The sequence below is a fragment of the Streptomyces phaeofaciens genome (genome assembly GCF_014648915.1).
GTDB lineage: Bacteria > Actinomycetota > Actinomycetes > Streptomycetales > Streptomycetaceae > Streptomyces > Streptomyces phaeofaciens.
In genome coordinates, this window is the sequence record NZ_BMSA01000014.1 from 114455 (window position 1) to 171380 (window position 56926).

The window sequence follows — 56926 nt, forward strand, 5'->3', positions numbered from 1 at the left end:
ACGCTGGGCGAGGGGATGTACGTGGCCGCGCCGCCGACCCGGTTCGGGTCCTGGGGGGCCGTGCAGTGGGCCTGCCGGCCGACCGCAGCGAACCGGTGGCTGCCGGACGCCGAGGAGTTGATCTCGCCGCTGGCCTACGCCTGCGGCAGGGACCGCTGACGTCGCCCCGTCCCCCCGTAGGGTTCAGGTATGACGTCCGTACGCGTGCGCAATCTCTGGAAACGGTTCGGGCAACAGGTTGCCGTCGCCGGGATCGATCTCGATCTTCCTGCCGGGAAGTTCATCGGGCTCGTCGGGCCGAACGGGGCCGGGAAGACCACCACGCTGTCGATGGTGACCGGGCTGCTGCGGCCCGACGAGGGCACCGTCGAGGTCGTCGGGCACGACGTGTGGCGCGATCCGGTGGAGGTCAAGGCGCGGATCGGGGTGCTGCCGGAGGGGCTCCGGCTGTTCGAGCGGCTGTCCGGGCGTGAACTGCTGGGCTACAGCGGGCGGTTGCGCGGGCTGCCCGGCGCCGAGGTCGACAAGCGGGCCACCCAGCTGCTCGACGTCCTCGATCTGGCCGGTGCCCAGCACAAGCTCGTCGTCGACTACTCGACCGGTATGCGCAAGAAGATCGGGCTCGCGGCCGCGCTCCTCCACAATCCTGAAGTGCTCTTCCTGGACGAGCCGTTCGAGGGCGTCGACCCCGTCTCCGCGCAGACCATCCGGGGCGTGCTGGAGCGGTACACCGCCTCCGGCGCCACCGTCGTCTTCTCCTCCCACGTCATGGAGCTGGTCGAGTCGCTGTGCGACTGGGTGGCCGTGATGGCCGCCGGGCGCATCCGGGCCCATGGCCCGCTGGAGGAGGTGCGCGGGTCCGCGCCCTCGCTCCAGGAGGCGTTCCTCCAGCTCGTCGGCGCGCAGGGGCGGGACGCCGGGTCCGATCTCGACTGGCTGGGCGGCGGGGCGGTCCGGTGAGCGCGCAGACCGCCGCGCCGGGCCTCGCCCCCACCGTCGTACGGCTGAAGCTGTCGCTGTTGCGCAACGGGCTCCGGCAGTCCGGTGGGCGGCGGGCCGCGTATGTGGCGTCGGCCGTGTGCGCGCTGCTGTTCGCCGCGTTGCAGCTGATCGGGCTGATCGCGCTGCGCGGGCATGCGCACGCCGAATCGCTCGTGGTGCTGCTGGTGGCGGTGCTGGGGCTGGGGTGGGCGGTGATGCCGCTGTTCTTCCCCAGCGGGGACGAGACCCTCGACCCGACCCGGCTGGTGATGCTGCCGCTGCGGCCCCGGCCGCTGGTGTGGGCGCTGCTGGCGGCCTCGCTGGTCGGCATCGGGCCGCTGTTCACGGTGGTCATGCTGATCGGCTCGGTGATCGCGGTGGCGCACGGCGGCGCCGCGTTCGCGGTCGGTGTGGTGGGGGGCGTGCTGGCGCTGCTGGTGTGCGTGGCCCTCGCGCGGGCCGTCGCCGCCGCCAACATCCGGCTGCTGTCCAGCCGCAAGGGGCGGGATCTCGCCGTCCTGAGCGGGCTGGTCATCGCGGTCGGCGCGCAGGTCGTCAACTTCGGGGCGCAGCGGCTCGGCTCCAGTGGCCTCGGCCAGCTGGACCCGGTGGCGGACGTGCTGCGCTGGCTGCCGCCGGCCTCCGCGATCGGCGCGGTGGACTCCGTGAGCGAGGGGTCGTACGGGGTCGCCGCCGTCCAACTGCTGATCAGTGCCGGTGCGTTGGTGCTGCTGGTGCGGATGTGGTCACGGAGTCTGACCAGGCTGATGATCTCGCCGGACGGCTCCACCCTCCAGGCCGCCGAGCCGGCCGCCCGGGACCGGCGCGGTGCGGCGGGGCTGACACGGCTGCTGCCGGGCGGACGGTCCGGCACGGTGATGGAGCGCAGCCTGCGCTATGTGTGGCGCGACCCGAAGACGAAGGCGGCCTGGGTGACGTCCCTGGCGATCGGGCTGATCGTGCCCGTCTTCAACGCGCTCCAGGGCACCGGTTCGATCTACTTCGCCTGCTTCGCCGCCGGGATGCTCGGCATCCAGATGTACAACCAGTTCGGGCAGGACACGTCCGCGTTCTGGATGGTCGCGCTGACCATCTCCTCGCCCCGGGACGCGTATGTCGAACTGCGCGCGCGGGCGCTGGCGCTGCTGGTGATCACGCTGCCGTACGCCACGCTGGTGACGGTCCTGACGACCGCGCTGCTCGGCGACTGGGCGAAGCTGCCCGAGGCGCTGGGACTGTCGCTGGCACTGCTCGGCGCGATGCTGACGACCGGTGCGTGGACATCGGCCCGCTTCCCCTACTCGATACCGCAGGAGGGCTACAAGAACGTCGCCCCGGGCCAGACCGGCCTCGCCTGGATCTCGATCTTCGGCGGGATGGTGTCGGCGGCCCTGCTGTGCGCGCCCGTCATCGCGCTGACGATCTGGCTGCACGTGAGCGAGGGCGGCGAGGCGTGGACCTGGCTGCTGCTGCCGGGCGGCGCGGCGTACGGGGCGGGGATCACCCTGCTCGGGCTGCGGCTGGCGGCTCCGCGTACGGCGGCACGGCTGCCGGAGATCCTGGCGGCGGTGAGCAAGGGGTGAGCGGGGGCTGAGCGGGGGCACCGAGGCCTCCGGTGCGCCGAGGCTTCCGGCGGGCCGAGGCCTGCCGTCCGCTGCGGCTCACGGTGTGCTGAACACCGTGTCCAGGAACGGTTCGATCGCCGTGCGCCAGCCCTCCGGCTGGTCGTAGTGGACGAGGTGGCCGGCGTCGGCGACCTCCGCGTACTCCCCTCGGGGCAGGACGCGGACCATCTCCTGGGCCTCGGCCCGGCCCAGTTCGCCGTCGAGGCCGCGGACGACCAGGGCGGGGCAGCGGACCTGGGTCAGCTCCTCCCAGTGGGCGTCGTAGACCCAGGTCTCGCGGGACTTGAGCATCTGCTCGGGCTCGAAGACGGGGCGCCAGCCGTCCGGGGACTCCTGCATCACCTCGGCGTAGAACTCGCCCCGGGAGGCGTTCGGGCGCTCCACCCAGGGGTCGTCCTCGCCGAACCACTTGCGGACCTCGGCGAGGGTGGCGAAGGGGACGGGCCAGGACTTGAACCAGTCGGCCCACTCGCGCTGCGAGGCCGAGCCGAGCGCGGAGGCCCGCATGTCGCAGATGACCACCGCGCGCACCAGGTCGGGGCGTTTCGCGGCGAGCTGCCAGGCGGTCAGCGCGCCCATGGCGTGGCCGATGAGGACGGCGGGGGCGAGGCCGAGCTGCTCCAGTGCCGCTTCGAGGTCCTCGACGTACGCCTCACGGGTGAACGCGGCCTCCGGGGGCTTCTCGCTCCGGCCGTGGCCGCGCTGGTCGAGGGCGACGGCGCGATGGCGCTCGGAGAGCCAGCGGGCGGTGGACGCCCAGTGCGAGGCCCGGCCCATCAGGCCGTGCAGTAACAGGACGCCCGGCCTGTTCTCGGTCCCGTGCGCGGCGCCCGGGGTGCGACCTCCGGTGGACTGGGCCGGAATCACGAGGTCCGGCCCGTCCTTGGGCGGGTCCCCGAACTCCCAGGCCGCCAGGCGTACGCCGCCCGTCCCAGTCACGTCGATGCGTCGCGCCATAGGTCCTGGCACCCCCCTAGCCGTCGTACCGCTGTGCTGCCGCTGTCTTGATCAGCGCACGCCCGGTGCGCTCCGTCACGCCATCACACGCAGAGTATCGAATGCCTATTCGAGAAACGCCGCATCCGCGAGCAACACCCCTCGTTCGAGTGACCACGCTCAAGGAATGATTGCCGCTGCCGAGGGGAGATCTTCAGCGGGAGGCGGACCGCTCGGGGAAAACGGTCCGAGGGGGACGACCCTGGGAGCTCGGGGCTCCGGGTCGTCACAGGGGAGGACAGGCCCCGGTGCCGCACGGCACCGGGGCCCTCCACTCGTCTGCGGCACATCATCCCCGCCCCCTCAGGCCATATGCCTCACGCAAGCCTGGCACGCGAACCGCCGCCGCGCTGCGATTCGACACAGGGAATCCTCGATTCGACACGATCGACGCCACGCCACAACGACCCCAGGGGTCCCCGGAGTTGACAGAAACTGAACAACGCTCAGCCTCTGGATCCCGGCGCGGCGCCCGGCGCTCAGCGCTTCGCGACGAACACATGCGACGCGACGTCCGCCTCCAGCTCCGCCGCCTCGCCGCCGCTGCCCACCAGCACCCCGCCGGCCGACTCCGTCACGCTCACCACCGAACCGGGCTGCACACCCGCCCGGCGCAGCGTGTACATCAGCTGCGCGTCGGTCTGGATCGGCTCGCCGATCCGGCGCACGACGACCGTCTTGCCCTCCAGGCCCGGGTCGAGATCCGCCAGCGAGACCATGCCCTCGTCCAGGAACGGGTCGGCGCCGTCCTTCTCTCCCAGCTCCTCCAGACCCGGGATCGGGTTGCCGTACGGCGACTCGGTGGGGTGGCGCAGCAGCTCCAGGACGCGGCGCTCCACCGCCTCGCTCATCACGTGCTCCCAGCGACAGGCCTCGGCGTGCACCTGCTCCCACTCCAGACCGATCACGTCGACCAGGAGACACTCGGCGAGCCGGTGCTTGCGCATCACGCGCGTGGCGAGGCGACGGCCCTCGTCGGTCAGCTCCAGGTGCCGGTCGCTGGCCACGGAGACCAGGCCGTCGCGCTCCATGCGCGCCACCGTCTGGCTGACCGTCGGCCCGCTCTGGTCGAGCCGCTCGGCAATCCGGGCGCGCATGGGGACCACACCTTCCTCCTCCAGCTCGAGGATGGTGCGGAGATACATCTCCGTGGTGTCGATCAGTCCGGACATTCGTGCCCCTCGATGAGATCTGCCGAAGGCTCGACGGCTCTCCGGCGCGCGTGCGCTGGCCCTGGCCTCAATTCTGCCGGATACCACTGACAAGCGTGCCGCGCCGGTGAAACGAGGTCGTTACGCCGAAGTGCGCGGACCGCCCGCTCTCCGCCCCGGCGGACGGCCGGGGCCGTCCACCCGCCCCGTCCGCCCCGTCCGCCCCATGGACGCTCACCCGTCCCGCCGTATTGACAGCGCACTGGTCCAGACCGCACGGTGATCCGCGACACGGACACCCGGCACGGATCCTCGACACGGCAAAGGGGCCCTTCGGATGAGCGACCGCGAGCTCGGCGCCCAGTTCTTCGACGCGGCGATCACGCTGCTTCGGCGGGTCCGCGACGAAGAGGCCGAGGCCGTCCGAGCGGCCGGCGAACTCCTCGCCGACACCGTGGCCGACGGCGGCCGGCTCTTCGCCTTCGGCGCCGGGCACTCCTCCCTCGCCGCCCAGGACGTCGTCTACCGCGCGGGCGGCCTGGCCCTGATGAACCTCCTCGTCGTGCCGGGCGTCGTCGGCGTCGACGTCATGCCCGCCACCCTCGGCTCCGCCCTGGAACGCGTCGACGGCCTCGCGAGCGCCGTCCTGGACACCTCCCCGCTCCGCGCGGGCGACGCCCTCGTGATCATCTCGCTGTCCGGCCGCAACGCCCTGCCCGTGGAGATGGCCCAGACCGCCCGCGCCCTGGGCGTGAAGGTCATCGGCGTGACCTCGGTGGCGTACGCCTCCCAGACCACCTCCCGGCATGCCTCGGGGACCTTCCTGAAGGACCACTGCGACGTCGTCCTGGACTCGAAGATCGCGGTCGGCGACGCGGAACTCACCCTCGACACCGTCCCGGCGCCCTTCGCGCCCGCCTCCACGGTCGTCACCTCGGCCCTGCTCCAGGCCGTGATGGCCACCGCGGCCGGCGCCCTCGCCGAGCGCGGCATCGAACCGCCGCTGCTGCGCTCCGGGAACGTCGACGGCGGCCACGAATGGAACGGGCGGATCATGAAGGAGTACGGCGACCGGATCTTCTACCGGCGCTGAGCCCGCCGCCGGACGCCGCACCCGCGCGTGCCGCCCTCAGCCGGCGTCGCCGTGCCCCTCCAGGTCGGCCAGGTCGGCCAGGTCCAGGGCCGCCGCCATGCGTACGGCGACATCCTCGGCGTAGGTCGCGTCGGACCGCTGGAAGGCGCTGCGGCCGGCCCCGCGCAGGAACGTCACGACCCCCAGCGTGCGGCCCCGGCTGCGCAGCACCGCGCACAGGGCGTGCACGGTGTCCTCGGGCCACACCCGGGCCCGCGCCCACTCCCGCGCCTCCTCGGCCGACACGGAACCGGCGCCGGCCCGCACGGAACCCGCCCGCGCCACGCACTGGAGCACCGGATGCGTCTCGCCGTAGCGGACCGGCAGCCCGGCGTGGCCGGTGAGCGCGCTGGGGCCCGGACCGCCCGACGGGGTGGCCGCGATCCGCACCAGGCGCGGCGGCCCGGCCGGCGCGTCCTCGTCCGGGACGCCGCCCGGCGCCCGGCCGAACGGGATCCGTTCGCCCGGGGTCCGTTCGATCAGGATCCGGTCGAGCACGGCGTGGTCGGCGAACCCGGCGAGCGCGAAGTCCAGGTGGACCGTGGCCGCCTCGGCCGGGTCCTCGCACTCGGCGGCCGCCCGGGCCGCCCGGTGCAGCTGATTGGCGCGGAAGCGCAGCAGGGCCGCCTCCTGCTCGCCCTGCTTGGCCTCGGTGACGTCCTGGAAGAGCCAGCCCACACCGAGCGGCACCGGCTCCTCGGCGAGCGGTGACGCCAGGCGCAGGAAGCCGCTGCGCCAGCAGCGCCGCCGCTCGCCCTCCGGGGTGCGCACCCCGACCCACATCTCGGCCGGCGCGGGCGGGGCGCCCTCGGCGAGGACGTGCGTCAGCGCGTTCTCCAGCTCCTCCACACCGCGCGTGAGCAGGTCGCCCAGGGGACGGCCCAGGACCGCTGTGCGGCCGGTGCCGAGCGCGCGGGCGGCGTGCGCGTTGACCACGGCGGGACGCAGATCGGCGTCGACCAGGACGACACCCCAGGAGGCGTCGTCGAAGAGGGCCTCGCTGAGCGCGATGGAACGCTCCAGGTCGATCTGGGCGTGGACCTCGCTGAACGCGCAGTACAGGCCCGCGGGCTTGCCGTCGGGCCCGGGCACGGCGGCGGACTGGGTGCGGACCAGGACCCGGCCGCCGTCCTTGGTGAGCAGCGCGAACTCGTGCACCTGACGGCCGGGCGCGTGCATCGCCGCCATCAGCCGGCTCTCGACCTCCTCGGCGTCGGCCTCCCGCACCGCCCAGCCCGCAAAGCCCTGCCGGCCCACCGCCTCCGCCGCGCTCCAGCCGAGGATGCGTTCCGCCTCACGGTTCCAGTGGGTGACGACGCCGTCCGCGTCGAAGGCGCACAGGGCCGCGTCCATGCCGTCGAGCAGCGCGGCGAGCAGGTCCGCTCCGTCGGGGCCACCGGGACCGCCGGGACCGTCCGGCCGCTCGGGCTCTTCCGGCCCCAGCTCGTCGGTGGTCCCGCTACGCCGGGAAGCACTCACCTGGACCCCCTGCCGGTTCGCTCGCTTGCCCTCATTCAACTCGAACGTGACGCAGCCCACATATGATTCCCGCAAGATTGCAGAGGAATCGTGGCACCCGCGAGAAGCCGCTGAACAGCCGCCGGTTCAGGCCCGGGAGCCGTCCTGGAGGGCTGACGTCAGCCGCAGGTCGACCCACTCGTCGTGCTCGCCGTCCAGGACGTACCGGTCGACCTCGGCGAAGCCGTGCGCCGCCGCGAACCGCAGTCCGTCCTCGTTCACCGCCAGCACGCACGTCTCCACCGTCCGAGCGCCCAGCACGCGCGCGTGGGTGAGCGCGTGGGCGTACAGCGACCCGCCGTACCCGCGCCGCCGGTGCTCGGGCAGGACGCGCGCGATGACGGTCGCCACAGCCTCGTCGCCCCCCGGCGGGCGCACGGTGGAGCAGCCGACGAGGACGTCACCCGCATAGGCGTTCTCCAGCCGGTAGCGCCCCGCGCGCTCACGCACCTCGGCGAGCGACAGCGCGGCCGGCGGGACGATCACGTTGTGCACATGGCGCCACTGTTCGAGAGCGGTGTCGCCGTCGACGAGCTCGATACGAAGGTCGGTCACGGCAGCAGCGAACCGTGCACGCCCGGCCCACGTCAACGCGTTTGCGCGCCCCCCGCGGCGGCCCCCGCGGGCCTGCGCGCGTCCACCTCGATCTCGATCCGCATCCGGGGATCGGCCAGCCCGCACACCATCATCGTGGCCGCCGGCCGCACCTCCCCGAAACAGCGGCGCAGCACCGGCCAGCACGGCTCGAAGTCGTCCCGCTCGGGCAGCAGATACCGCACCCGTACGACGTCCCCGAAGCCGCAGCCGGCCTCCGCGAGCGCCGCGCCGATGTTCCGCAGGCACTGCTCGGCCTGCTCCACGACGTCTTCGGAGATCGTCATCGTCGTGTAGTCGTAGCCGGTCGTCCCCGACACGTGCACCCGGTCGCCGTCGACGACGGCCCGGGCGTAGCCGATCCGCTCCTCGAACACGGAACCGCTGAGAATCGCGCGCCGCTCTGCCATGACCGGCACGCTAGGTGGACAGGGGCGATACGTCCAATACGCGACAGGCCACGGTCTGATACCTCTGGAGATATGGAACGCCCGGACCTGCCGCCGCTCCCCCAACTGAACGCCTTCCTCGTCCTCGCCGAGGAACTCCACTTCGGCCGGGCCGCCGGACGGCTCGGCATCGCCCAGCCGCCGCTCAGCCAGCAGATCCGCCGGCTGGAGGACCGGGTGGGGCACGCGTTGTTCCAGCGCTCCCCGGCGGGCGTCACCCTCACCCCGGCCGGGCGGGCGCTCCTGCCCGCCGCGCGCCGGGCGCTCACCGGCCTCACGGACGGCCTGACCGCGGCCCGGGCCGCCGGCGACGGACGCACCGGCCGCCTCCGCGTCGGCTTCGCCGCCTCCCTCGCCCTGACCCTGCTGCCGGACCTGCTGCGCACCCACCGCGACCGCCTCCCCGGCGTCCACCTCGACCTGCGCGAGATGACGACCGCCCCGCAGCTCACGGCCCTGCGCGGGGGCGGGATCGACGTGGGCCTGCTCCGCGAACCACCGCCGTCCGACCCCGGACTGTCCTTCCGCACGATCGCCACCGAGCCGTTCGTCGCGGTCCTCCCCGCCGCCCACCCCCTGGCCGAGCGGCCGGTGACACCCCTGGGCGACCTCGCCGACGCCCCGTTCGTCCTCCTCCCGCGCGAGGCCGGCCCCGGCCTCCACGACCGCATCACCGCCCTGTGCGCCACGGCCGGCTTCACCCCGCGGGTCACCCAGGAGGCCGTCGAGTGGCTGACGGTCTGCGCCCTCGTCGGCACCGGCCTGGGCGTCTCCCTGGCCCCCGCCGCCCTCCGCCGCCTCCGCCTGCCGGACGTCGCCTTCCGCCCGCTGCCCCCACCCGCGGGACGGACGACGGTGGCAGCGGCCTGGCGCACGGACGACGGGAATCCGCTGGTGAGCGGCTTGCTGGCGACGCTCACTCGATCCGATCGTGAGCGCTGAAGAACCCGCTAGCACGAAGATCGGGCTCCCGTTCGAGAATCGCGACGCCATGCGCCTGAGCAAGACACACACCTTGGACGCCCTGTCCGTCGGCCCTCTCGATCACGCAGGCGGCGACAAGATCGTGCGATTTCCCGGTCATGTCCTCGTCGTCAAAGCCACCGGGCGCGGCTCCTACGCCCGGACCACGCCGGACCGGTACGGATTCCCCCGCCTGCTGCGGCCGCGTGGCAAGCAGCACTTCGGATACTCCACGGGAGACCTCGTACGTGCCGTCATGCCGTCCGGGAAGTGGGCCGGGACATGGACCGGCCGCATCTCGGTCCGCGCCAGGGGCCAGCACAGCCTCACGGCGCCCATGGGGCGACTGAACGTCTCCCACCGGAATCTCACGCTCTTGCAGCGGAGTGACGGATACGGCTACAGCGTCCGGCCAGAAGCGTCGCCGTCAAGTCTCGGAAAAACAGTTGATTGGCGGCAGAACGGTTCCTAGGGTGCCTTGTACACGGTGAAAGGAGGTGATCCGGTAATGCAGGAAACCCGGACGCGTGAGGTGGCTGCGGGCTAGCGGCTCGCCACCACACTCTGTGCGGTGCCGGACCAGCGCGTGAACGACGCGTGCAGCCGGCCCAATCCCAGCAGTCACCCGACCCGCGAGTCGCCGGTACGTCCGGCCGGACCCTCCTCAGGGAGGACCCGACTCGCGGGTCGTCTGCGTTCTCGGGGGGCGGGCTCTCGGGGCTCTTCGTGGCCGAAGGATTTTCGGGGCGTGGCGGGCGTCACGGAGGGATTTTTCGGCAGGCAGTAGGGTGGGGGCATGCTTTCGCTCGTTCGGCGCCGCCACGTGGACTACGTCCGCGTCACGAGCATGGGCTGTCGACGCTCCATCTGAGCCGTCCAGCCGCTTCTGTCAGCCGCCTCTTCGCGGCTCGCTCCTGATTCACACCCCCCGTCCTTTCACCCGCATGGACACAGTCATGACGAACGCGTCGACGATTCCGTCGTACCAGCAACTCCCGATCATCGACCTCTCGGCCGCCGACCGCGGTCCGCAGGCACGTGCGCTGTTGCGCGCGCAGCTGCACAGTGCCGCCCACGACGTGGGGTTCTTCCAGCTCGTGGGGCACGGGGTGCCGGACGAGGACACCCGGCGGCTGCTCACCGCCATGCGGGCCTTCTTCGCCCTGCCGGAGGCCGAGCGGCTCGCGATCGACAACGTGAACTCGCCGCACTTCCGCGGGTACACGCGCACCGGTGACGAGCGGACCGGTGGCCGGCAGGACTGGCGGGACCAGCTGGACATCGGGGCGGAGCGGCCGGCGCGGGCGCCCGGGCCCGGCGAGCCCGCCTACTGGTGGCTGGAGGGGCCCAATCAGTGGCCCGCCGCACTGCCCGGGCTGCGGACGGCCGCGCTCGCGTGGATCGACCGGCTGAGCGCCGTCGCCGAGCGGCTCCTGCACGAGTTGCTCGCCTCCATAGGCGCCGCGCCCGACTTCTACGACCCCGTCTTCGGCGAGCGGGCGCATCCGCACCTGAAGCTGGTCAGGTACCCGGGCAGCGCGGGCGACGGCACCGGCCAGGGGGTCGGGGCGCACAAGGACTACGGGTTCCTGACGCTGCTGCTCCAGGACCAGGTGGGCGGGCTCCAGGTGCAGCGGGAGGACGGCCGCTTCCACGAGGTGCCGCCGCTGCCCGGTGCCTTCGTCGTCAATCTCGGGGAGCTGCTGGAGGTGGCGACGAACGGGTATCTCGTCGCCACCAATCACCGGGTGGTGTCCCCGCCGAGCGCCGTCGAGCGGTTCTCCGTGCCGTTCTTCTACAACCCCCGGCTGGACGCGCGTGTAGAGCCGCTGCCGTTCCCGCACGCGTCCGCCGCGCCGGGGGTGACGGACGATCCGGCCAACCCGCTGTTCGCCGAGTACGGCTTCAACGAGCTGAAGGGCAAGCTGCGCGCCCATCCGCTGGTGGCCGAGCGGCATCACGCGGAGCTGCTCAGCCCCGCGTGATCGCTCCGGGTACGCGGCCGGGTACGGGGCGGTACGGGTACGCGGCCGGGTACGCGTGCGCGGCTCAGTGCGCGGCTCAGTGCGCGGCTCAGTGCGCGGCTCAGTGCGCGATGTCGCCGAAGCCCTCGATCTCCTGGGGACCGCGTGAGCCGGGGCCGATGTAGCGGGCGGAGGGGCGGACCAGGCGGCCCGTGCGCTTCTGCTCCAGGATGTGCGCGGACCAGCCGGCGGTACGGGCGCAGGTGAACATCGAGGTGAACATGTGCGCCGGGACCTCCGCGAAGTCCAGCATGATGGCCGCCCAGAACTCGACGTTCGTCGCCAGGACACGGTCCGGGCGGCGGGCGTGCAGTTCTTCGAGGGCGGCCTTCTCCAGGGCCTCGGCGATCTCGAAGCGGGGTGCGCCGAGTTCGCGGGCGGTGCGGCGCAGGACGCGGGCGCGGGGGTCCTCGGCGCGGTAGACCCGGTGGCCGAAGCCCATCAGGCGCTCGCCTCGGTCGAGGGCCTGCTTGACGTAGGCGGTGGCGTCCCCGGTGCGTTCGATCTCCTCGATCATGCCGAGGACGCGGGAGGGGGCGCCTCCGTGCAGCGGGCCGGACATGGCTCCCACGGCGCCCGAGAGCGCCGCCGCGACGTCGGCGCCGGTGGAGGCGATGACGCGCGCGGTGAAGGTGGAGGCGTTCATGCCGTGCTCGGCGGCGGACGTCCAGTAGGCGTCGACGGCCGCGACGTGCTTGGGGTCGGGCTCGCCGCGCCAGCGGATCATGAAGCGTTCGACGACGGACTGGGCCTTGTCGATCTCGCGCTGGGGGACCATGGGGCGGCCCTGGCCGCGGGCGGACTGGGCGACGTAGGACAGCGCCATGACGGCGGCGCGGGCGAGGTCGTCGCGGGCCTGCTCGGCATCGATGTCGAGGAGGGGTTTGAGGCCCCAGACGGGGGCGAGCATGGCGAGCGCGGACTGGACGTCGACGCGGATGTCCCCGGAGTGGACGGGGATGGGGAAGGGCTCGGCGGGCGGCAGGCCGGGGTTGAAGGCGCCGTCGACGAGCAGCCCCCAGACGTTGCCGAAGGAGACGTGGCCGACCAGGTCCTCGATGTCGACGCCCCGGTACCGCAGGGCGCCGCCTTCCTTGTCCGGTTCGGCGATCTCCGTCTCGAACGCGATGACTCCTTCGAGTCCGGGTACGAAGTCGGACATCGGGCGGCTCCTCGTGATGTGTGCGACGGATGGCGCCGCGGATCCACGGTCCGGTGCACGCGAGGTGCGGGGACTCGCGGTCGTGGGCGGTCACCCCAGTGATGCCCCGTGCGGCCTGCGGTCACCCAACCGGGATGGCAACAGCACCATATCCGTGAGTGCCACCTTTGGGGAGTGGTTGCGGCACTCAGTGCCACCTTTGGTGGTGTGACGGCCGAGGCTCGTGGATACGGCAGGATGACCACCGTGAACGACGCAGACGACGTCTACTCCGGCCCCGTCCCCGATCCCTCCGCCATGCGCAAGCAGTACCGCGCGGAGGGTCTCGCCGAGGCCGAGCTGGCCGCCACGCCCGTGGAGCAGTTCGCGCGCTGGTTCCGGGAGGCGGCCGTCGAGGCCCATCTGTTCGAGCCGAACGCCATGGTCGTGTCGACCGCGGACGCGGAGGGCCGGCCGAGTTCGCGGACGGTGCTGCTGAAGCAGTTCGACGAGCAGGGCTTCGTCTTCTACACCAACTACGACTCGCGCAAGGCGCGGGATCTCGCCGAGAACCCGTACGTCTCGCTGCTCTTTCCGTGGCATCCGATGGCCCGGCAGGTGATCGTGCGGGGCGTGGCCCGGCGGACCGGGCGGGACGAGACGGCCGCCTACTTCCGGACCCGGCCGCACGGCTCCCAGCTGGGTGCCTGGGCCAGCGGCCAGTCCTCGGTGATCTCGACCCGCGCGGACCTCGACGCCTCGTACACCGAGCTGTCGGCCCGCTATCCCGAGGGCGAGCAGGTGCCGGTGCCGCCGCACTGGGGCGGTTTCCGGGTGGCGCCGCAGTCGGTGGAGTTCTGGCAGGGCCGGGAGAACCGGCTGCACGACCGCCTTCAGTACAGGGCGCAGGCGGACGGCAGCTGGCGGGTGGAGCGGCTCAGCCCCTGAGAGGGCAGGGCGGCCGACGCCCGGCGGGCGGGTGGCGGCGGGTCCGTGGCCGGGGTTTCTCAGACCTTGCCCGGGAGGAAGGCCGTGCGGTGCCCGGGCAGGAACTCCGCCACCCGGGCGCGGAACTCCTCGCCGAGCCAGGGCCAGTTCCAGAACTGGAAGCCGAGGTGGACGAAGGCCAGGTGGTCGTCGGTCCAGTCCCAGTCGGTCAGCGGGACCGGCTCGGCGCAGGCGGGGCAGGCGATGTCGGCCTCGCCGGTCGCCTGCCACGCGTCCATCGCGGTGGAGAACAGCGCCGCCGTGGCCTTGTCGTCGGAGTCGACGCCCGCCCCGCAGCGCGGGCAGGTCACCGCCACCGGGCCCCCGTCGTGGAAGTTGCTGTAGAAGACGTGCCGCTCGGTGTACACGGCGACGCCCTCCGGCGCGCCCCAGCGGGCGTCGTCCACCGCCTTCTGCCAGTGGGGGCCGGGCGGGTGGGCCGGATCGTCTCCCAGGGCCCAGCCCGGTTCCGCTGCGGCGAGCACGATGCCCTCGGTGACGAGCCAGTCCACCACGGCCCGCGCGAGGCGCGGCGCCTCCTCGGGCGTCGCCGTACGGTCGGCGATCGTCTGGAATGTGTCTCCCATGCCGGAACCGTATGTCCCGGCACCGACAGCGGTTCGTCCGCTCTCCCGGACCTCCGCACGTCCGCCCGCCCGCACGTCCGCCCGCCCAGTCCCCGTACGTCCGCCCGCCCGTACGTCCGCCCGCCCGTACGTCCGCCCGCCCGCCCGTACGTCCGCTCGTGCCGGCGCCCTCAGCCCAGCTTCTCGTCGAGCAGTCCCGCCCACTGCGCGACGACCCGCTCCCGGCGGACCGAGTCGTCGGTGAGGAGGTTGGCGAGGCCGAGGCCGCGGGCCATGTCCAGCAGGCCCTGGACACTCTCGCGGACCCCGGGCACGGACTCGTCGGCGTCGAGGAGCTCCACGGCTATCCGGTGGCTCTCGCGGCCGACGCGGGCCTCCAGCTCGGTCACGCGCGAGCGCAGCTGTTCCTCGTTGGACGCGGCGACCCACAGGTGCAGGGCGGCCCGGAAGAGGGGGCCGGTGTAGAGGCCGACCAGGGCGGACACGACCTCGTGACGGTCGGCGCCGCCTTCGGGGAAGAGGGCGCGCAGCGCGGTCGAGCGTTCCTCGGCGACGTATTCGACGGCGGCGGTGAACAGGTCCTCGCGGGTGGGGAAGTGGTGCTGGGCGGCGCCCCGGGAGACCCCCGCGCGTTCGGCGACGACGGTGACCGTGGAGCCCGCCCAGCCGTGTTCGGCGAGGCAGGCCACGGCGGCTGCCAGGAGCCGCTGCCGGGTGGCCCGGCTGCGGTCCTGTTTGGGGGCGCGGTCACGGTCGACTGCGCTCACAGCGCCCATGCGGGATCCCGTCGTTCGAGGAAGGCCGTCATCCCCTCGCGGGCCTGGGCGGAGGAGAACAGCCGGGCCGAGAGCGCGGTGAGCTCGGCCGCGTCCCGGTCGAAGGTCTCCAGCACCCTAGCCGTGAGCAGCCGTTTCGTCTCGGCCAGGCCCTGGGGGGCCGATTTGCGCAGGCCGTCGAGGACGGGGGCGAGGACGGCGTCGACGTCGTCGCCCGCCGCGGTGAGCAGGCCGGCGCGGGCGGCCTCGGGGGCGTCGAAGCGCTCGCCGGTGAGGTAGTAGCGGGCCAGCGCGCGGGGGTCGGTGCGCGGGAGGAGCGGCAGGGAGATCACCGCCGGTGCCACCCCGATCCGGACCTCGGTGAACGCGAAGGTCGACGGGGTGGAGGCGGCGGTGATGTCACAGGCGGCCAGCAGGCCGAGGCCGCCGGCCCGGACGTGTCCGGTGACCCGGGCGACGACCGGCTTGGGCAGTTCCACGATCTGCCGCAGCAGGCCGACGAACGCGTCCGGGTCCGGCGGGTCGCGCAGGTCGGCGCCCGCGCAGAAGGTGCCGCCCGTGTGGGTGAGGACGACGGCGCGGACGTCGGGGTCCTTGCCGCAGTCGGTGAGGGCGTCGGACAGTGCGCCGACGAGGGCCGCCGACAGGGCGTTGCGGGTGTCGGTGGCGTCGAGGCTGAGGGTCTCGACGCCCCGCGCGCGGGTGCGGCCGACCGCCGGCGTCGTCATGTGCGCTCCCTCAGCCGGCGGCGCAGGATCTTCCCGCTGGCCGCCCTCGGTACGGCGTCGATGAAGGTGACCTGGCGGACGCGTTTGTAGGGGGCGACCCGTTCGGCGACGTACATCGCGATCTCTCCTTCGGAGAGTTCGGCGGCGGTGGGCTGGCGGACCACGAAGGCGTGCGGCACTTCGTTGCCGTCCTCGTTGTAGACGCCGATGACGGCGGCGTCCGCGATGCCCGGGTGGGTGAGCAGGAGCGCCTCCAGTTCGGCGGGGGCCACTTGGAAGCCCTTGTACTTGATGAGTTCCTTGACCCGGTCGACGACGAACAGCCAGCCGTCCTCGTCGACGCGCCCGATGTCGCCGGTGTGCAGCCAGCCGTCGGTGTCGATCATGTCGGCGGTGGCGTCGGGCCGGCCCAGGTAGCCCTTCATGATCTGCGGGCCGCGGATGAGGATCTCGCCGGGCTCGCCCACGCCGAGGTCCTTGCCGGGGTCGTCGAGGGAGACGATCCGCATCTCGGTGCCGGCGATGAGCCTGCCGACGGTGCCGGCCGGGGCGTCGGCCATGGCGTCGAGGGGGACGACGTGGGTGCCGGGCGACAGTTCCGTCATGCCGTAGGCCTGGCCGAGGGGCGGCAGGCCCAGGCGGTCGGCGCAGGCCGCGGCGAGGGCGGCGTCCAGCGGAGCGGCGGCGCTGACGACGTACTTCAGGGACGACAGGTCGTACTGGGCGACGGCCGGGTGTTTGGCGAGGGCGAGGACGATCGGCGGGGCCACGTAGAGGGCGGTGATGCGGTGGTTCTGGATGGCCGCGAGGAACGTCTCCAGTTCGAAGCGGGGCAGGACCACGACCGTGGCGCCCTGGCGCAGCGGCCCGTTCATCAGGGCGGTGAGCCCGTAGATGTGGAAGAAGGGCAGGACGGCGAGGACGCGGTCGCCGGGGGCCGCCGAGATCGCCGGGGCGAGCTGGTCGAGGTTGGTGGCGATCTGCCGGTGGGTGAGCATGACGCCCTTGGGGACGCCGGTGGTGCCGGAGGAGTACGGCAGGGCCGCCACGTCCTGCGTCGGGTCGATGTCGACGGTCGGCTCGGGGGCGGTCGAGGCGAGCATGTCGATCAGGGAACGGTGTCCGGGCGCGCTGTCGCAGACCAGGATCTCCTCGACGCCGCCCGCGATCTCGGCGGCCCGGCGGGCCGTCTCCAGCAGCGGGGAGACGGTGACGATCCAGCGGGCCGCGGAGTCGCCGAGCTGTTTGGCGAACTCCTCGGCCGTGGCGAGCGGGTGCACGGTGGTGACGGAGGCGCCCGCGCGGGTGGCCGCGTAGAAGGCGATCGGGAAGGCGACGGTGTTCGGGCTGTGCAGGGCGAGGACGTCGCCCTTGCGGACGCCGGCCTCGGCGAGCGCGGCGGCGACGCGCCGGTGGAACCGGTCCACCTGGGCGTACGTGAGGGTGGTGCCGTCGGTGCCGTCGACGAGGGCGGGTGTGTCGCCGTACTCGGCGGCCCGGCCGAGCACGGCCTCGTGGATGGGGAGTTCTACGGGCGGGACGTCTGCGTACGCGCTGCGGAACACGGTTCCTCCAAGGCGGCCTAGTACGACTTGGGCAGACCCAGGGTCTGGTGGGAGACGTAGTTGAGAATCATCTCCCGGCTCACCGGAGCAATACGAGCCACGCGGGAGGCCGTAATCAACCGGGCGAGGCCGAATTCGCGCGTGAGGCCGTTGCCGCCGAGGGTGTGCACGGCCTGGTCGACCGCCTTCACGCAGGCCTCCCCGGCCGCGTACTTGGCCATGTTGGCGGCCTCGCCCGCGCCGACGTCGTCCCCCGCGTCGTACAGCTGGGCCGCCTTCTGCATCATCAGGCGGGCCAGTTCGAGGTCGATGTGGGCCTGGGCGAGGGGATGTGCGATGGCCTGGTGGGCACCGATCGGGGTCTTCCACACGGTGCGGTCGCGGGCGTACGCGACCGCCTTGTCGAGGGCGTACCGGCCCATGCCGATCGCGAACGCGGCCGTCATGATCCGCTCGGGGTTGAGGCCGGCGAACAGCTGGAGCAGGCCCGCGTCCTCGTCCCCTACAAGCGCCTCGGCCGGGAGCCGTACGTCGTCGAGGACCAGCTCGAACTGCTTCTCCGCGCCGTCCAGTTCCATGTCGATCTTGCGGCGGGAGAAGCCGGGCGCGTCACGCGGGACGATGAACAGGCAGGGCTTGAGGCTGCCCGTGCGGGCGTCCTCGGTGCGGCCGACGATCAGGGTGGCGTCGGCAATGTCCACGCCGGAGACGAAGACCTTGCGGCCGGTGAGCAGCCAGTCCGTGCCGTCGCGGCGGGCGGTGGTGGTGATGCGGTGGCTGTTGGAGCCGGCGTCGGGTTCGGTGATGCCGAAGGCCATGAGGCGACTGCCGTCCGCCAGCGCGGGGAGCCACTCCCCCTTCTGGGCGTCCGTGCCGAAGCGGGCGATCACGGTGCCGCAGATCGCCGGGGAGACGATCATCATGAGGAGGGGGTTTCCGGCGGCGCCCAGCTCTTCGAGGACGAGGGAGAGTTCGGTGATGCCGCCGCCTCCGCCGCCGTAGGCCTCCGGGAGGTTGACGCCGATGTAGCCGAGCTTGGCGGCGGCCTGCCAGAGGCCGTCGGCTTCGGTGTGGGCCTTGGCGAAGGCCGTCACCGCTGCGCGGAGGGCCTTGTGCTCGTCCGTTTCGATCAGAGTGGTCATGGTGGCTCCTTCGGGTTCGGGTTCGTCGTGGCTGGTCGCTCCCCCACTCTCGGCTTCGCTCGAGCGGGGGGACCCCCATCGCGGCGGAGCCGCAGATCAATGCGGCCCCGTGTCCCTCAAAGCTCCTGCACTACCGCCAGCAGAGTGCCGACCTGGATCTGTTGGCCCGTCGTCACCTGCAACGACGTCACCGTTCCCGTGGCCGGGGCCGAAATGACGTGTTGCATCTTCATCGCTTCGAGCCAGAGCAGCGGTTCACCGGCCCGGACACTCGATCCGGTGATGAGACCTTCCGCGAGCTTGACGACCGTGCCCGGCATCGGTGCCAGCAGGGAGCCGGGGGCACGTTGGGTCACCGGGTCCGGGAAGCGGGGCAGGGCGGTCAGGGTGGTGTCGTTGACGTGGACCCGGTCGCCGTATTGGGCGATCTCGAAACGGCGCCGTACGCCGTCGATCTCCAGGACGACCAGGGCGGGGTCCGCGTGCACGACCTGGACGCCCTCGGCCGTCACACCGGTCCGGGTGTGCCGGTAGTAGACCTCGTGCTCCTCGCCGCCCGCCGTGTACCGCCTGGTCTGCGGCTGGGACGGCAGGTTGCGCCAGCCGCCGAAGCGGGAGCGGGCGCCGGGGCCGGTGTGCGCGTCGGCGAGGGCGGCGGCGAGCGGGGCGTGCGGATCGACGGCCGCGGCGGTCAGCCCGGCCAGGTGGCGGTCGTAGAAGCCGGTGTCCATGCGGGCGGAGGTGAACTCCTCGTGGCGCAGGGAGCGGACGAGGAGGTCGCGGTTGGTGACCGGGCCGTGGACGGTGGCCCGCTCCAGGGCTCCGGCCAGCCGGCGGACCGCCTCCGCGCGCGTGGGGGCGTGGGCGACGACCTTGGCGAGCATCGGGTCGTAGTGGACGCCGATCTCGTCGCCGTCGCCGTAGCCGGTGTCCAGGCGGACGCCGTCCGGGACGGCCAGGCGGTGCAGGGTGCCGGTCTGCGGGGTCCAGTCGGTCGCGGGGTCCTCGGCGTACAGGCGGGCCTCGATCGCGTGGCCGCGCGCGGGCGGCGGTTCGGGGGCGAGCGCGCCGCCCTCCGCGACCCGGATCTGTTCCGCCACCAGGTCGACGCCGAAGACGGCCTCCGTGACGGGGTGTTCGACCTGGAGGCGGGTGTTCATCTCCAGGAAGTGCGCACGGCCGTCGGCGACGAGGAACTCGACGGTGCCCGCGCCGACGTAGGCGACGGCGCGGGCCGCGCGTACGGCCAGGGTGCGCAGTTCGTCGTCCAGCGCGGCGGAGAGTCCGGGCGCCGGGGCTTCCTCGATCACCTTCTGGTGGCGGCGTTGCAGGGAGCAGTCGCGGGTGCCGAGCGCCCACACCGTGCCGTGGGTGTCGGCGAGCACCTGCACCTCCACGTGGCGGCCGTTCTCCACGTAGGGCTCGACGAAGACCTCGCCGTCGCCGAAGGCGCTCGCGGCCTCGGCGCGGGCGCCCTCCAGGGCGGTGTCCAGGTCCTCCAGGCGGCGTACGACGCGCATACCGCGGCCGCCGCCGCCCGCCGCCGCCTTCACCAGCACGGGAAGGTCGGACTCCCGTACCTCCTCCAGGGGTGCGAGCCCCATCAGCTGCTTCGCGCGGGTCTTGGACGCCATCGCCTCGATGGCCTCGGGCGGCGGCCCGATCCAGACCAGGCCGGCGGCCAGGACCGCGCGGGCGAAGCCGGCGTTCTCGGAGAGGAAGCCGTAGCCGGGGTGGACGGCGTCCGCGCCCGCCGCGACCGCCGCCTTCACGATCAGGTCGGCGCGCAGATAGGTGTCCGCGGGCGCGGAGCCCGGCAGCCGGACCGCGATGTCGGCCACGCGCGTGTGGAGCGCGTTCTCGTCGGCGTCCGAGTGCACCGCGACCGTCCGGATCCCCGCCTCGCGGCAGGTGCGGAAGACGCGGCAGGCGATCTCGCCGCGGTTGGCGACGAGCAGAGTGCCAATCATGTGGTCCCTCACATCCGGAAGACGCCGAAGCCGCCCCGCGCGCCCTCGTAGGGCGCGGTGTGGAGGGCCGACAGGCAGAGGCCGAGCACGGTGCGGGTGTCGCGGGGGTCGATGACGCCGTCGTCGTACAGCCGCCCGGACAGGAACATCGGCAGCGACTCGGACTCGATCTGCTGCTCCACCATGGCCCGCAGGGCGGCGTCGCCCTCGTCGTCGTACGGCAGTCCCCGGGCCGTCGCGGACTGCCGGGCGACGATCGACAGGACGCCCGCGAGCTGCTGCGGGCCCATCACGGCCGATTTGGCGCTGGGCCAGGCGAACAGGAAGCGGGGGTCGTAGGCGCGGCCGCACATGCCGTAGTGGCCGGCGCCGTAGGAGGCGCCCAGGAGCACCGACAGATGCGGCACCCGGCTGTTGCTCACCGCGTTGATCATCATCGCGCCGTGTTTGATGATGCCGCCCTGCTCGTACTCCTTGCCGACCATGTAGCCGGTGGTGTTGTGCAGGAAGAGCAGCGGGATGTCGCGCTGGTTGGCGAGCTGGATGAACTGGGCGGCCTTCTGGGACTCCTCGCTGAAGAGCACGCCCTGGGCGTTGGCGAGGATGCCGACCGGGTAGCCGTGCAGGGTCGCCCAGCCGGTGGCCAGGCTGCTTCCGTACAGCGGCTTGAACTCGTCGAAGTCGGAGGCGTCGACGATCCGGGCGATCACCTCGCGCGGGTCGAAGGGGACCTTGAGGTCGCCGGGGACGATGCCGAGGAGTTCCTCGGCGGAGTACTTGGGGGGTTCGGCCGGACCCGGATCGTCGTACGCCTTGCGGTGGTTGAGCCGGGCGACCACGCGCCGTGCCTGGCGCAGCGCGTCGCGCTCGTCGACGGCGAAGTGGTCGGCCAGTCCGGACACGCGCGCGTGCATCTCCGCGCCGCCGAGGGACTCGTCGTCGCTCTCCTCCCCGGTGGCCATCTTCACCAGCGGCGGCCCGCCGAGGAACACCTTCGCCCGCTCCTTGACCATGATCACGTGGTCGGACATGCCGGGGATGTAGGCGCCGCCGGCCGTGGAGTTGCCGAAGACGACGGCGACGGTCGGGATCCCGGCGGCCGAGAGCCGGGTGAGGTCGCGGAAGATCGCGCCCCCGGGGATGAAGATCTCCTTCTGGGACGGCAGGTCGGCGCCGCCCGACTCCACCAGGCTGATGCAGGGCAGCCGGTTGGCGAGGGCGATGTCGTTGGCGCGCAGGGCCTTCTTCAGCGACCAGGGGTTGCTGGCGCCGCCGCGCACGGTCGGGTCGTTGGCCGTGATCAGGCATTCCACGCCCTCGACGACCCCGATCCCGGTGACCAGCGAGGCGCCCACCGTGTACTCGCTGCCCCAGGCCGCCAGCGGCGACAGCTCCAGGAACGGCGTGTCGGGGTCGAGGAGCAGCTCGATGCGCTCACGGGCGAGGAGCTTGCCGCGCGCCCGGTGCCGGGCGACGTACTTCTCCCCGCCGCCGGCCAGCGCCTTGGCGTGTTCGGTGTCGAGGTCGGCGAGCTTGGCGAGCATGGCCTCGCGGTGGGCTCGGTAGTCGGGGCCGGCCGTGTCCAGCGCCGACGACAGGACGGTCAAAGCAGTGCCTCCGGGATGTCCAGGTGACGGGAGCGCAGCCATTCGCCGAGGGCCTTGGCCTGCGGGTCGAAGCGATGCTGGGCGGCGACCCCGGCGCCGAGGATCCCCTCGACGACGAAGTTCAGGGCACGCAGCCGGGGCAGTACGTGCCGGGTGACCGGCAGTCCGGCGCTCTCGGGGATCAGCCGGCGGAAGGCGTCGACGGTGAGCGTGTGCGCGAGCCACTGCCACGCCTCGTCCGTGCGCACCCACACGCCGACGTTGGCGTCCCCGCCCTTGTCCCCGCTGCGGGCGCCGGCGACGAGTCCGAGGGGCGCGCGCCGCACGGGTCCCGGCGCCGGCGGCGCGGGCGGCGGCGGCTCGGGTACGGCTTCGAGCGCGCGGCTGTCGTCGCCCGGCGCCACGGGCAGCCGGCGGCCGTCGTCGAGGACGGCGAGGTGCCCGACCTCGCCCCGGGGGACGGCCCCGGCCTCGAAAACGCCGTACGGGGCGCCCTTGCCGGGCGGGGCGAGGACGTGGAAGCCGGGGTAGCCGGCCAGCGCCAGCTCGACGGCCGCGCCGCTCAGCGCCCGTCCCACGGCGTCCTGCCGGGGGTCGCGCACGACGAGCCGCAGCAGGGCGCTCGCGGTCTCCTCGGTGTCCGCGTCGGGCCGGTCGGTCCGTACGAGTTCCCAGCGGACCTCTTCGGGGCGGGACTTGGCGAAGGCGTAGGTGTCCATCTGCTCGCGCACCAGCGCCGCCTTGGCCTCGATGTCGAGACCGGTGAGCACGAAGACGACCTCGTTGCGGAAGCCGCCGAGGCGGGTGCGGCCGACCTTGAGGGTGGGCGGCGGGGCCTCCCCTCGTACCCCGTCGATCCGCACCCGGTCCGGACCGTCCTGGGTGAGCCGTACGGTGTCCAGGCGGGCGGTGACGTCGGGTCCCGCGTACCGGGCGCCGCCGGTCTCGTAGAGCAGCTGGGCGGTGACCGTGCCGATGTCCACGAACCCGCCGGTGCCGGGGTGCTTGGTGATCACACAGCTGCCGTCCTCGTGCAGTTCGGCCAGCGGGAAGCCGGGCCGCCGCACGTCCCCCTCCCGGAAGAAGGCGTAGTTGCCGCCGGTGGCCTGCGTCCCGCACTCCAGGACGTGCCCGGCGACGACGGCGCCCGCGAGGCGGTCGTACGCGTCCGGGGTCCAGCCGAAGTGGGCCGCGGCGGGGCCGGTGACCAGGGCCGCGTCCGTCACCCGGCCGGTGACCACGATGTCCGCGCCCTCGCGCAGACAGGCGGCGATGCCGAAACCGCCGAGGTAGGCGTGGGCGGTGAGGCTGCCGGGGTGGGCGGCGGTGAGGTCGTCGCCCTCGACGTGCGCGACGCGTACGGGGATGCCGAGCCGGTCGGCCAGCGCGCGTACGGCGTCGGCGAGTCCGGCCGGGTTGAGACCGCCGGCGTTGGTGACGATCCGCACCCGGCGGTCGTGGGCGAGGCCGAGGCACTCCTCCAGCTGGCGCAGGAAGGTGCGGGCGTACCCGGCGGACGGGTCCTTGAGCCGGTCCCGGCCCAGGATCAGCATGGTCAGCTCGGCGAGGTAGTCGCCGGTGAGGACGTCGAGTTCGCCGCCGGTGAGCATCTCGCGCAGGGCGTCGAGGCGGTCGCCGTAGAAGCCGGAGGCGTTGCCGATGCGCAGGGCCGGGCGCGTCACTCGGCCGCCTCCCTGGGTGAGCGGCCCTTGCCGGGCGGGCCGGCGAAGGCCTGCGCGACGTCCAGCCAGCGGTCGGCGTCGGGGCCCTCGGCGACCAGGGCGAGGTCGGCGCGGTGGGCGCGCTGGGTGACCAGGAGGCAGAAGTCGAGGGCGGATCCGGTGACGCGGTCGTCGGCGCCTTCGGGGCCGTACGTCCACAGCTCGCCCGACGGGCTGCGCAGCTCGACGCGGAACTCCTCGAACGGCACGGGCAGGCCGTGCACACCGAAGGCGAAGTCCCGGGTGCGGACGCCGAGGCGGACGATGTGGCGGAGCCGGTCGGTGGGGACGGGTGTCACGCCGAGCGCCTCCGCCACGTCCAGGCCGTGGGCCCAGGTCTCCATGAGGCGGGCGGTGGCCATGGAGGCGGTGGACATGGGCGGGCCGTACCAGGGGAAGCGCGCGCCCGGGGGTGCCGCGCGCAGCGCCCGCGCCAGGGCGTCGCGGCCGGAGCGCCAGTCCGCGAGCAGCCGCTCGGGCGGCTTCGCGGCGCCTTCCTCCGCACCGTTGTCCACGAAGTCCCCGGGTGCGGCCAGCGCCTTCTCGACCTCACGGCCGAAGGCGGCCTGGTCGGTCACGGCCAGCACGGAGGAGTGGTCTGTCCAGGCGAGGTGCGCGATCTGATGGGCCACGGTCCAGCCGGGCGCGGGGGTCGGGAGCGTCCACTGCTCCGGCCTCAACTCCGCGACGAGACGGTCGAGTTCGTCGCTTTCGGCTCGCAGGTCATCGATCACGGGCGTCGGGTCGGCCATGGGGTGGAGCATGGCAGTGGGGCCAGAAACAATCAAGCATGCTTGCATGAATTTCCGGGCGGAGGGTTGGGCGGTGGAGGCTTGGCCTGCGGAGGCTCGGTCCGGGGCTCGGGCCAGGCAGGGGCTTCCCCGGGGTGGCCCGCACCCACGCGGACCCTCAGACCTCCGGAAGCGTCGCCTTCGCTCGCCCGATCTGGGTCCGGACCGCGCCCATGCTCGCCGCGACGACCAGGGCGATCGCGGCGGCCTGGGTCAGGGACATGGCCTGGCCGAGGATGAGGAAGCCGGCCGTCGCGGCGATGGCGGGCTCCAGGCTCATCATGACGGCGAAGGTGGAGGCGGGGAGGCGGCGCAGGGCCAGGAGTTCCAGGGTGTACGGCAGGACGGACGACAGCAGGGCCACCGCCGCGCCCAGCCCCAGCGTCACCGGGTCGAGGAGCTTCGCGCCCGACTCGGCGACGCCCAGCGGCAGGAAGAGCAGCGCGCCCACCGCCATCGCCAGCGCGAGCCCGTCGGCCTGCGGGAACCGTCGGCCGGTGCGGGCGCTGAACACGATGTACGCCGCCCACATCGCCCCCGCGCCCAGCGCGAACGCGACCCCCAGCGGATCGAGGTCCCCGAAGCCTCCGCCGCCGAGCAGGAACACTCCGGCGAGGGCCAGCCCGGCCCAGACCAGGTTCACCGCGCGGCGCGAGGCGATCACCGACAGCGCGAGCGGGCCCAGCACCTCCAGGGTGACCGCCGGGCCCAGCGGGATGCGGTCGACGGCCTGGTAGAAGAGGCCGTTCATCGCGGCCATGGTGACGCCGAAGACGACCACCGTGCCCCAGTCCGTACGGGAGTGACCGCGCAGCCGGGGACGGCAGACGACCAGCAGCACCACCGCCGCGACCAGCAGCCGCAGCGCCACCACCCCCAGCGCGCCCGCGCGCGGCATCAGTGTCACGGCCAGCGCGCCGCCGAACTGCACCGAGATGCCCCCGGCGAGCACCAGGCCGACGGGGCCGAGCGAACCGGGGGACCCGAAGCGGCGCGGTGCGCCGGCCGGGGCGACAGCGGCGGACGAGAGCTGCGGCGTGGAGGTGTCGGCGGTGGTCACGGGCGGTCCTGGGGCTCGGTGCGGGTTCGTACATCGCCGTCGTACATCACGATGCACTGTCAAGTCCAGGGTAGTGGACTACGTCAGGAGTGTGAACCCTTCATGCCGCTGTCTCAGGCGGTGAGACATCAGCAGCCCGGCGCCCAGTGCCCCTCGTCCCGGAACAGCGGCCGCCCGTCGGCGAACACGGTCGGGACCGCCCGGTAGGGGTCGTACGGGTCGTAGGGGTCGTAGGGGTCCTCGGAGCCGTACTGGTGGCCGTTGGAGGCGTGGGGGTCGTAGGGGTTGTACGGGTCGTGCGGCGGCTGGTTCCAGGCCGGTGCGGGGGTCTGGGCCTGGTACCCGTACGGGTGCCACTCGCCGTGCGCCGCGCCGTCGCCGTGCGCCACCGGTGCCGGCACCGGCACCGGTGCCGGCTGTTCCGCGAACAGCGGCAGGCGCAGTTCGCCGGTGTCCGTCACCGCGCTGTTCTGGGACCGGTGGAGGCGGGCGTAGGCGCCGCCGCGGGCGAGCAGTTCGTCGTGGCGGCCCGTCTCCACGATCCGGCCGCCGTCGACGACGAGGATGCGGTCGGCGTCGGGAGCGAGGTTGAGATCGTGGGTGATCATGATGGTGGTGCGGCCGGTCATCAGGCGGCGCAGCGGCTTCACCACCCGGCGGGCGGCCATCGCGTCCAGGCCGGTCGTCGGCTCGTCCAGGACCAGGACGGGCGCGTCGCGCAGGATCGCGCGGGCGATGGCGAGGCGCTGGAGCTGGCCGCCGGAGAGCCGGGCCGTGCCGGGGTCGATCCGGGTGTCGTAGCCGTCGGGCAGGCCCGTGACGAAGTCGTGCGCGTCGGCCGCCCGGGCCGCCGCCTCGATCGCCTGGTCGCTGGCGCCGGGCCGGCCGCAGGCGATGTTGGCGCGGACGGTGTCGTGCAGGACGAGCGTCTCCTGCGGCAGCAGCGTCACATAGGCGCGCAGCCGGGCGAGGGGGAAGTCGCGCAGCGGGACGCCGTCCAGGAGGATCTCGCCGGCGTCCGGGTCGTAGAAGCGCAGCAGCAGCTTCGACACGGTGGACTTGCCCGCGCCGCTCGGCCCGGTGATGATCACCAGCTCGCCGGGGGTGACGCCGAAGGAGAGCCCGCTCAGCGCCGTGCGGTCCGCGCCGGGGTAGGCGAAGGTGACGTCCCGGACCTCGACCGTGCCGTCCGGGCGGCCCGTCCCGGGGTCGTGCCGGGGGTCGGTGACCGACGGCCGGACGTCGAGGATCTCGATCAGCCGTTCCGCGCCCGCCGTCGCCGCGGTGATCGTCAGCCCGAGCTGGGCCAGGCCGCGCACCGGCGGGTAGAGGTAGCCGAGGAACGCGGCGAAGGCGAGCAGCTGGCCGAGCGTCATCCGGCCGGTGGAGATCTCCCAGGCGCCGATGCCGATCACCGCGAGGACGCAGACGGTCTCGATGACCTGCACGAGCTGTTCGTAGGCCTCGTTGAGGCGGGTGGCGCGAACGGAGGCGCGGAACCAGGCGGTCGCCTCCTCGTGCAGCCGCCGGCGTTCGGCGTCGCGGCGGTCGTAGGCCTGGGTGAGGACGATGTTGCCGAGGGACTCCTCGACGACCGAGGTGATCGCGCCGTCGGCGGCCCGGCCCTCCCGCGACACGTCCTTGATGGAACCGGAGAAACGGCGGGCGGCCAGCCAGAAGAGGGGCGCGAGGACGAAGGTGGCGGCGGCCAGGTCCCAGCGCAGCCAGAACGCGGCGGCCGCGTAGAAGAGCGCGGAGAAGACGGCGGAGGCGGCGCCGACCAGGCCCGACACCACCATGGTCTCGATCGCGTCGACGTCACTGGTCAGCCGGGACAGCAGGTCGCCCTGGCGGTGGCGTTGGAAGAAGTGCGGCGGCAACTGCTGCACATGGTCGAAGACATGCTCACGCAGCCGCATCACGAAGCGTTCGGTGGCCCAGGCGGCCAGGGAGTTGCCGGCGTAGGCGACGAGCCCGCCGGCCACGGCCACGCCCAGCCACTTCAGGGCGGGCGACCAGAACGCGCTCAGCGAACCCTGCCGCAGGGCGTGATCGGTGAGTTCGGCGAAGAGCAGGATGGCCTCGGTCTCGGCGAGCGCGGCGAGGACCGTGCATCCCCAGACCGCCATCAGCCATTTCCGAAGCCCTCTGGTCAGCGGCCAGAAACGCCTGAATGCCATTCGGGCCGGAATGGTCGGGGTGTCGTATTCGGAATCTTCGTATTCGAGTTCCTCATTCATTTACGGCACCCCTTCTTTACAGCACCAAAGGGGCCGACGGTGCACCATCGGCCCCTTTATTCGGTCGTCGGCTCAGCTGTCCTGACCGGGCACCGGAAGCGGCTTCGGCTGGTGCTTCTTCTTCGGCTTCGGCGCGGGCGGCGGCGGGAGCTGCTTCGACTTGGGCTTGGGGGGCAGCGGGGCAAGCTTCTTGAAGCTCATTCCAACTCCTTGGGATTGCGCTGTACAAGTGGTGCGAGGAATTCCCGACGCCGAGAAACTTACACGCTTCTCATCTGACGCAGCGCAAGAAAAGGCAAAGCCGCACTGTGAATACCCTGGGAAAAGCTATCGGCGCGCCATGTACAGCTCGAACGCCTTGTGCAGCGGCCTGTTGAGTGGAAAGTCCCACTCGCCCAGGTATTCCACGGCCTCCCCGCCGGTGCCCACCTTGAAGCGGAGCAGACCGAGCAGGTGGTTGGCGTCCTCCAGGGTGTCGGTGATGCCGCGCAGGTCGTAGACGGCGGCGCCGAGTTCATGGGCGTCGCACATCATGCGCCACTGCATCGCGTTGTTGGGCTGGACCTCGCGCCGGCGGGCGGTGGAGGCGCCGTAGGAGTACCAGACGTGCTCGCCGACCGTCAGCATGGTGGCCGCCGCGAGGACGTCGCCGTCGTGGTGGGCGAGGTAGAGCCGCATACGGTCGGGGTGTTCGGCGTTCAGCGCGGTCCACATGCGCTCGAAGTAGGACAGCGGGCGGGGGATGAACCGGTCCCGTGCGGCGGTCTCGGTGTAGAGCGTGTAGAAGGCCGGCAGGTCCTCCGGGCCGCCGCGGACGACCTTCACGCCCGCCTTCTCCGCCTTCTTGATGTTGCGCCGCCACTGCTGGTTGAGGCCGCCGTGGATCTCCTCCAACGACCGTCCGGCGAACGGGACCTGGAAGACGTACCGGGGCTGTCCCGCGGCGAAGCCGTCCTCGCCGCCCGGCTCGCTCTGCCGCCAGCCGGCCCGGCGCAGCCGGTCGGCGACCTCGGCGGCGCCCGGTGCGTACGAGGTCGGCTCGGCGTCGCGCAGCCGGTGGGCGTCCGGGTCGGCGACGGCCGCCTTGACGGCGTCGGCGCTCCAGCGGCGGACGACGACGGGCGGGCCCATCTTCACCGAGAACGCGCCCCGCGCCCGGAGATGGGCGAGCATCGGCTTCAGCCAGCGCTCCACCAGGTCGGGCGCGGACCAGTCGACGAGCGGGCCCTCGGGCAGATAGGCCAGGTACCTTCTCAGCTTCGGCAGCGGCCGCAGCAGCACCAGACCCGCCCCGGCGAGCACGCCCCGCTCGTCGAACCAGCCCACGCTCTCCGCCCGCCAGTCCGGCTTCACCTCACCCCAGGCGGGGGTCTGCATATGGCTGGCGGAGGGACGGGCCGCGACGAACGCCAGGTGCTCGTCACGGGTGAGGGACTGGACACGCAGGCTCATGCGCCGGGCTCCTTCGGCTGGCGGGTGCGGCGGAACCAGCCCAGGAAATCAGCTCCGCCCGCCCCGGCAGCCGAACACCGCCGACGCCTGCGTGTCCTCACTCCCTCATGGCCTCCCCCTCCAGTGCCGCCGCGAGCACTTCTGCCAGGTGTCGTCCCCGCACCCCCGCCAGCTGTTCCAGCTGTGTCCGGCAGGAGAAGCCGTCCGCCAGCACCACCGCGCCCGGCGGCGCGTCCCGTACGGCCGGCAGCAGCCGTTCCTCCGCGCAGGCCGCCGACACCTCGAAGTGGCCCTTCGCGAAGCCGAAGTCCCCCGCGAGGCCGCAGCAGCCTCCGCTCAGCTCCCCGGTGAGCCCGGCGGCCGTACGCAGCCGGCGGTCGGCCGTGTCGCCGAGGACCGCGTGCTGGTGGCAGTGGGTCTGGCCGACCGCCGGACGGTCCACGCGCGGCGGCCGCCAGCCGGGCGCGTGCCGCTCCAGCGCCTCCGCGAACGTCAGCACCCGGGCGGCGAGGCGCGCGGCCCGCGGATCGTCGTGCAGCAGCTCGGGGAGATCGGTGCGCAGGGCGGCGGCGCAGCTCGGCTCCAGGACGACGACCGGCGCGGCCGTCTCCAGCACCGGCTCCATCAGGTCCAGCGTGCGCCGCAGCACCGCGCGCGCCCGGTCGAGCTGGCCGGTGGAGACATAGGTCAGCCCGCAGCAGACCCGGACCCGGCGGGCGGCCGCCAGCGCGGCCGGGGACCTCGAACGGCCGTCGCCGACCGGGCGCCCGCGCATCCGCAGGACCGGCGGCAGCGCCACCCGCAGCCCGGCCGCCTCCAGGACCCGGACGGCGGCCCGGCCGACGGCGGGCGAGAGATGCTCGGTGAAGGTGTCGGGCCACAGCACGACCAGCTCACCGGCGGGCGCGTCCGAGGACCCTCGCCGCCGCCACCAGCGGCTGAACGTCTCCCCCGCCAGCCGGGGGATCGCCCGCTCCGGCGCGATCCCGGCCACCGCCCGCGCCACCCGCGCGAACGGCCTTACGGCGGCGAGCGCGTTGAGGAGCGGCACCGCGCGGGTACGGGACGCCCAGCGCAGCCACACCGGCAGCCACCCCATGCTGTAGTGCGCGGCCGGCCGCCGGCGCCCGGCGTAGTGGTGGTGCAGGAACTCCGCCTTGTAGGTGGCCATGTCGACCTCCACCGGGCAGTCGGACCGGCAGCCCTTGCAGGACAGGCACAGGTCCAGCGCGTCCCGTACCTCCGTCGACCGCCAGCCGTCGGTGACCAGCTCCCCGGCGAGCATCTCGTGCAGCAGCCGGGCCCGCCCGCGCGTGGAGTGCTCCTCCCGGCCCGTGACACGGAACGACGGGCACATCACCGCCGGGCCGGACACTGTCGTCGTACGGCACTTGGCGACGCCGACGCAGCGGCGGACCGCGGCGGAGAAGTCCCCGCCGTCGGACGGGTAGCCGAAGGCCACGTCCACCGGTTCGCGCGGCAGGACGGCGAAGCGGAGGTTCGCGTCGAGGGGCGCGGGGCGGACCAGCATGCCGGGGTTCAGGAGGTCGTCGGGGTCCCAGAGGGCCTTGGCGCGCTCGAAGAGCGTCACCATCCCGGCGCCGTACATCCGCGGCAGCAGTTCGGCGCGGGCCTGCCCGTCGCCGTGCTCCCCGGACAGCGAGCCGCCGTGCGCCACCACCAGGTCGGCGACTTCCTCGGAGAAGCCGCGGAACCTGCCGACGCCCGCCGGGGTCAGCAGGTCGAAATCGATCCGGACGTGGATACAGCCGTCCCCGAAGTGCCCGTACGGCGTCCCGCGCAGCCCGTGCCGGCGGAGCAGCCCCCGGAAGTCGCGAAGATAGGCGCCGAGTCGGGCCGGCGGGACCGCGCAGTCCTCCCAGCCGGGCCAGGCCTCGAAGCCGTCCGCCCGGGTCGCCGTACCGCTCGCGTCCTCCCGGATCCGCCACAGGGCGCGCTGCCCGGCCTCCTCGGTCACCACCAGGGAGTCGACGACGTCCGCCGCCCGCACGATCGCCTGCGCACGCGCGCGTGCCTCGGCCGGCGACTCCCCGCCGGTCTCCACGAACAGCCAGGCCCCGCCCCTCGGCAGCCCCGCCGTGGACGGCACCAGGTCGGCCGCCATGCCCTCCACCGTCAGCGGGCCGAGCGGCAGCAGCCCGGCGGCCGCCTCCGCCGCGGCGGACTCGTCGGCGTACCCCAGTACCGCGAGGGCACGTGCGCGTGGCGCCTCGACGAGGCCGACGACCGCCTCCGTGAGCACGCCCAGCGTGCCCTCCGAGCCGCAGAAGGAACGGGCGACGTCGGCGCCCCGCTCGGGCAGCAGCGCGTCCAGCGCGTACCCGGAGATCCGGCGGGGCAGCTCGGGGAAACCGGTCCGCAGCCGCGCCAGGTCCCCCTCCACCAGCGCCCGCAGCCCGTCCGGCGCCCCCGCCCACCCCTGCCCGAGCCGCAGCCGCTCACCGCGCGCGGTGACGACGTCCAGCACGCGCACGCTGTCGGCGGTCGTCCCCCACGCCACCGAGTGGGAGCCGCACGAGTTGTTGCCGATCATCCCGCCGAGCGTGCAGCGGCTGTGCGTGGACGGGTCGGGGCCGAAGCGCAGCTCGTGCGGGGCGGCGGCCTCCTGGAGCCGGTCGAGGACGAGCCCCGGCTGCACGACCGCCGTACGCGCCCCGGGGTCCAGCGCGACCAGCCGGTTCATGTGGCGGGTGAAGTCCAGCACCACGCCCACCCCGGTCGCCTGCCCCGCGATCGAGGTGCCCCCGCCGCGCGCGACGACCGGTACCGCGTGCTCCCGGCACACCTCCAGGACCGCCGCCACGTCGTCGGCGTCCCGGGGCGCGACGACGCCCAGGGGGACCCGGCGGTAGTTGGACGCGTCCATGGTGACGAGCGCCCGGGAGGTGACGTCGAAGCCGACCTCACCCCGGACGGCCCTGCGCAGATCGGCCTCGAGATCCGTCATGGTTCCAGCATGCACCCCGTCACCGACAGTGACGATCGCCCGGGTCGTCTCGTAGATCCCCACAGGTCCAAAGGCCGGAGATCTCGTCTCATCGAACGGACACGTTTCCGCACCGTTTCCCCGAAGGGATACCCTCCGCCTCGTGGCTGAGATCCAGATTCCCGCTGACATCAAGCCCGCCGACGGACGTTTCGGCGCGGGCCCCTCCAAGGTGCGGACGGAAGCGCTGGACGCGCTGGCCGCGACCGGCACATCTCTTCTGGGCACGTCCCACCGCCAGGCCCCGGTCAAGAACCTGGTCGGCCAGGTGCGTGAGGGCATCTCCGAGCTGTTCTCCCTCCCCGAGGGCTACGAGGTCGTCCTCGGCAACGGCGGCTCCACCGCGTTCTGGGACGTCGCGACGCACGGCCTGATCGAGAACAAGTCGCAGCACCTCACGTTCGGCGAGTTCAGCTCGAAGTTCGCGAAGGCCGCCAAGCTCGCCCCCTGGCTGGCCGAGCCCACCGTCATCTCCTCCGACCCGGGCACCCACCCCGAGGCGGCGGCCGAGGCGGGCGTCGACGTCTACGCCTTCACCCACAACGAGACCTCGACCGGTGTCGCCGCCCCGCTGAAGCGGGTCGCGGGCGCGGACGCCGGGTCCCTGGTCCTGGTGGACGCCACCTCCGGCGCGGGCGGCCTCCCGGTCGACATCGCCGAGACGGACGTCTACTACTTCGCCCCGCAGAAGTCCTTCGCCTCCGACGGCGGCCTGTGGATCGGCGTGTTCTCCCCGGCCGCGATCGAGCGCGCCGAGCGGATCCACGCGTCCGGCCGCCACATCCCGGAGTTCTTCTCGCTCCCGACGGCGATCGACAACTCCCGCAAGAACCAGACGTACAACACCCCGGCGCTGGCCACGCTCTTCCTGCTCAACGAGCAGCTGAAGTGGATCAACGGCCAGGGCGGCCTGTCCTTCTCCGCCGGCCGCACGAAGGACTCCTCCACCCGCCTGTACACCTGGGCCGAGGAGTCGAAGCACGCCACCCCGTTCGTCACGGACCCGGCCAAGCGCTCCCAGGTCATCGGCACGATCGACTTCGCGGACGAGATCGACGCCGCCGCGATCGCCAAGGTCCTGCGCGCCAACGGCATCGTCGACACCGAGCCCTACCGCAAGCTCGGCCGCAACCAGCTGCGCGTCGCGATGTTCCCGGCGATCGACCCGGCGGACGTCGAGGCGCTGACGAAGTGCATCGACTACGTGATCGAGAAGCTGTAACGGCTTCCGCCGCACAGGTGAAGGGCGCCCGGTGAACACCGGGCGCCCTTCACGCGTTCCTGCTGCTCGTCGCTTGTCAGCCGCGGAAACCGACCAGCCCGTGCAGGGTGTCGGCGGAGGCCGTGCCGGACTGCCGGCCCGCCGTCAGGGCGGACTGCGCGGTGGCCGCCGGCTTGGGGTCGGCGGTCTTCTTGCAGACGGCGTCGGCCACGCCGCTGCCGTGCGGGACCGTGCCGTCGGTGAGGTACTTGGCCAGGTACTTGTCCAGGCAGGCGTTACCGCTCAGCGTGATGCCGTGGTTGCCGCCGCCCTGCTCGACCACCAGGCTGGAGTGCTTCAGCAGACGGTTGACGGTGACGCCGCCCTGGTACGGGGTGGCCGCGTCGTCGGTCGCCTGGAACAGCAGCACCGGCGGGAGCTTGCTGTTGGCGACGTTCACCGGCTTCAGCGTCTTGGTGGGCCAGTACGCGCACGGCGCGTTGTACCAGGCGTTGTTCCAGGCCATGAACGGGGCCTTGCCGTACACCGCCCAGTTGTCCTTGCGCCACTGGTTCCAGTCGCGCGGCCAGGAGACGTCACGGCACTGCACGGCGGTGTAGACGCTGTAGCCGTTGTCGCCGGAGGCGTCGACGGCCGCGAAGTTCTCGTACGCCTCGACCAGCGGGGCGGACTTCTTGTCGTTCACGTACGCCGCGAACGCCGAGGCGAGGGAGGGCCAGTAGCCGTTGTAGTACCCGCCGGGGATGAAGGTGTCCTCCAGCTCGGAGGCGCCCACCTTGCCGCCGGCCGGCTTCTTGGCGAGTTCCGCCCGCATCGCGTACCACTTGGCCTCGATCGCGGCCGGGTCGGTGCCGAGCTTGTAGGTGCTGTCGTACTTGGCGATCCATGCCATCAGCGCCTTGTGCCGGGCGTCGAAGGCGTAGTCCTGGGTGATGTTGGCGTCGTACCAGACCCCGTCGGGGTCGACGATCGAGTCCAGCACCAGGCGGCGCACCCGGGTCGGGAAGAGCTTGGCGTAGACCTGGCCCAGGTAGGTGCCGTACGAGTAGCCGAAGTAGTTGATCTTCTTGGCGCCGAGCGCCTTGCGGATCTGGTCCATGTCCTTCACGGCGTTGACCGTGTTGATGTACGGAAGGACGTCGGCGTACTTCGTACCGCAGGCCTTGGCGAAGGACTTGGCGCGCGCGAGGTTCGCCTTCTCGATCGCGGAGGTGCTCGGCACGGAGTCCGGGCGGACCGGGTTGAAGTGGCCCGGCTTGCAGTCCAGGGCGGGCTTGCTCTTGCCCACGCCGCGCGGGTCGAAGCCGATGACGTCGTACTGGGACGCGACCGCCTTGGGCAGCGAGGACGCGACGAACCCGGCGAGGCTCAGACCGCTGCCGCCGGGGCCACCGGGGTTGACCAGCAGCGGCCCCTGGTACTTCCGCGCGGTGTGCGGGACGCGCGACAGGGCCAGGGTTATCTTCCGGCCCTGCGGCTTGGCGTAGTCGAGCGGCACCTTCACCGACGCGCACTGGAGCGTCGGGTACTCGTCCGTGGCGCACTTCTTCCAGGTGACCTTCGCCGCCTGGGCTGCCTGCGCGGACTGCGGCGTGGCGGCCCCGGCCGGGACGGCCGTGAGCGATCCGGCCAGCACGACGGTCGCGCCGCACAGCACGACTGTGCTTCTTCTCATGAAGTTCCTTCACAGCATGGGGGGTTCGACAGGACCGGAAAGTTCACGGTCCCGGCGGGATCCTCCCCAAGAAGTACGGCCTCATGAAGGTCTTCCACAGAAGATTTGGAACTCATTTGATCCAAAGGCGCCTCACAGGCCCGGGAAAGCCACCGAACCGCCGGCGGGCGCCCGGTGACCACCACCGGGCGCCCTCACCTCTCACGCCGCCGCGCACGTCACCGTCGGCACACCCCCGCCCCCCGGCGCGCCCCCGAACCCGAAGCTCGCCGAACCGCCCGCCGCGATCGCCCCGTTGTGGGAGGCGTTCGTCGCCGTCACCGTCCCCCCGGCCTGGGTGTACGACGCGTTCCACATGCTCGTCACCTGCTGCGAGCCGCTCCAGGTCCAGGTGACCTTCCAGGACGAGATCGCCGTCGTGCCGGTGTTGGTGACCTTCACCTCGGCGTTGAAGCCGCCGCCCCAGTCGCTGCTGACGGTGTAGGCGGCGGAGCAGGTCGCGGAGGAACCGCCGCCGCCCCCTCCGCCACCGCCTCCGGTGCCCGGGAAGCCCGGCGCCTTGACGCTCGTCAGGTACCCGTCCTTCACCGTGTCCACGGTCTGCCAGTCGTCCTTCAGGATCCCGCCCGTGTCACCGGAGTTGGGGTTCCAGGACCAGAAGGTCCAGTGGAAGGAGTCGGCGCCGTACGTCGAGGTCGGGCGGAGGTAGCTCACCAGGGCCGCCAGCCACTTCTGGTCGACGGTCGACGCGAGCGTCGTACCGAACTCGCCCACCCACACGGGCGCGATGTTCTGCTTGAAGATGTAGCCCCAGTACTTGTCCCAGATCCCCGGCATGTTGGCGGGGAAGGACGGGTCGCTGAACCAGCTCTGCTGGGCGACGCTGGTGGCGTAGTCGTGGGCCGAGTAGACGACGCGGTTCGCCACGTTCAGCTGCACCGGGTACTGCGCGACCCCCATCAGGTTGCCGCCCCACCAGCCGGAGACGCCGTTGAAGGTCTGCACGCCCTCGACGAAGATCAGCAGGTTCGGGTTGACGGACAGGACGGCGTTCCCGGCGCGCTGGGCGGCCAGCCGCCAGTCGGTCGCGGTGTCGCCGCAGCCCCAGCAGGCGGGGTCGTGCGGCTCGTTGTGCAGGTCGATGCCGACGACGGTGTCCTGGCCCTGGTAACGGGCCGCCAGCGCCTTGAGGTTGGCGATCCACGTCGACTCGGGGACGGCCGAGGTGTACCAGAGCGCGGACTGGCCGCCCGCGTCCGGACGGTGCCGGTCGAGGATGACCTTCAGGCCGTCCTGACCGGCGTACGAGACGATCTTGTCCAGTACGCCCAGCGAGCTCAGCCCTTGCAGGTCGGCGTTCTTGCCGCCGCTGAAGTCGATGCTGTTGGGGACGGTCGAGCTCTTGAAGATGTCGTCGCTGTACGGGATGCGGATCGTGTTGTAGCCCAGCGACTTCATCTGGTCGATCATGCTCTTGTAGTCACGGGACCAGAGGCCGTGGACGACGTAGTTGCCGGTCTCGAAGCCGAACCAGTTGATCCCGGCGACGCGGACCGGCTGCCCGGCGGCGTCGAGGATCTGACGGCCGCTGGTGTGCCAGTAGCCGGCGCCGGCCTCGGCCGCGTGGGCGGTCTGCGCGCCTGCCGCCAGGGGGAGCAGGAGGGCCGCGACGGCGGCGCACAGCGCTCTGCGGAGGTTGCGGAACATGGCGTTGCTTCCTCTCGGGGGGCGGCGCGGGTCCGGAACATGGGAGCGCTCCCATACGCCGCGCACCCCCCAGGAAACTGACACACCATGGCCACGTCAAGAAGCGCGGAGCGGCGGCAGCGGCGGCACCCGTCGGAAGGGCGCCCCCGCTGCCGGACGACGGGTCAGGAGGGATTGTCGGGATTCTCGATGAGGTTGATCGTCGCGAAGATGTCGTTGATCTCCCCGTCCGAGGTGACCAGTGCGCCGACGCTCACGAAGTCGATCGGGTGCGGCGGGACGATCGGGTTGGGCGGGAAGAAGGGGCTGATCTGGAGGAAGGTCGGGCGGACGACCAGCGGCGTGACCGGGTCCGGCGGCCAGGAGACCACGTCGACATCGGCGCCGACGAAGAGATACCTGGCACCGGTGGTGGCGCCGACGCCCGTGGTGCGGCCCAGGGAGCTGATGATCCGTGCCGTGCCGCCACCGCCCGGGTTCGCCCTGGTGACGACGGTGACATCGATCGTGCCGGTGATGGCGATCTGCTCCGAGGCGCCCGTGATCTGACCGTTCAGCGGCAGCCGGGCGGAGCGCCAGTGCACGAACGCGGCGGCCTGGGCCGGCTGGGCGGTGGCGAGGGCCACCGGGAAGGTCAGTGCCAGGGTGGCGAGGAGCAGGGTGAGCTTGCGGGCGGCGCGTATGGCATGACCGCGCATCGGGTCTCCCATCGGTGAGGAGCGGGACCGCGTGTCCGAGCCGCCCCCGTCCCGCGAGACAACGTCAGCCTGCCGGGCGGGCGGGCCGCTGTCGCGCGGGGCGGGGCGGACGGGTGACGGCCCGTCCGCCCCGCCTGACCTCACCGGCCGAGCACGTGGAACCTCCACACCGCCGGTGCCACTGAGAGGTGCGGCGGAAGAGGCCGAACAGGGCTCAGCCCCGGCGCCGCAGCCGCCGCACGCCGAACAGGGCGGCGAGGACGGCGGCGGCGGCCAGGGCGCCCAGCTTGACGTTGCCGCCCGCCGAGGAGCCGCTGTCGCCGCTCGCGGAGTCGCCCGAACCACCGCCTCCCGAGGGCGACTTGGCGGCGTCGGACGCCCCGGGCGCGTCCTCCGCCACCACCGAGCTGCCGGACCCCTCACTGCCGTACATGAGCTTGCTGCCGTCCGCGGAGTAGCTGACGGACTCCCCCTGCCGCTGGAGGGGCACGTCGAGCCGGCCCTCGCGTGTGACGGCGCCGTCGTTCCAGTCGTAGGAGATGCCGCCGAAGTAGCCGCGGACGGCGAGCCGGGTGCCGTCCGGGGAGAAGGCGGCGTCGGTGGCCCACAGCTCGATGGGGGCGACCGGCTTGAAGATGTTCGAGCCGGAGGCGGAGAGGGTGGCCGGCCCCTCGTAGAGGTGCCCGCCGTCCTCGTTCTTGTCGATGATGTAGACCCGCCCGGTCTTGGGATGCACGAGCAGCGATTCGGCGTCCCGGGCCCCGTCGGAGTACTTGACGATGTACTGCGTGGCGCGGACCGTCGCGTCGGCGAGCGTCTTGGGCTCGGGCAGCCGGTAGATCCACACGTACGGCCAGGTGCCGCCGAGGTTGTCGCCGATGTCGCCGACGTAGATCTGGTTGTCGGGGCCGATGGAGACGGCCTCGACGTCACGCGGGGTGCCGATGCCGGTGAGGGTGAGCCGGGCGACGGTCTTGCCGGTCGCGCTGTCGACGGCGTAGAGGTACGGCCCGTCGTCGCTGTCGTTGTGGGTCCAGTAGATGCCGGGGTGCTGACGGGAGGCGGCGAGACCGCTGGACTCGGTGATGCGCGGGTCCTCGATGGTGAACCCCTTGTCGCCGTCACCGTCGTCGGCGGCGGCGGACGCGGGCACGGCGAACGCACTCACGAGGAGGGCTCCGGCGAGGAGGGCTCCGGCACGGCCGGCGAAGGGTCGTCGCATGCCCCAAGCCTGCCATCCCGCCCGCCCGTTCCGGCCGCGGCGAGCGGTCGTGGCCAGCCTCACACGCCCTGGGGCTGCTGTGGCCGTCCGGAGATCCTTCATCATGAGCGGATGCTTAGGTTCATGCCGGTGGGCGACTCGATGACGATCGGCAGCGCGGGCGAGCACACCTGGCGGTACCGCATGTGGCGCCACCTGTGCGCGACGCACGGCGGCCCGTTCACCCTGGTCGGCCCCCGCGAGACGCTCCACGACAAGGCGGCGGACGCCCCCACGTCGTACGCGTACGCCGAGCCCGCCTTCCCGCGCGCCCACCTGGCCGGCTGGGGCGAGGGCTGGCTGCACATGGCCCCCCTGATCGGCGAGGCGGTACGGGCGTCGCAGGCGGACGTGCTGCTGGTCTCCCTGGGCCTGATCGACCTGGGCTTCTACACGAACGCGGAGCAGACGGCGGAGAACGTACGGGCGTTCACGGCCGAGGCCCGCGCCGCGAACCCCCACGTCCGCATGGTCTGGCTCCCGGTGATCTGGAACGTCCGCGCCGCGGACGACGCCCCCTTCGGCGCCCAGGTCACCACCTTCAACGAACTCCTGGCGAAGACGGCGGCCGACCTCGACGACCCCACGTCCTCGATCCTCCTGGCCTCGGTCCCGGAGACCTGGGACATCCACACCGACACCTACGACGGCACCCACCCGAACGCCGTCGGCGAACACAAACTGGCGGAGGCGTTCGCGAAGGCCATGCACCAGGCGTGGGGGGTGGGCGGGGAGTACGAGGTCACCGCGTGACGGGGGCGCCGTGCGTATCGTTGTACTGCGCGGCGGCGCTCGTCCATGAGGCCGCCGGGGAGGAGCGCCACGATGACCGTCCTTGAAGACAGGATCGCGATGGCCGACGCGAACACGCAGCGCCTGGACGAGTGGTTCGAGCGGCTGGAGCGCATGCCCGTCCCCGAAGGATTCAGGGTCGAGATCGTCGGGGGCAGCGTTCACATGACACCTCAGAGGGCCACTCACTGGGAGATCATCTTCCAGATCGCCTGGGCCGTGCGCGAGAGGTTCGGGAAGAGCATCAAGGTCTTCTCCGACGTCCGCATCGACTTCCCCGGCCACGAGAACGGCTTCTGCCCCGACGTGGTCAAGCTCCGCGACTCCGCGGAGGCCGACGACGAGGGTCACTGGCGCCACGAGGACGTCGAGTTCGTCGCCGAGGTCATCTCCAAAGGCACGGCCGCCAACGACTACGGCCCGAAGAAGACCGCCTACGCCACCGCCGAGGTCCCCGTCTACCTCATCGCCGACCCCTACCAGGGCCGGTGCTACGTCCACACCGACCCCAAGGACGGCGACTACGCCACGATGACGAGGGTCGACTTCGGCACCGACATCGACCTCACCGGCACCGTCGTCGACCTCACCCTCACGACGGACTCCTTCCCCCGCGACTGACCGGTTCCCCTTGCCTGGAGCGCACTCCAGGTCGTTGGCTTGCCTTCCATGAAGTACACGCAGCTCGGACGTACCGGACTCAAGGTCAGCCGACTCGTCCTCGGCACCATGAACTTCGGCCCGCAGACCGACGAAGCCGACTCCCACACGATCATGGACTCGGCGCTGGCCGCGGGCATCAACTTCTTCGACACCGCGAACGTGTACGGCTGGGGTGAGAACAAGGGCCGTACCGAGGAGATCATCGGCAACTGGTTCGCGAAGGGCGGCGAGCGGCGCGACAAGGTCGTGCTCGCCACCAAGGTGTACGGCAACATGGCCGGCGACGGCCCGGCGTGGCCCAATCACGACAAGCTCTCCGCGCTGAACATCCGACGGGCCGTCGACGCCAGCCTCAAGCGGCTGAAGACCGACTACATCGACCTCTACCAGTTCCACCACATCGACCGCCTCACCTCGTTCGACGAGATCTGGCAGGCGATCGACGTCCTGGTCCGGCAGGGCAAGATCCTGTACGCCGGGTCCTCGAACTTCCCCGGCTACAAGATCGCCCAGGCCAACGAGACCGCGGCCCGGCGGGGCGGGACCATCGGGCTCGTCAGCGAGCAGTGCCTGTACAACCTGGCCGAGCGCCGGGCCGAGATGGAGGTGATCCCGGCCGCGCAGGACTACGGGCTCGGGGTCATCCCGTGGTCGCCGCTGCACGGCGGTCTGCTGGGCGGTGTCATCAGGAAGGAGATCGACGGCGGTCGCCGCGCCTCCGGCCGGGCCGCCGACACCCTGGCCGACCCCACGGCCCGCGCACAGATCCAGGCGTACGAGGACCTCCTCGACAAGCACGGGATCGAGCCCGGCGAGGCCGCCCTGGCCTGGCTGCTCACCCGGCCCGGCGTGACGGGCCCGATCGTCGGCCCGCGCACCGCCGAGCAGCTGGAGTCGGCGATCCGCGCCGTCGAGCTGGAGCTCAGCGAGGAACTGCTGACCGGTCTGGACGAGGTCTTCCCGGGACCGGGCCCGTCCCCGGAGGCGTTCGCCTGGTAGCCACGCGAAGGCCGTGAGGTCCTTCAGGGGCGCGGGGAACCGCGCGACCGGCCACGGACGGCCCACGGCCGACGAGCCGGCCGCGGTTCCCCGCCCTGCCTGCTACCTACCGACCGCCGCCGCCAGGGCCACCACGACGAACATCAGCACAAGCGCACCGGCCATGATCCGGTTCCTGGTCTTCGGGTCCACGGACCGAGCCTAACCGGCCCCGTCGAGCGCCCAGCGCCCGACCGGCTCATAGCGGGGCTGCTCCCCCGGCACACCGGACCTCGGCAGCCTGCTGCGCACCAGCACCAGCTCCCCCACGGTCCAGGTGCGGCTCGCGAAGGCGTCCAGGGCCTCGACGTACGGCCGTACGTCCACCGTGTCCCGGCTGCGGGCCAGCGTCAGATGGGCCTTGTAGCGGCGGTGCTCCCCCAGGTCCAGGCCCGCCTTGCGGGCCGCCGCCTCCGCCCGGTCGGCGAGCAGCCGCAGCGCCGGGACCTCCCCGGCGGCCCCGGCCCACAGGGCCCGCCCGTGCCCGAACTGCCCCCCGCCGCGCACGGCCAGCGCGAAGGGGGCGGTGCGGTGCGCGGCCCGCGCCAGCCGCGCCGACAGGTCGGGTACGACGTCCTCGTCGACCTCGCCGTAGAAGGCGAGGGTGAAGTGCCAATCAGCGGCTCCGCCGCGGGGCCAACCGGGCCGGCCGGTCCAGCGCAGCGCGTCCGCGCCGGGCAGCCTGCGCAACTCCGCCACCTCGGCGGCGAGTTCTCGGGCGACGTCGTCCGGGGGGAGCACGGCGGCGAAGAGTCTCATGTCCTCGATTTTCCCGGGTGGCGCCGCCGGGCGCCCGGCATCATGGGCGTCATGGAGATCACGATCAGAGACGGCGGCCCCGACGACGTCCCCGCGATACTCGGCATGCTCGACAGCAGTGTGGAGTGGCTGGTCTCACAGGGACGGACGGGTCAGTGGGGGTCGAAGCCGCTGTCGGAGAGTCCGAAGACGGTCGAGTCGGTGGTCCGGTACATGGAAGAGGGCGCGGTGTTCATCGCCGAGGCCGACGGGGTCGCGGCCGCCACGCTCACCCTGACCGACGCGCCCGGCGCCTACCTGTCCCATCTCCCGCCGCCCGGCGAGCCCGAGCGGTACATCCACTGGCTCGCCTCCGACCGGCGCTTCAAGGGGCACGGGGTGGGTGCCGCGCTGCTCGCGCACGCCGCAGAGGTGACCCGTGACGCCGGCGTCGCCCTCCTGCGGGTGGACTGCTACGCGGGCGCCGACGGCAGGCTCGTCGCCTACTACGAGGCACAGGGCTTCTCCCCGACGCAGTCGTACACCGTCGGGGAGAACCAGTGGCCCGGGCAGGTGCTGGCGCGGCGGGTCTAGGACCGCCTGGAACGGCCGCCTCAGGCCGCCGGTGCCAGTTCCCTGCGCTCGCGTGGCTCGAACCGTACCCGCGGATGGCCGTGGTGCCAGCCGACCGAGAGGCGCAGGCCGCCGACCCGGGCGAGGACCAGGCCGATCGTGGCGGCGGCCAGGGCGGCGATCGCGCCGCCTGCGGCGAGGCCCGCGCGGACGCCGTAGGCGTCGGTGATCCAGCCGGCGATCGGGGCGCCGACGGGGGAGCCGCCGAGGAAGACCATCATGTAGAGGGCCATGACGCGGCCGCGCATGGCCGGGTCGGTGCCCATCTGGATGCTGGTGTTGGCGGTGACGTTGACCGTCATGCCGAACATGCCGATCGGGATCATCAGGAGGGCGAAGAGCCACAGGGAGGGCGCGCCGGCGGCGGCGATCTCCACCGCGCCGAAGGCCACGGCCGCCGCGATCAGCACCCGCATCCGGGAGGTGCCGCGCCGCGCGGCGAGCAGGGCGCCGACCAGTGAGCCGACCGCCATCAGTGTGTTGAAGAGGCTGTAGGAGCCGGCTCCGGCGTGGAAGACGTCGTCGGCGAAGGCGGAGAGGTAGACGGGGAAGTTGAAGCCGAAGGTGCCGACGAACCCGACCAGGGTGATCGTCCAGATCAGGTCGGGGCGCCCGGCGACATAGCGCAGGCCCTCCCGGAGCTGGCCCTTGCCGCGCGGTGCCCGCTCGACGACGTGCAGCTCGCGCGCCCGCATCAGCAGCAGACCCGCCATGGGCGCGACGAAGGACAGGCCGTTGAAGAGGAAGGCCCAGCCGGTTCCGACGCCGGTGATCATCACGCCGGCGACGGCGGGGCCGACGAGCCGGGCGGACTGGAAGTTCGCGGAGTTGAGGCTGACGGCGTTCTGGAGCTGATCGGGGCCGACCATCTCGGAGACGAAGGACTGGCGGGCCGGGTTGTCGACGACGGTCGCGAGACCGACGGCGAAGGCGGCGAGGTAGACGTGCCAGACCTGGACGTGTCCGGAGAGGGTGAGCAGGGCGAGCGCGATGCCGGTGAGCGCCATCGCCGTCTGGGTGAAGAGCAGCGTCGGGCGCTTGGGCAGGCGGTCGACGAGGACGCCGCCGTAGAGGCCGAAGAGCAGCATCGGCAGGAACTGCAGGGCCGTCGTGACGCCGACGGCCGTGGCGGAGCCGGTGAGGCTGAGGACCAGCCAGTCCTGGGCGATCCGCTGCATCCAGGTGCCGATGTTGGAGACGACCTGCCCGGCGAAGAACAGGCGGTAGTTCCTGACGTTGAGCGAGCTGAACATCGAGGACCGGGCGGGAGGGGTGGGCGGGGTGTCGGGGGTGGCCGGTGCGGGTGCGGAGTCTGCTCCGGGTCCCGTACTCAAAGGGGTTCGCCTCCTCTTGGCACTGCTTACAGGTGTGCGAGCTTCTCCAGCACGGGGGCGGCGGCGCGCAGTTTCGCCCACTCGTCCTCGTCGAGGCCGTCGACCAGGGTGGCCAGGAAGGCGTTCCGCTTGCGGCGGCTCTCCTCCAGCATGGCTTCGGCCTGTTCGGTCTTGGTGACGACCTTCTGGCGCCGGTCCTCGGGGTGCGGCTCCAGCCGGACCAGGCCCTTGGCCTCCAGCAGCGCCACGATGCGGGTCATCGACGGCGGCTGGACGTGTTCCTTGCGGGCCAGCTCACCGGGGGTGGCGCTGCCGCACAGGGACAGGGTGCCGAGCACCGACATCTCGGTGGGGCTCAGCGACTCGTCGACCCGCTGGTGCTTGAGGCGACGGGACAACCGCATGACGGCGGATCGCAGGGAGTTCACGGCGGCAACGTCGTCGCCATGGGTAAGGTCCGGCATGTTCTTTAACATAACTCATTACCCTCGCTAAAGACCACCGGGACGCGCCGGGAGTCCCGTGAGTCCTGCCACTGGCCCCGGGACCCGAGGGCCCCAGGGGCAACCCCGGGAAAAGGCAGAATCACTCATACGGGTGATACGACCGCGGAACGTCTCCCACCACCCCGAACCGTGCCGCGACCCTCGTAGGCATGGGGACCACTGTGCTCAGCCTGCGGATGGACGGGGAGCTGCTCGAACGGCTCCGCCACCACGCTGCCAAAAGGGGAATGAGCGTCCAGGACTATGTCGTCCAGACGCTCATCCGTGATGACTTCGACGAGCGGTTCCAGGCCGCCGTCGAGGAGACGGAGAAGTTCTACGGGCTCACCTGAGCCCGTAGAACCGTCCGATCAGACCAGGCCGAGGGCCGGCATCAGGTAGTAGAAGGCGAAGACGGCGGAGACCACGTACATCGGGACCGGGACCTCCCGGCCCCGGCCGGCCGCCAGGCGCAGCAGCACGAAGGTGATGAAGCCCATGCCGATGCCGTTGGTGATCGAGTAGGTGAACGGCATCATCACCATCGTGATGAACGCCGGCATCGCGATCGTGTAGTCGGCCCAGTCGATGTCCTTGACCGAGCCCGCCAGGATCAGGAAGCCCACCGCCAGCAGAGCGGGGGTGGCGGCCTGGGACGGCACCATGGTGGCGATCGGCGTGAGGAACAGCGCGACGGTGAACAGACCGCCGGTGACGAGGTTCGCGAAGCCGGTCCTGGCGCCCTCGCCGACACCGGCCGTGGACTCCACGAACGCGGTGGTGGCGGAGGAGGAGCTGGCGCCACCGGCGGCGACGGCGAGACCGTCGACGAAGAGGACCTTGTTGATGCCGGGCATCTCGCCCTGGGCATTGGTCAGCTTCGCCTCGTCGGAGACGCCCATGATCGTGCCCATCGCGTCGAAGAAGCACGACAGCAGGACCGTGAAGACGAAGAGGATGCCGGTCAGTACGCCGACCTTGCCGAAGCCGCCGAAGAGGCTGACCTCGCCGATCAGCCCGAAGTCGGGCGTGGCGACCGGGTTGCCGGGCCACTCGGGGGTGGTCAGACCCCAGGACGGGACGGTCGTGACGGCGTTGATGATCAGCGCGAGGGCGGTCATGGCGACGATCGAGATGAGGATCGCGCCCGGCACCTTGCGGACGATCAGGGCCAGCGTGAGCAGGGTGCCCAGGATGAAGACGAGCACCGGCCAGCCGTGCAGATGGCCGTCGCTGCCGAGCTGGAGCGGGACGGTGGTGTGGGCGGCGTCCGGGATCCGGGTGACGAAACCGGAGTCGACCAGGCCGATCAGCATGATGAACAGGCCGATACCGATCGAGATGGCCTTGCGCAGCCCGAACGGCACGGCGTTCATGACCCGCTCGCGCAGGCCGGTGGCGACCAGCAGCATGACGACGAGGCCCGCGAGGACGACCATGCCCATCGCGTCCGGCCAGGACATCCGGGGCGCGAGCTGGAGCGCGACGACGGAGTTCACGCCGAGACCGGCGGCGAGGGCGATCGGCACATTGCCGATGACGCCCATCAGCAGCGTGGTGAAGGCCGCGGTCACACAGGTGGCGGTGACCAGCTGGCCGTTGTCCAGCTGATGGCCGTACATGTCCTTGGCGCTGCCGAGGATGATCGGGTTCAGCACGATGATGTACGCCATCGCGAAGAAGGTGGCGAAACCGCCACGGATCTCCCTCGGCAGCGTGCTGCCCCGCTCGGAGATCTTGAAGTAGCGGTCGACCATTAGAGGTTCCTACGATCAGAAGTAGACAAAAGCAAAACGGTTTCAGTATGAACGTATAAAACCCTGAAACGCTATCTCCGCGCGTAGACCCGCGCGCCGCGCGGCGTCCGCGACCGGCCTCGTAAGCTGTCCCCATGGCGAAGTGGACCCCCAAGCACGAGGCGCCGGAGCCCCTGGAGGGGCCCGTGGTCGCCACCATCACCGGCGGCACGATCCTCTGGTTCGTCCTCTTCCTCGTCCAGCTCCCCTTCTACGGCTGGTTCGACGACCACGGACACACCTGGTGGGTGTGGACCTGCCTCGCGGGCGCCGGGCTCGGACTGATCGGCATCTGGTACGTCCGCAAGCGCGACGCGGCCATCAAGCGGGCCGCCGCGCTCGGCTAGGGCCTTTCGGTACGACGGGCCGGACACCGGCGTACTACCGCCGTAGCACCCGGCTCCTCCCGAGGTCGGATCTTCCGGTCCGCCAAGGGGTGAACCCCCAAATCCGCACGTACCGTCGATGGCATGACCCATATCGACGCCCCCGCCGGCCTGGCGACGGCGACCGGTCTCACCGCCGCCGAGGTCGCGGATCGCGTCGTGCGCGGTCAGGTCAACGACGTACCCGTGCGCAGCAGCCGCTCCGTCGGCGAGATCGTCCGGGCGAACGTCTTCACCCGGTTCAACGCGATCATCGGCGTCCTGTGGCTGATCATGCTGGTCGTCGCGCCCATCCAGGACGGCCTGTTCGGCTTCGTGATCCTCGCCAACACCGGGATCGGCATCATCCAGGAGTGGCGGGCCAAGCAGACCCTGGACTCCCTCGCCGTCATCGGGGAGGCCCGCCCCGCCGTCCGGCGCGACGGCGTCGTCACGGAGGTCGGCACCTCCGAGATCGTCCTCGACGACCTCATCGAGATCGGCCCCGGCGACAAGATCGTGGTCGACGGGGTGTGCGTCGAGGCCGACGGCCTGGAGATCGACGAGTCACTGCTCACCGGCGAGGCCGACCCCGTCGTCAAACGGCCGGGGGACGAGGTGATGTCGGGCAGCTTCGTCGTCGCCGGCGGCGGCGCCTTCCGGGCCACCAAGGTCGGCCGCGAGGCCTACGCCGCCCAGCTCGCCGAGGAGGCGTCCCGCTTCACCCTCGTCCACTCCGAGCTGCGCTCCGGCATCTCCACCATCCTCAAGTACGTGACGTGGATGATGGTCCCGGCCGCGATCGGCCTGATCGTCACCCAGCTCATCGTCAAGGACAACGACCTCAAGGACTCCGTCGCCCGCACCGTCGGCGGCATCGTCCCCATGGTCCCCGAGGGCCTGGTCCTGCTCACCTCCGTCGCCTTCGCCATCGGCGTCGTCCGGCTCGGCCGCAAACAGTGCCTCGTCCAGGAACTCCCCGCCATCGAGGGCCTCGCCCGCGTCGACACCGTCTGCCTGGACAAGACCGGCACCCTCACCGAGGGCGGCATGGACGTCACCGAGGTACGCGCCCTGGGCGACAGCGACGAGACCTACGTACGCCAGGTGCTCGGCGCGCTCGGCGAATCCGACCCGCGCCCCAACGCCTCCCTCCGGGCGATCATCGACGCCTACCCGGACACCGACGACTGGCGCTGCACCGAATCCCTCCCCTTCTCCTCCGCCCGCAAGTACAGCGGCGCCCGCTTCAGCGAGGGCAACGGCGAGTCCAGCACCTGGCTGCTCGGCGCCCCCGACGTCCTGCTGGACCCGGCCGACCCCGCCCTCGGCGAGACCGGGCGGCTCAACGAGCAGGGGCTGCGGGTGCTGCTGCTGGCCCGTGCCGCCCGCGACCTCGACGACCCCGAGGTGGCCCGGGGCGCCCGGCCCACCGCCCTCGTCGTCCTCGAACAGCGGCTGCGGCCCGACGCCGCCGACACCCTGCGCTACTTCGCCGACCAGCACGTCCAGGCCAAGGTCATCTCCGGGGACAACGCGGTGTCCGTGGGGGCCGTGGCCGCCAAGCTGGGGCTGGACGGCCGTACGGTCGACGCGCGCCGGCTGCCCGGCGAGCCGGCCGAGATGGCGCGCGCGCTCGACGAGGGGACCGTGTTCGGACGGGTCACCCCGCAGCAGAAACGGGACATGGTCGGCGCGCTCCAGTCCCGCGGGCACACCGTCGCGATGACCGGCGACGGCGTGAACGACGTCCTGGCGCTGAAGGACGCGGACATCGGCGTCGCCATGGGGTCGGGGTCCGAGGCGACCCGGGCGGTCGCGCAGATCGTGCTGCTGAACAACAGCTTCGCCACCCTGCCCTCGGTGGTCGCCGAGGGCAGGCGGGTCATCGGCAACATCACCCGGGTGGCCACGCTGTTCCTGGTGAAGACGGTGTACTCGGTGCTGCTGGCGCTGCTGGTGGTGTGCTGGCAGGTGGAGTACCCCTTCCTGCCCCGCCATCTGACCCTGCTCTCCACCCTCACCATCGGCGTCCCGGCCTTCTTCCTCGCCCTCGCCCCCAACAAGGAGCGGGCCCGGCCGCACTTCGTGCGCCGGGTGATGCGGTACTCCGTCCCCGGCGGGGTACTGGCCGGGATCGCGACCTTCGTGACGTATCTGATCGCCCGTCACTACTACACGGGGGAAGGCTCACTGGAGGCGGAGACCAGCGTCGCGACGCTCACGCTCTTCCTGATCTCCATGTGGGTCCTGGCGATCATCGCCCGCCCCTACACCTGGTGGCGGGTGCTGCTGGTGGCCTCGATGGGCGGCGCGTTCCTGCTGGTGCTGGCGGTGCCGTGGCTCCAGGAGTTCTTCGCGCTGAAGCTGGTCGGGATGACGATGCCGTGGATCGCGGTGGGCATCTCGGCGGTGGCGGCGGTCGCCCTGGAGATCACCTGGACCTTCGTCGACCGCCGTTTTCCCGCCTGAGGCCGGAGAAGAGGCCCGGGACCGGGAAGCAAAGCGGCCGGCCCCGGGAATTCCCGGGGCCGGCCGCTTTGCGCGCAGGATCTACTTGACGTCGACGAAGTCACCCGCGGTGGTGACCGCCGGGGTGGTCGAGGTGCCCGCGAAGCTGTAGCGGAAGTAGCCGTCGGCGGACGCCTTGACCGTGGTCTTCAGCGTGCCGGTCGAGCTGGTCTTGATGGTCTTGACCGTGGTGTAGGTGGAGCTGCCCTTCTTCTTGAACTGCAGCTTCACCGACTGGGCCGCGTACCCGGCGTACTTGTTGGTGTCCCAGTTGGCGCGGGTCAGCTTGCCGGTGACGGTGAGGGTCTTGCCCTTCTTCACCGGCTCCGGGGTGGCGTCGACCGTCAGCTTGGAGGCGCGCTGGACCTTGACGGTGCCCAGGTTGCCCTGCCACTTGAAGTCGTCCTCGGAAGAGGCATTCGTGGTGGTGGCGAGGGCGCCGATCTTCCAGGTGCCGGCCAGGCTGTTGGTCAGGTCGCCGAAGTCGGTGGTGGGAGCGGGCCGGAACTGGATCTTGGCCGTGCAGTGAAGCACCGTGGACGAGACCGTCGTGCACGAGCCGGCGTCGTCGCCGCCCCAGAGCTCGTCGGCGTCCGGGCCGAACGTGGTGCCGCGGTAGAGAAGCGGACCGCTGACGAGGGAACCGGCACTGACGCTCGCCGGCTTCGTGACGGTGTAGGTCGCGGTGACCGTGACCTTCGTGGTGGGGCCGACGACGATGTTCTTGCCCGCGTTGACCTTCACGTTGGAGAAGGTGACGTTCGGCGCCGCCGTCGGCGCGGCCTGCGCGGCCGGCACGGCGAGGGCGGAGAGGGCGAAGGCGCCGGAGACGGCGACCACGATGGCGCGCTTGCGCAAGGAAACTCCCAGGTGGGACGGGCGTGCGGGATGACAGAGGCGCCCGCCCCCGGACGTCGTCCGGAGGCGGGCTGCGCTCAGGAGGGGCGGTCGGCTACTTGACGTCGACGAAGTCACCCGCGGTGGTGACCGCCGGGGTGGTCGAGGTGCCCGCGAAGCTGTAGCGGAAGTAGCCGTCGGCGGACGCCTTGACCGTGGTCTTCAGCGTGCCGGTCGAGCTGGTCTTGATGGTCTTGACCGTGGTGTAGGTGGAGCTGCCCTTCTTGCGGAACTGGAGCTTCACCGGCTGGACGGTGTACCCGTGGTACTTGCCGTCGTCCCAGTTGGCGCGGGACAGCTTGCCCGTGACCGTGATGGTCTTGCCCTTCTTCACGGGCTCCGGCGCGGCGTTGACCGTCAGCTTGGAGTAGCGCTGGAGCTTGGTGGTGGCCAGGGCGTCGCCCTCGTAGTAGCCGACCTTGTTCCAGTCGATGTCGCCCAGGTCCGCGTCGATCTGGTCGTTCCAGTCGATGACCCAGCCGATGGCCTTCCAGCTGGTGGCGTCGGCGTTCCACAGCTCTTCGCCCGGCAGGATGTCGACCGTGCCCTTGCAGGTGGCGACCGTGTCCGAGGTGTCGGAGCAGACGGGGAGCTTGTCGCCCCACAGGATGTTGGACGGGTTGTCGTACGCGCCGCGGTAGATCAGGAGGTCGACCTCGGTGTCGGCCGCGTTGACGTCGACGTCGGCCGCGTGGGTGACCTTGAAGGTGACCGGCACGGTGACCTTGTTCGTGGTGCCCGCGACGATCGGCTTACCGTTGTTGATCTTCACGCCGGAGATGGCCGCGTCCAGCGCGTACGGCGTGCCCGTGTCGTACGTGGTGTTGCCGGTGAGGGCGGACCGGCCGGCGGTGGCCTGCTGAAGGGCCTTGAGCGTGGCGGCCGGGTCGTGCGAGGCGTCGCCGGAGGCCTGTGCGGCCGGCACGGCGAGGGCGGAGAGGGCGAGGGCGCCGGAGACGGCGGCCACAGTGGCACGAATGCGCATGGCTGTCCCAAGGGTGGAAGGGGCTGCCTGGGCGGATGGCTCCGGTCAGCCCACGTGGGCGAGCCTGTCGGCTCGCATGATCAGATCCCTGAGATCGGGAAAAGGTTGCACGGCCCCGCGCGGGGGCCGTGCGCGCGCCTTACTTGACGTCGATGAAGTCGCTCGCCGACGTGACCGCGGCCGTGGTCGAGTTGCCCGCGAAGGTGTAGCGGAAGTAGCCGTCCGCCGACGCCTTGACCGTGGTCTTCAGTGCACCGGTCGAGCTGGTCTTGATCGTCTTCAGGGTGCTCCAGGTCGTGGAGCCCTTCTTCTTGAACTGGAGCTTCACCGACTGGCTCGCGTAGCCGCCGTACTTGAGCGACTCCCAGTTGGCGCGGGTCAGCGAGCCCGTGACCGTGATGGTCTTGCCCTTCTTCACCGGCTCGGGGGCGGCGTTCGTCGTCAGCTTCGAGCCGCGCTGGAACGAGAAGGAACCGGCCTTCTCCTTCCACACGTAGTCGTCGTCCTTGGCGTCGATCCACGCGTCGACGTACCAGGTGCCCGCGTTCTTGTTGCTGTAGAAGTCCGTGCGCGGGTCCACCTTCACCGAGGCCGTGCAGGTCGAGGTGGTGGCGTTGACGACCTTGCAGACCGGCTTGCCGGTCATCTCGAAGCCGTAGTCGGGGCCCTCGATGGTGAACTCCTCGGCACCCGCGATGCCCGAGTCGTCCGTGGCGGTGACGCTGATCGAGATGGTCTTCGCCGCGTTGGTGGACATGGCCACCTTGTTGTCGCCGTCGACGACGACCTTGGTGATCTTCGTGTCGCCGGAACCGGCGTCGAACGGGGTGATCTCGGTGGCCTGCGCCGCGGGAACGGACAGGCCGGCGAGGGCCAGGGCGCCGAGGGACACGGCGGCGGTGGCACGGAAACGCATAGGTCTTCCCCCATGTAGGCGGGCCCGCGGAGCGTCCGTCCCGGCGGGGCCCGAGTGTTCGGCGAGTCGGTTGTGACCGAGGACTCGCCGAATGAGACTCGCACCCCTGTCCGATGGTTGCACGTTCGACAAAGAAAATGCGGAGGACTTGTGTCCGGCCCCCGAGGCCGTCGAGCGAGGGCCGTCGGGGGCCGCGCCGTCAGTCGAACCAGCGGTCCCTGGCCAGCTCCTGGGTCCGGGACGGATCCTCCAGCAGGGCCGCCACCTCGAAGCGCCGCGGCCACTGGCCGGCCGCCCAGGCGAGGCCCGCGGCCACGCCCTCCAGGGTCGCGGCGTGCAGCACACCGTCGTCCGTCAGCCGCCAGTCGATCTCCACCCCGTCGACCACCAGCTCCTCGTGCTCGACATAGGTGCCCGGGGTGCGCGGCCCGAGCAGCACCCGGACCGCGTCCGGCACGTCGTGCTCGGTGCCCTCGGAGTCCACCGCGCCGGTGACGGACTCGCTCAGCCGCCGCACCTGGAACAGCTCGGCCAGCTCGACGGCCCGGGACGGCCGGACCGGCAGCAGCGGGACACCCCCGGTGAACGGCAGCAGGTCGGGCGAGTCGACGACGACCGCGTCGGCCGCGTCCACGACCTCCACCCGCCCGTCGACGACGGCCCGCAGCTCGTCCGGCAGGGTCACCTGCTCCGGATCCAGGTCGGCCAGCGCGCTGTACAGACCGTGCAGCTGGGCGGAGGAGACGGGACGCTCGGGGTCGGCGAGGCGGTCCAGCAGCTCGGCCGCGCCGCCGGGCTCGTCGAGGAGCGCGGCCACGGAGGTGCGCACGCCGAGTGCCCGCAGCACCTGCTCGTCGTCGAAGCCGGTCGCGTCGGCCTCGTCGTACAGGCCGTGCAGCAGCGGGTCGCCGCCGGCCGCGAGCAGTCCGGCGGGGCGCCGGCCGTCGAGGACCGGGTGACCGCGCAGCCACCAGGCCGTGTAGGGCCGTACGACCTCGTGGGTGCCGTCCGGCAGCAGAACCCGGACGGGCTGGGTGAGGGCGTCGCGCAGGGGCGGCTGGGCGAGCAGGGCGAGGGCCTGCGGCCAGCGGTCGTCGTCGACGAGGTCGAGATCGCGGACGGCGACGAGCTCGGTGGCGACCGGCGGCACCGGGGAGTCGGGGAAACGGTCGAGGATGTCCTCGGACCAGACGTCCACGGCGTCCAGCAGACCCGCGTCGTCGGGTTCGGCGAAGTCGCCCTCGCGCGGCTCCAGTTCGTCCGGGTCCAGGACGACGTCCGTGGCGCGCACCAGCGCGAAGTTGGCGAGGACACCGACGGCGGCGAGCGGCTGCTCGCCCCACTTGTCGGCCAGATCGGCGTCCACGAAGGCGAGTTCGTCCTCGCGGATGACGGAGGCGAACGGGCTTGACGGCAGGACGAGTTCACCGGCGGGGACCAGCTCTCCGTCCTCGTCGGGCAGGGCGAGCGCGCCCAGCCAGGGCTCGTCGCCGGGCTCCAGGCCGGCGTCGCGGACCAGGGCGAGGACGGTGTCCGCCAGCTCCTCCGCGTCCGGGGTGCCCAGGTCGTCGTCCCAGGCGCCGCCGTCGTCGTCCAGGGACGCGGCGACCGCCGCCCGCACCTGCGGGGTGGTCAGCACCGCCCGGGGCGTGGCGGGCAGCGCGCCCAGCTTCTCCAGCAGGGGATGCGCGGCGTCCGGGTGGGCGACCTTGAGGCCGAGCCGGGCCAGCAGGTCCGGGTCGGCGCTCGCCGTGTCCGTGGTGGGCAGCAGGACCTGGCGGGGGCCGATGGTGGTCCGGCCGTCGGCGAGCGGCACCGGCAGCCCGGAGAGCCGGTCCGGGTCGACGCCGGCCAGGCTCTCGTAGAGCCGGTGCCACCAGTCCGCGGGCTTCTCCAGGCCCGCCAGGCGGTCGATCGCGTCGGCGAGCGGGATCCGGGCGACCTCGAGGGTGCGCAGCTCCACACGCCGTTCGAGGCCGGCGGGCAGCAGGGTGGGGAGCACCTCGGCCAGCACCCGTACGGTGTCGGCGCCGGCGCCCTCGACGACCTCGGCGTCCCGCGGGCGCAGGGCCTCGGGCAGGTCGACCCCGTCGATCCCGTCGCCCTCGTGGCCCTCGTCCGCGGCGGGCGGCACGGCGGGCGGCAGGAACGCGGTGCGGGGCAGCCGGTCGAGGACGGCCCGGCGCAGGGCGCCGTCCAGCTCGCCCTTGCCCAGCGGGCCGGGCACCAGGTCGATGGCACCGGCGGTCACCGGGCGCCAGTCGGCGAGGAGAGCGGCGTACGCGTCCGCCGCGCGCTCCACCAGGTGGTCGGTGAGCGGGCCGGGGGCGGCGTGCCGGCGGGTGGTGTCGAGCGGGAAGGACGCGATGAGCAGGGCGGGCACCCCGAGCGGCTCGTCGCTGGGGGTGGGGGCGTGCACCACCGGGCTGGTACGGGGGCGCGCCGGGGCGCCGTCCGGGGTGACCGGTACGGCCCAGGTGACCGACCAGTGCGGGCGCAGCCGCTCCTCGACCGGGCGGTCGGCGAGCAGCTCGGGGGCGAGCGGGCCGTGCGCGGCGGTCGTACGCCAGTGGGTGGTGCCGTGCTCCGTGTCCGCCACGACGGTCAGGGGACCGTCGGCGGAACGGCTGAGGGTGCGCGGGGCACCGCCGTCGATCTCGATCACGACCTCCGCCAGGCCCGGGAGGGCGAGGAGCAGGGCGTCGTCCACGGCGGCCAGGAGCCGCTCGGCGAGATCGGCGGCGGCCGTGTCGCGCAGCGGGAGGATGACGGCCGTGTCGTACGGGTCGGGCGCGGTGCCCTCGGCGGCGAAGGGGAGCCGCAGGAGGGGCACGTGGCCGTCGCGGCGGCGGATCTCGTCCCCGAGGCCGGGGCTGTGCCGGGCGGTGTCCCGGGCCAGCTCACGGGCTTCCGCGAGGGCCCAGCGGACGCCGCCGTGCCGGCCGACGACGGCGGGCTCGTCGGTGACGGCCAGGACGGCCGCGAAGCCGACGCCGAACCTGCCCACGGCCGTGTCCCGGGCGTCGCGCTTGGCGGAGGCGCGCAGGGTGGACAGGGACTCGACACCGGTGGCGTCCAGCGGGGCGCCGGTGTTCGCGGCGACGAGGACGCCGTCACGGAGGGTGAGACGGAGCCGGCCGGGGACGCCGGCGCGGGCCGCGGCGTCCGCGGCGTTCTGCGCGAGTTCCACGACGAGGCGGTCACGGTAGCCGCCGAGGACGAGATCCTCCTCGGCGTTGGCGTCCTCCCGGAACCGGGCGGGACTCGTCGCCCAGGCGTCCAGGACTCCGCGGCGTAGGCGGGCCGTACCGAAAGGATCCGCGCCCTCGGCAGCCGGCCGCACGAACTTGCTCACGTTCACTCTCCTCATCGGCGTGAGGACGAAGGTACCGGGTGTCACGACCCCGCCCGCCCGCCTTCCCCGGCCGGCGGACGGCCGCGAGGCACCGGGGTTACGAGTGCCCGAGTTCGGCGGTGTCCTCGTCGGTGGTCGGCGGGACCGAGCCGGAATCCGGGGCCGGACGCAGCGGGAACGGGTCCACCCGGGTCTCGTCGATCACCGGCTCGGCCGGACGCGGGGGCGTCGGCATGACCGCCGCCTCCGAGTGGCCGCCGCAGCCGTAGGAGAGCGAGACGACCCGGCCGTCCGCCGGGGCGAACTCATTGGCGCAGACGCCGAAGGCCTGGCCGAGGGAACCGCCGATGGGCTGGAGGAAGCCACAGCTGACACAGGACGCGGGGGCGGCCTGCGCCATGGGGGTCTTGGGGCCGTAGGCGTCCTCCCAGCGGTCGGCCGCGGTGTGCAGGCCGTAGCGGGACAGGACCCGGGCCCGGCGCATGCCGAGTTCCGCCGCGACCGCCGCGATCGAGCCGCGGATCGGCGCCGAGGGGAGCCTCGCGGGCGCGGACGCCGTCAGGTCCGCGTCCTCCGACTCCGCCAGTTCCGCCATCTCCGCGGAGACCGGGGAGTTCGGCGGGGGCTCCTCCTCGCCGGTGTAGCCCGGTTCGAGCCGGAGATCCTCGGCGTCGGTGGGCAGCAGGTCGCCCGGTCCCATGTCGCCGGGGCGCAGCCGCTCGCTCCACGGGACCCACTCGGGGGCGAGGACCGCGTCGGGGCCGGGGAGCAGCACCACCTCGTCCAGGGTGACGATCTTCGCGCGGGAGGCGCGGGCCACCGTCGCGGCCCAGCGCCAGCCGCGGTAGCCCAGTTCCTTGCACTCGAAGTAGTGCGTGACCACACGGTCGCCCTCGGCGATCAGGCCCACATGCTCGCCGACGACGCCGGGCGCGGCGGCCTCCTCGGCGGCGGTGCGGGCGAGGTCGACCGCCTCGGCGCACAGGCGGTCGGGGGTGCGGCTTCGCGTGGTCGCTGCGCTCACAGGTATCGCTTCTCTCCTACGCCGTCTCTCGAGTGCGCCGGCCTGAAGGCTGAGGGTGCGGACGGAGCGGACCAAAGGGCCGCGTCGACGTCCGCGCCCGATCGCGCTCGGGCGCACCTGCTGTCATCCATTCTGCGGGATGGCCGGGAGGCGCGCGGCCGAGAACAATCACCACGGCGCGCTACGCACGCTACCTGTTCGCGGACGCTCGGCCTACACCGACGGGACGTTTCCCGTTCCCCGCACCGTCCCGACCCCCGTCGCCGGCCGGCTCGCAGCACCCCGCGCACCGCCCCGCACACCCCCGGAATCACAGCTTCGACACCGCCGTACGCGCGGTAACCGCACTACGCACGGCGTTCTCGGGGCACTATGACGGAGTGGCAGCCGCACGCACACCCCAGGGCGCCACCGGGACCGGTGGGACGAAGGGGTTCAAGGGGAGGAGCCGGACCGGCGATTCGGGCCGGGTCGGCGGGTCCGTCCGTGCCGTCGGACGTGCCCTGCACTTCCCGTTCACCGGCACCGCCCGCGGCATCCGCAAGGCCACCCACGCGCACGGCGCCGGGGAGTCCGGCCTCGGCAAGCTGATCGAGCTGCACGCGGTGAACGGCGCCGGCGATG

49 protein-coding genes (2 of these 49 cut by a window edge) are annotated in these 56926 nt (G+C 72.2%); 16 read left to right on the forward strand and 33 right to left on the reverse strand.

The features are described from left to right. The 3 genes in view from IE275_RS23495 to IE275_RS23505 are tightly spaced (at most 30 nt apart) and all read left to right on the forward strand, a layout consistent with a single transcriptional unit that may run on beyond the window. On the forward strand, positions 1-159 hold the final stretch of the coding sequence (locus tag IE275_RS23495; protein ID WP_189713347.1) for a bifunctional DNA primase/polymerase. 504 nt of this gene lie to the left of the window's left edge; 159 of the gene's 663 nt are visible here — the last part of the coding sequence; the start codon falls outside the window, past its left edge; it ends in the stop codon at positions 157-159. Positions 160-189: 30 nt separating this feature from the next. Further along, positions 190-960, forward strand: coding sequence for an ABC transporter ATP-binding protein (locus tag IE275_RS23500; protein ID WP_189713348.1), 771 nt, complete (start codon positions 190-192; stop codon positions 958-960). Beyond that, positions 957-2564: a transporter gene (locus IE275_RS23505; protein ID WP_189713349.1), complete on the forward strand. Its 1608-nt coding sequence runs from the start codon at positions 957-959 to the stop codon at positions 2562-2564. Before IE275_RS23500 ends, IE275_RS23505 begins: the two co-directional genes overlap by 4 nt. Before the next feature lie 78 nt (positions 2565-2642). Here IE275_RS23505 and IE275_RS23510 read toward each other — a convergent pair whose 3' ends face one another. After that, positions 2643-3563, reverse strand: a complete 921-nt coding sequence (locus IE275_RS23510; protein ID WP_189713350.1) for an alpha/beta fold hydrolase — start codon at positions 3561-3563, stop codon at positions 2643-2645. Positions 3564-4081: 518 nt separating this feature from the next. Continuing rightward, positions 4082-4774, reverse strand: coding sequence for an iron-dependent transcriptional repressor DtxR (locus tag IE275_RS23515; RefSeq protein ID WP_067020955.1), 693 nt, complete (start codon positions 4772-4774; stop codon positions 4082-4084). A 316-nt stretch (positions 4775-5090) separates the two neighbouring features. On the opposite strand from IE275_RS23515, the gene IE275_RS23520 reads away from it, so the two are divergent. Further along, complete coding sequence (locus IE275_RS23520; RefSeq protein WP_189713351.1) at positions 5091-5846, forward strand: SIS domain-containing protein; 756 nt, start codon at positions 5091-5093, stop codon at positions 5844-5846. Positions 5847-5882: 36 nt separating this feature from the next. Here the strand turns inward: IE275_RS23520 and IE275_RS23525 are convergent, their stop codons facing one another. The 3 genes from IE275_RS23525 to IE275_RS23535 all read right to left on the reverse strand — a co-directional run bounded on the left by IE275_RS23525 (position 5883) and on the right by IE275_RS23535 (position 8407). Then, positions 5883-7364: a PAS domain-containing protein gene (locus IE275_RS23525; RefSeq protein ID WP_189713352.1), complete on the reverse strand. Its 1482-nt coding sequence runs from the start codon at positions 7362-7364 to the stop codon at positions 5883-5885. A gap of 126 nt (positions 7365-7490) precedes the next feature. Beyond that, the gene (locus IE275_RS23530; RefSeq protein ID WP_189713353.1) at positions 7491-7958 is read right to left on the reverse strand and encodes a GNAT family N-acetyltransferase; all 468 of its coding nucleotides are present in this window, start codon (positions 7956-7958) and stop codon (positions 7491-7493) included. A gap of 32 nt (positions 7959-7990) precedes the next feature. Next, the gene (locus tag IE275_RS23535) at positions 7991-8407 is read right to left on the reverse strand and encodes a RidA family protein (RefSeq protein WP_189713354.1); all 417 of its coding nucleotides are present in this window, start codon (positions 8405-8407) and stop codon (positions 7991-7993) included. 72 nt (positions 8408-8479) lie between these two features. Here IE275_RS23535 and IE275_RS23540 point away from each other — a divergent pair, with 72 nt between their 5' ends. Beyond that, positions 8480-9388, forward strand: coding sequence for a LysR family transcriptional regulator (locus IE275_RS23540; protein ID WP_189713355.1), 909 nt, complete (start codon positions 8480-8482; stop codon positions 9386-9388). A 977-nt stretch (positions 9389-10365) separates the two neighbouring features. Then, entirely contained in the window at positions 10366-11394 is a 1029-nt protein-coding gene (locus IE275_RS23545; RefSeq protein ID WP_189713356.1) for an isopenicillin N synthase family dioxygenase, read from the forward strand. Between the two features lie 100 nt (positions 11395-11494). Here the strand turns inward: IE275_RS23545 and IE275_RS23550 are convergent, their stop codons facing one another. After that, on the reverse strand, positions 11495-12595 hold the full coding sequence (locus IE275_RS23550; RefSeq protein WP_189713357.1) for a citrate synthase 2: 1101 nt from the start codon (positions 12593-12595) through the stop codon (positions 11495-11497). Positions 12596-12832: 237 nt separating this feature from the next. Here IE275_RS23550 and pdxH point away from each other — a divergent pair, with 237 nt between their 5' ends. Then, entirely contained in the window at positions 12833-13522 is a 690-nt protein-coding gene (gene pdxH / locus IE275_RS23555; protein ID WP_189713358.1) for a pyridoxamine 5'-phosphate oxidase, read from the forward strand. 59 nt (positions 13523-13581) lie between these two features. Here pdxH and IE275_RS23560 read toward each other — a convergent pair whose 3' ends face one another. From IE275_RS23560 to IE275_RS23620, 14 genes are all read right to left on the reverse strand, one after another. Beyond that, positions 13582-14148, reverse strand: a complete 567-nt coding sequence (locus IE275_RS23560) for a hypothetical protein (RefSeq protein WP_189713359.1) — start codon at positions 14146-14148, stop codon at positions 13582-13584. A gap of 170 nt (positions 14149-14318) precedes the next feature. Next, entirely contained in the window at positions 14319-14924 is a 606-nt protein-coding gene (locus IE275_RS23565) for a TetR/AcrR family transcriptional regulator (RefSeq protein WP_189713360.1), read from the reverse strand. Beyond that, complete coding sequence (locus tag IE275_RS23570; RefSeq protein WP_189713361.1) at positions 14912-15652, reverse strand: enoyl-CoA hydratase family protein; 741 nt, start codon at positions 15650-15652, stop codon at positions 14912-14914. Before IE275_RS23570 ends, IE275_RS23565 begins: the two co-directional genes overlap by 13 nt. Further along, entirely contained in the window at positions 15649-17217 is a 1569-nt protein-coding gene (locus tag IE275_RS23575) for a 4-coumarate--CoA ligase family protein (RefSeq protein WP_189713362.1), read from the reverse strand. Before IE275_RS23575 ends, IE275_RS23570 begins: the two co-directional genes overlap by 4 nt. Positions 17218-17234: 17 nt before the next feature. Continuing rightward, positions 17235-18359 carry an acyl-CoA dehydrogenase family protein gene (locus IE275_RS23580; protein ID WP_189713363.1) on the reverse strand — a complete coding sequence of 375 codons (1125 nt, stop codon included), beginning with the start codon at positions 18357-18359 and terminating at the stop codon, positions 17235-17237. 116 nt (positions 18360-18475) lie between these two features. Next, the gene (locus IE275_RS23585) at positions 18476-20329 is read right to left on the reverse strand and encodes an acetyl/propionyl/methylcrotonyl-CoA carboxylase subunit alpha (RefSeq protein ID WP_189713364.1); all 1854 of its coding nucleotides are present in this window, start codon (positions 20327-20329) and stop codon (positions 18476-18478) included. An 8-nt stretch (positions 20330-20337) separates the two neighbouring features. Continuing rightward, positions 20338-21936 (reverse strand): acyl-CoA carboxylase subunit beta, encoded by a 1599-nt coding sequence (locus IE275_RS23590; protein WP_189713365.1) that lies wholly within the window; start codon positions 21934-21936, stop codon positions 20338-20340. Next, positions 21933-23618: an acyclic terpene utilization AtuA family protein gene (locus tag IE275_RS23595; RefSeq protein ID WP_189713366.1), complete on the reverse strand. Its 1686-nt coding sequence runs from the start codon at positions 23616-23618 to the stop codon at positions 21933-21935. Before IE275_RS23595 ends, IE275_RS23590 begins: the two co-directional genes overlap by 4 nt. Beyond that, on the reverse strand, positions 23615-24409 hold the full coding sequence (locus tag IE275_RS23600; protein WP_189713367.1) for a TIGR03084 family metal-binding protein: 795 nt from the start codon (positions 24407-24409) through the stop codon (positions 23615-23617). Before IE275_RS23600 ends, IE275_RS23595 begins: the two co-directional genes overlap by 4 nt. 157 nt (positions 24410-24566) lie before the next feature. Further along, entirely contained in the window at positions 24567-25508 is a 942-nt protein-coding gene (locus IE275_RS23605; RefSeq protein WP_189713368.1) for an EamA family transporter, read from the reverse strand. A gap of 128 nt (positions 25509-25636) precedes the next feature. Beyond that, the gene (locus tag IE275_RS23610) at positions 25637-27748 is read right to left on the reverse strand and encodes an ABC transporter ATP-binding protein (RefSeq protein ID WP_189713369.1); all 2112 of its coding nucleotides are present in this window, start codon (positions 27746-27748) and stop codon (positions 25637-25639) included. Positions 27749-27820: 72 nt separating this feature from the next. Next, the gene (locus IE275_RS46835; protein WP_268255285.1) at positions 27821-27949 is read right to left on the reverse strand and encodes a hypothetical protein; all 129 of its coding nucleotides are present in this window, start codon (positions 27947-27949) and stop codon (positions 27821-27823) included. Positions 27950-28075: 126 nt separating this feature from the next. Then, complete coding sequence (locus IE275_RS23615) at positions 28076-29200, reverse strand: lipid II:glycine glycyltransferase FemX (protein WP_189713370.1); 1125 nt, start codon at positions 29198-29200, stop codon at positions 28076-28078. A gap of 97 nt (positions 29201-29297) precedes the next feature. After that, the gene (locus IE275_RS23620) at positions 29298-32168 is read right to left on the reverse strand and encodes an FAD-binding and (Fe-S)-binding domain-containing protein (RefSeq protein ID WP_189713371.1); all 2871 of its coding nucleotides are present in this window, start codon (positions 32166-32168) and stop codon (positions 29298-29300) included. A gap of 142 nt (positions 32169-32310) precedes the next feature. On the opposite strand from IE275_RS23620, the gene serC reads away from it, so the two are divergent. Continuing rightward, entirely contained in the window at positions 32311-33429 is a 1119-nt protein-coding gene (serC, locus tag IE275_RS23625; RefSeq protein WP_189713372.1) for a phosphoserine transaminase, read from the forward strand. 76 nt (positions 33430-33505) lie between these two features. Here the strand turns inward: serC and IE275_RS23630 are convergent, their stop codons facing one another. From IE275_RS23630 to IE275_RS23645, 4 genes are all read right to left on the reverse strand, one after another. Then, positions 33506-35104, reverse strand: coding sequence for an alpha/beta hydrolase (locus IE275_RS23630; RefSeq protein WP_189713373.1), 1599 nt, complete (start codon positions 35102-35104; stop codon positions 33506-33508). A gap of 201 nt (positions 35105-35305) precedes the next feature. Beyond that, a complete protein-coding gene (locus IE275_RS23635; RefSeq protein ID WP_189713374.1) occupies positions 35306-36811 on the reverse strand; it encodes a cellulase family glycosylhydrolase in 1506 nt (501 codons plus the stop codon). 164 nt (positions 36812-36975) lie between these two features. Continuing rightward, the gene (locus IE275_RS23640) at positions 36976-37509 is read right to left on the reverse strand and encodes a hypothetical protein (protein ID WP_189713375.1); all 534 of its coding nucleotides are present in this window, start codon (positions 37507-37509) and stop codon (positions 36976-36978) included. A 214-nt stretch (positions 37510-37723) separates the two neighbouring features. Continuing rightward, the gene (locus IE275_RS23645) at positions 37724-38731 is read right to left on the reverse strand and encodes a TolB-like translocation protein (protein ID WP_189713376.1); all 1008 of its coding nucleotides are present in this window, start codon (positions 38729-38731) and stop codon (positions 37724-37726) included. A gap of 111 nt (positions 38732-38842) precedes the next feature. Between IE275_RS23645 and IE275_RS23650 the strand changes: the two genes are divergently transcribed. From IE275_RS23650 to IE275_RS23660, 3 genes are all read left to right on the forward strand, one after another. Then, positions 38843-39523 carry a GDSL-type esterase/lipase family protein gene (locus IE275_RS23650; protein WP_189713377.1) on the forward strand — a complete coding sequence of 227 codons (681 nt, stop codon included), beginning with the start codon at positions 38843-38845 and terminating at the stop codon, positions 39521-39523. 72 nt (positions 39524-39595) lie between these two features. Continuing rightward, a complete protein-coding gene (locus IE275_RS23655) occupies positions 39596-40183 on the forward strand; it encodes a Uma2 family endonuclease (protein ID WP_189713378.1) in 588 nt (195 codons plus the stop codon). Positions 40184-40231: 48 nt separating this feature from the next. Next, the gene (locus IE275_RS23660) at positions 40232-41224 is read left to right on the forward strand and encodes an aldo/keto reductase (protein ID WP_189713379.1); all 993 of its coding nucleotides are present in this window, start codon (positions 40232-40234) and stop codon (positions 41222-41224) included. Positions 41225-41425: 201 nt separating this feature from the next. On the opposite strand, the gene thpR is transcribed toward IE275_RS23660, so the two are convergent. Beyond that, positions 41426-42022 carry an RNA 2',3'-cyclic phosphodiesterase gene (gene thpR / locus IE275_RS23665; RefSeq protein ID WP_189713380.1) on the reverse strand — a complete coding sequence of 199 codons (597 nt, stop codon included), beginning with the start codon at positions 42020-42022 and terminating at the stop codon, positions 41426-41428. A 51-nt stretch (positions 42023-42073) separates the two neighbouring features. Here thpR and IE275_RS23670 point away from each other — a divergent pair, with 51 nt between their 5' ends. Then, on the forward strand, positions 42074-42595 hold the full coding sequence (locus IE275_RS23670) for a GNAT family N-acetyltransferase (protein WP_189713381.1): 522 nt from the start codon (positions 42074-42076) through the stop codon (positions 42593-42595). A 20-nt stretch (positions 42596-42615) separates the two neighbouring features. Here the strand turns inward: IE275_RS23670 and IE275_RS23675 are convergent, their stop codons facing one another. Together IE275_RS23675 and IE275_RS23680 are read right to left on the reverse strand one after the other, a co-directional pair. Beyond that, positions 42616-43968, reverse strand: a complete 1353-nt coding sequence (locus IE275_RS23675) for an MFS transporter (RefSeq protein WP_189713382.1) — start codon at positions 43966-43968, stop codon at positions 42616-42618. 26 nt (positions 43969-43994) lie between these two features. After that, a complete protein-coding gene (locus IE275_RS23680; protein ID WP_189713383.1) occupies positions 43995-44432 on the reverse strand; it encodes a MarR family winged helix-turn-helix transcriptional regulator in 438 nt (145 codons plus the stop codon). Positions 44433-44623: 191 nt separating this feature from the next. On the opposite strand from IE275_RS23680, the gene IE275_RS23685 reads away from it, so the two are divergent. Further along, positions 44624-44806 (forward strand): ribbon-helix-helix protein, CopG family, encoded by a 183-nt coding sequence (locus IE275_RS23685; protein ID WP_189713384.1) that lies wholly within the window; start codon positions 44624-44626, stop codon positions 44804-44806. A gap of 18 nt (positions 44807-44824) precedes the next feature. Here IE275_RS23685 and IE275_RS23690 read toward each other — a convergent pair whose 3' ends face one another. After that, on the reverse strand, positions 44825-46210 hold the full coding sequence (locus tag IE275_RS23690) for an NCS2 family permease (protein WP_189713385.1): 1386 nt from the start codon (positions 46208-46210) through the stop codon (positions 44825-44827). A 134-nt stretch (positions 46211-46344) separates the two neighbouring features. On the opposite strand from IE275_RS23690, the gene IE275_RS23695 reads away from it, so the two are divergent. Together IE275_RS23695 and IE275_RS23700 are read left to right on the forward strand one after the other, a co-directional pair. Then, the gene (locus tag IE275_RS23695; RefSeq protein WP_189713386.1) at positions 46345-46596 is read left to right on the forward strand and encodes a DUF2530 domain-containing protein; all 252 of its coding nucleotides are present in this window, start codon (positions 46345-46347) and stop codon (positions 46594-46596) included. 123 nt (positions 46597-46719) lie between these two features. Next, entirely contained in the window at positions 46720-49086 is a 2367-nt protein-coding gene (locus tag IE275_RS23700) for a cation-translocating P-type ATPase (protein ID WP_189713387.1), read from the forward strand. A gap of 81 nt (positions 49087-49167) precedes the next feature. Here IE275_RS23700 and IE275_RS23705 read toward each other — a convergent pair whose 3' ends face one another. The 5 genes from IE275_RS23705 to IE275_RS23725 all read right to left on the reverse strand — a co-directional run bounded on the left by IE275_RS23705 (position 49168) and on the right by IE275_RS23725 (position 56302). Then, positions 49168-49983, reverse strand: coding sequence for a hypothetical protein (locus IE275_RS23705; protein WP_189713388.1), 816 nt, complete (start codon positions 49981-49983; stop codon positions 49168-49170). Between the two features lie 94 nt (positions 49984-50077). Beyond that, positions 50078-51007, reverse strand: coding sequence for a hypothetical protein (locus IE275_RS23710; RefSeq protein ID WP_189713389.1), 930 nt, complete (start codon positions 51005-51007; stop codon positions 50078-50080). Positions 51008-51146: 139 nt separating this feature from the next. Further along, positions 51147-51923, reverse strand: coding sequence for a calcium-binding protein (locus IE275_RS23715; protein WP_189713390.1), 777 nt, complete (start codon positions 51921-51923; stop codon positions 51147-51149). Positions 51924-52122: 199 nt separating this feature from the next. Further along, on the reverse strand, positions 52123-55278 hold the full coding sequence (locus IE275_RS23720) for a sacsin N-terminal ATP-binding-like domain-containing protein (protein ID WP_189713391.1): 3156 nt from the start codon (positions 55276-55278) through the stop codon (positions 52123-52125). A gap of 97 nt (positions 55279-55375) precedes the next feature. Next, complete coding sequence (locus IE275_RS23725) at positions 55376-56302, reverse strand: DUF3027 domain-containing protein (protein ID WP_189713392.1); 927 nt, start codon at positions 56300-56302, stop codon at positions 55376-55378. A 380-nt stretch (positions 56303-56682) separates the two neighbouring features. Here IE275_RS23725 and IE275_RS23730 point away from each other — a divergent pair, with 380 nt between their 5' ends. Next, positions 56683-56926, forward strand: the 5' end (the start) of a protein-coding gene (locus tag IE275_RS23730) for an MFS transporter (RefSeq protein WP_189713393.1). It continues 1190 nt past the right edge of the window; the window shows 244 of its 1434 coding nt (coding positions 1-244); its start codon is at positions 56683-56685; its stop codon lies beyond the right edge, outside the window.

What these genes read in the sequence shown, in the direction of transcription:
- IE275_RS23630 (WP_189713373.1), bottom strand. Translation starts at nt 35,104, where the DNA reads ATGAGAAGAAGCACAGTCGTGCTGTGCGGCGCGACCGTCGTGCTGGCC.
- IE275_RS23545 (WP_189713356.1), top strand. Translation starts at nt 10,366, where the DNA reads ATGACGAACGCGTCGACGATTCCGTCGTACCAGCAACTCCCGATCATC.
- IE275_RS23680 (WP_189713383.1), bottom strand. Translation starts at nt 44,432, where the DNA reads ATGCCGGACCTTACCCATGGCGACGACGTTGCCGCCGTGAACTCCCTG.
- IE275_RS23515 (WP_067020955.1), bottom strand. Translation starts at nt 4,774, where the DNA reads ATGTCCGGACTGATCGACACCACGGAGATGTATCTCCGCACCATCCTC.
- IE275_RS23620 (WP_189713371.1), bottom strand. Translation starts at nt 32,168, where the DNA reads ATGACGGATCTCGAGGCCGATCTGCGCAGGGCCGTCCGGGGTGAGGTC.
- IE275_RS23610 (WP_189713369.1), bottom strand. Translation starts at nt 27,748, where the DNA reads ATGAATGAGGAACTCGAATACGAAGATTCCGAATACGACACCCCGACC.
- IE275_RS23655 (WP_189713378.1), top strand. Translation starts at nt 39,596, where the DNA reads ATGACCGTCCTTGAAGACAGGATCGCGATGGCCGACGCGAACACGCAG.
- IE275_RS23635 (WP_189713374.1), bottom strand. Translation starts at nt 36,811, where the DNA reads ATGTTCCGCAACCTCCGCAGAGCGCTGTGCGCCGCCGTCGCGGCCCTC.
- IE275_RS23585 (WP_189713364.1), bottom strand. Translation starts at nt 20,329, where the DNA reads ATGATTGGCACTCTGCTCGTCGCCAACCGCGGCGAGATCGCCTGCCGC.
- IE275_RS23690 (WP_189713385.1), bottom strand. Translation starts at nt 46,210, where the DNA reads ATGGTCGACCGCTACTTCAAGATCTCCGAGCGGGGCAGCACGCTGCCG.
- IE275_RS23570 (WP_189713361.1), bottom strand. Translation starts at nt 15,652, where the DNA reads ATGACGACGCCGGCGGTCGGCCGCACCCGCGCGCGGGGCGTCGAGACC.
- pdxH (WP_189713358.1), top strand. Translation starts at nt 12,833, where the DNA reads ATGACCACCGTGAACGACGCAGACGACGTCTACTCCGGCCCCGTCCCC.
- IE275_RS23640 (WP_189713375.1), bottom strand. Translation starts at nt 37,509, where the DNA reads ATGCGCGGTCATGCCATACGCGCCGCCCGCAAGCTCACCCTGCTCCTC.
- IE275_RS23670 (WP_189713381.1), top strand. Translation starts at nt 42,074, where the DNA reads ATGGAGATCACGATCAGAGACGGCGGCCCCGACGACGTCCCCGCGATA.
- IE275_RS23510 (WP_189713350.1), bottom strand. Translation starts at nt 3,563, where the DNA reads ATGGCGCGACGCATCGACGTGACTGGGACGGGCGGCGTACGCCTGGCG.
- IE275_RS23710 (WP_189713389.1), bottom strand. Translation starts at nt 51,007, where the DNA reads ATGCGCATTCGTGCCACTGTGGCCGCCGTCTCCGGCGCCCTCGCCCTC.
- IE275_RS46835 (WP_268255285.1), bottom strand. Translation starts at nt 27,949, where the DNA reads ATGAGCTTCAAGAAGCTTGCCCCGCTGCCCCCCAAGCCCAAGTCGAAG.
- IE275_RS23580 (WP_189713363.1), bottom strand. Translation starts at nt 18,359, where the DNA reads ATGACCACTCTGATCGAAACGGACGAGCACAAGGCCCTCCGCGCAGCG.
- IE275_RS23715 (WP_189713390.1), bottom strand. Translation starts at nt 51,923, where the DNA reads ATGCGTTTCCGTGCCACCGCCGCCGTGTCCCTCGGCGCCCTGGCCCTC.
- IE275_RS23560 (WP_189713359.1), bottom strand. Translation starts at nt 14,148, where the DNA reads ATGGGAGACACATTCCAGACGATCGCCGACCGTACGGCGACGCCCGAG.
- thpR (WP_189713380.1), bottom strand. Translation starts at nt 42,022, where the DNA reads ATGAGACTCTTCGCCGCCGTGCTCCCCCCGGACGACGTCGCCCGAGAA.
- IE275_RS23550 (WP_189713357.1), bottom strand. Translation starts at nt 12,595, where the DNA reads ATGTCCGACTTCGTACCCGGACTCGAAGGAGTCATCGCGTTCGAGACG.
- IE275_RS23650 (WP_189713377.1), top strand. Translation starts at nt 38,843, where the DNA reads ATGCTTAGGTTCATGCCGGTGGGCGACTCGATGACGATCGGCAGCGCG.
- IE275_RS23695 (WP_189713386.1), top strand. Translation starts at nt 46,345, where the DNA reads ATGGCGAAGTGGACCCCCAAGCACGAGGCGCCGGAGCCCCTGGAGGGG.
- IE275_RS23500 (WP_189713348.1), top strand. Translation starts at nt 190, where the DNA reads ATGACGTCCGTACGCGTGCGCAATCTCTGGAAACGGTTCGGGCAACAG.
- IE275_RS23535 (WP_189713354.1), bottom strand. Translation starts at nt 8,407, where the DNA reads ATGGCAGAGCGGCGCGCGATTCTCAGCGGTTCCGTGTTCGAGGAGCGG.
- IE275_RS23645 (WP_189713376.1), bottom strand. Translation starts at nt 38,731, where the DNA reads ATGCGACGACCCTTCGCCGGCCGTGCCGGAGCCCTCCTCGCCGGAGCC.
- IE275_RS23540 (WP_189713355.1), top strand. Translation starts at nt 8,480, where the DNA reads ATGGAACGCCCGGACCTGCCGCCGCTCCCCCAACTGAACGCCTTCCTC.
- IE275_RS23615 (WP_189713370.1), bottom strand. Translation starts at nt 29,200, where the DNA reads ATGAGCCTGCGTGTCCAGTCCCTCACCCGTGACGAGCACCTGGCGTTC.
- IE275_RS23600 (WP_189713367.1), bottom strand. Translation starts at nt 24,409, where the DNA reads ATGGCCGACCCGACGCCCGTGATCGATGACCTGCGAGCCGAAAGCGAC.
- IE275_RS23660 (WP_189713379.1), top strand. Translation starts at nt 40,232, where the DNA reads ATGAAGTACACGCAGCTCGGACGTACCGGACTCAAGGTCAGCCGACTC.
- IE275_RS23700 (WP_189713387.1), top strand. Translation starts at nt 46,720, where the DNA reads ATGACCCATATCGACGCCCCCGCCGGCCTGGCGACGGCGACCGGTCTC.
- IE275_RS23565 (WP_189713360.1), bottom strand. Translation starts at nt 14,924, where the DNA reads ATGGGCGCTGTGAGCGCAGTCGACCGTGACCGCGCCCCCAAACAGGAC.
- IE275_RS23685 (WP_189713384.1), top strand. Translation starts at nt 44,624, where the DNA reads ATGGGGACCACTGTGCTCAGCCTGCGGATGGACGGGGAGCTGCTCGAA.
- IE275_RS23520 (WP_189713351.1), top strand. Translation starts at nt 5,091, where the DNA reads ATGAGCGACCGCGAGCTCGGCGCCCAGTTCTTCGACGCGGCGATCACG.